The 49165-nt window shown below is 72.0% G+C and carries 43 protein-coding genes; 19 read left to right on the forward strand and 24 right to left on the reverse strand.

The genetic code is table 11. The features are described 5' to 3' along the window. Positions 1–422 (reverse strand): beta-ketoacyl synthase N-terminal-like domain-containing protein (locus tag LX83_RS00015; protein ID WP_253765559.1); only part of this gene is annotated, 422 nt, incomplete at its 3' end. Further along, on the reverse strand, positions 419–3637 hold the full coding sequence (locus LX83_RS00020; protein WP_301327389.1) for a type I polyketide synthase: 3219 nt from the start codon (positions 3635–3637) through the stop codon (positions 419–421). The genes LX83_RS00015 and LX83_RS00020, both read right to left, overlap by 4 nt. A gap of 808 nt (positions 3638–4445) precedes the next feature. Between LX83_RS00020 and LX83_RS00025 the strand changes: the two genes are divergently transcribed. The 9 genes from LX83_RS00025 (at position 4446) to LX83_RS00065 (ending at position 13745) form a co-directional block, all read left to right on the forward strand. Then, on the forward strand, positions 4446–5621 hold the full coding sequence (locus LX83_RS00025) for a radical SAM protein (protein WP_253765563.1): 1176 nt from the start codon (positions 4446–4448) through the stop codon (positions 5619–5621). Between the two features lie 4 nt (positions 5622–5625). After that, on the forward strand, positions 5626–5922 hold the full coding sequence (locus LX83_RS00030; RefSeq protein WP_253765565.1) for an acyl carrier protein: 297 nt from the start codon (positions 5626–5628) through the stop codon (positions 5920–5922). Continuing rightward, positions 5919–7241 (forward strand): hypothetical protein, encoded by a 1323-nt coding sequence (locus LX83_RS00035; protein ID WP_253765567.1) that lies wholly within the window; start codon positions 5919–5921, stop codon positions 7239–7241. The genes LX83_RS00030 and LX83_RS00035 overlap by 4 nt, the downstream gene beginning before the upstream one ends. Beyond that, positions 7231–8214 (forward strand): Gfo/Idh/MocA family protein, encoded by a 984-nt coding sequence (locus LX83_RS00040; protein ID WP_253765569.1) that lies wholly within the window; start codon positions 7231–7233, stop codon positions 8212–8214. The genes LX83_RS00035 and LX83_RS00040 overlap by 11 nt, the downstream gene beginning before the upstream one ends. Positions 8215–8219: 5 nt before the next feature. Further along, complete coding sequence (locus LX83_RS00045) at positions 8220–9206, forward strand: lysylphosphatidylglycerol synthase domain-containing protein (RefSeq protein WP_253765571.1); 987 nt, start codon at positions 8220–8222, stop codon at positions 9204–9206. Beyond that, positions 9199–10224: a phosphotransferase family protein gene (locus tag LX83_RS00050; RefSeq protein WP_253765573.1), complete on the forward strand. Its 1026-nt coding sequence runs from the start codon at positions 9199–9201 to the stop codon at positions 10222–10224. Before LX83_RS00045 ends, LX83_RS00050 begins: the two co-directional genes overlap by 8 nt. Further along, entirely contained in the window at positions 10221–11351 is a 1131-nt protein-coding gene (locus tag LX83_RS00055; protein WP_253765575.1) for a hypothetical protein, read from the forward strand. The genes LX83_RS00050 and LX83_RS00055 overlap by 4 nt, the downstream gene beginning before the upstream one ends. Continuing rightward, entirely contained in the window at positions 11348–12646 is a 1299-nt protein-coding gene (locus LX83_RS00060) for a condensation domain-containing protein (RefSeq protein WP_253765577.1), read from the forward strand. The genes LX83_RS00055 and LX83_RS00060 overlap by 4 nt, the downstream gene beginning before the upstream one ends. An 88-nt stretch (positions 12647–12734) precedes the next feature. After that, positions 12735–13745 carry an LLM class flavin-dependent oxidoreductase gene (locus LX83_RS00065; RefSeq protein WP_253765580.1) on the forward strand — a complete coding sequence of 337 codons (1011 nt, stop codon included), beginning with the start codon at positions 12735–12737 and terminating at the stop codon, positions 13743–13745. Between the two features lie 398 nt (positions 13746–14143). Here LX83_RS00065 and LX83_RS00070 read toward each other — a convergent pair whose 3' ends face one another. Beyond that, positions 14144–15643: a tetratricopeptide repeat protein gene (locus LX83_RS00070; RefSeq protein WP_253765582.1), complete on the reverse strand. Its 1500-nt coding sequence runs from the start codon at positions 15641–15643 to the stop codon at positions 14144–14146. Between the two features lie 227 nt (positions 15644–15870). Beyond that, the gene (locus LX83_RS00075; protein WP_253765584.1) at positions 15871–16704 is read right to left on the reverse strand and encodes a helix-turn-helix transcriptional regulator; all 834 of its coding nucleotides are present in this window, start codon (positions 16702–16704) and stop codon (positions 15871–15873) included. Positions 16705–16821: 117 nt separating this feature from the next. Here LX83_RS00075 and LX83_RS00080 point away from each other — a divergent pair, with 117 nt between their 5' ends. Next, positions 16822–17886 (forward strand): aldo/keto reductase, encoded by a 1065-nt coding sequence (locus LX83_RS00080; protein ID WP_253765586.1) that lies wholly within the window; start codon positions 16822–16824, stop codon positions 17884–17886. Positions 17887–17976: 90 nt separating this feature from the next. Here LX83_RS00080 and LX83_RS00085 read toward each other — a convergent pair whose 3' ends face one another. Beyond that, complete coding sequence (locus LX83_RS00085; protein ID WP_253765587.1) at positions 17977–18864, reverse strand: aminoglycoside phosphotransferase family protein; 888 nt, start codon at positions 18862–18864, stop codon at positions 17977–17979. 297 nt (positions 18865–19161) lie between these two features. Between LX83_RS00085 and LX83_RS00090 the strand changes: the two genes are divergently transcribed. Then, positions 19162–19485, forward strand: coding sequence for an MmcQ/YjbR family DNA-binding protein (locus LX83_RS00090; RefSeq protein WP_253765589.1), 324 nt, complete (start codon positions 19162–19164; stop codon positions 19483–19485). Between the two features lie 64 nt (positions 19486–19549). Here the strand turns inward: LX83_RS00090 and LX83_RS00095 are convergent, their stop codons facing one another. Genes LX83_RS00095 through LX83_RS00115 form a run of 5 tightly spaced genes read right to left on the reverse strand, consistent with a single transcriptional unit; the run spans position 19550 to position 23775 of the window. Next, entirely contained in the window at positions 19550–20686 is a 1137-nt protein-coding gene (locus tag LX83_RS00095; RefSeq protein ID WP_253765591.1) for an epoxide hydrolase family protein, read from the reverse strand. 3 nt (positions 20687–20689) lie between these two features. After that, the gene (locus LX83_RS00100; RefSeq protein ID WP_253765593.1) at positions 20690–21619 is read right to left on the reverse strand and encodes a hypothetical protein; all 930 of its coding nucleotides are present in this window, start codon (positions 21617–21619) and stop codon (positions 20690–20692) included. After that, on the reverse strand, positions 21616–22371 hold the full coding sequence (locus LX83_RS00105; protein ID WP_253765595.1) for a phosphoenolpyruvate hydrolase family protein: 756 nt from the start codon (positions 22369–22371) through the stop codon (positions 21616–21618). Before LX83_RS00105 ends, LX83_RS00100 begins: the two co-directional genes overlap by 4 nt. Next, positions 22368–22898 (reverse strand): 6-phospho-3-hexuloisomerase, encoded by a 531-nt coding sequence (gene hxlB, locus LX83_RS00110; RefSeq protein ID WP_253765597.1) that lies wholly within the window; start codon positions 22896–22898, stop codon positions 22368–22370. Before hxlB ends, LX83_RS00105 begins: the two co-directional genes overlap by 4 nt. Further along, complete coding sequence (locus LX83_RS00115) at positions 22891–23775, reverse strand: NADP-dependent phosphogluconate dehydrogenase (RefSeq protein ID WP_253765599.1); 885 nt, start codon at positions 23773–23775, stop codon at positions 22891–22893. Before LX83_RS00115 ends, hxlB begins: the two co-directional genes overlap by 8 nt. A gap of 111 nt (positions 23776–23886) precedes the next feature. On the opposite strand from LX83_RS00115, the gene LX83_RS00120 reads away from it, so the two are divergent. The 6 genes from LX83_RS00120 to LX83_RS00145 all read left to right on the forward strand — a co-directional run bounded on the left by LX83_RS00120 (position 23887) and on the right by LX83_RS00145 (position 30070). After that, on the forward strand, positions 23887–25302 hold the full coding sequence (locus LX83_RS00120) for an aminotransferase-like domain-containing protein (protein WP_253765601.1): 1416 nt from the start codon (positions 23887–23889) through the stop codon (positions 25300–25302). Then, positions 25299–26156, forward strand: a complete 858-nt coding sequence (locus tag LX83_RS00125) for an ROK family protein (protein ID WP_253765603.1) — start codon at positions 25299–25301, stop codon at positions 26154–26156. The genes LX83_RS00120 and LX83_RS00125 overlap by 4 nt, the downstream gene beginning before the upstream one ends. Before the next feature lie 43 nt (positions 26157–26199). Further along, positions 26200–27780, forward strand: a complete 1581-nt coding sequence (locus tag LX83_RS00130; protein WP_253765605.1) for an alpha-amylase family glycosyl hydrolase — start codon at positions 26200–26202, stop codon at positions 27778–27780. A gap of 232 nt (positions 27781–28012) precedes the next feature. Then, positions 28013–28339, forward strand: a complete 327-nt coding sequence (locus LX83_RS00135; protein ID WP_253765607.1) for a hypothetical protein — start codon at positions 28013–28015, stop codon at positions 28337–28339. A 7-nt stretch (positions 28340–28346) separates the two neighbouring features. Continuing rightward, positions 28347–29717 (forward strand): hypothetical protein, encoded by a 1371-nt coding sequence (locus tag LX83_RS00140; RefSeq protein ID WP_253765609.1) that lies wholly within the window; start codon positions 28347–28349, stop codon positions 29715–29717. Between the two features lie 2 nt (positions 29718–29719). Then, positions 29720–30070 carry a hypothetical protein gene (locus LX83_RS00145; RefSeq protein WP_253765611.1) on the forward strand — a complete coding sequence of 117 codons (351 nt, stop codon included), beginning with the start codon at positions 29720–29722 and terminating at the stop codon, positions 30068–30070. Positions 30071–30387: 317 nt separating this feature from the next. Here LX83_RS00145 and LX83_RS00150 read toward each other — a convergent pair whose 3' ends face one another. Together LX83_RS00150 and LX83_RS00155 are read right to left on the reverse strand one after the other, a co-directional pair. Further along, positions 30388–31485, reverse strand: coding sequence for an amidohydrolase family protein (locus tag LX83_RS00150; protein ID WP_253765613.1), 1098 nt, complete (start codon positions 31483–31485; stop codon positions 30388–30390). Between the two features lie 324 nt (positions 31486–31809). Beyond that, a complete protein-coding gene (locus tag LX83_RS00155; protein WP_253765615.1) occupies positions 31810–34590 on the reverse strand; it encodes a glycoside hydrolase family 3 C-terminal domain-containing protein in 2781 nt (926 codons plus the stop codon). Positions 34591–34783: 193 nt separating this feature from the next. Between LX83_RS00155 and LX83_RS00160 the strand changes: the two genes are divergently transcribed. Next, positions 34784–35977 (forward strand): ROK family transcriptional regulator, encoded by a 1194-nt coding sequence (locus LX83_RS00160; RefSeq protein WP_253765617.1) that lies wholly within the window; start codon positions 34784–34786, stop codon positions 35975–35977. A gap of 93 nt (positions 35978–36070) precedes the next feature. Here the strand turns inward: LX83_RS00160 and LX83_RS00165 are convergent, their stop codons facing one another. From LX83_RS00165 to LX83_RS00210, 10 genes are all read right to left on the reverse strand, one after another. Then, the gene (locus LX83_RS00165) at positions 36071–36772 is read right to left on the reverse strand and encodes a 2-hydroxychromene-2-carboxylate isomerase (protein ID WP_253765619.1); all 702 of its coding nucleotides are present in this window, start codon (positions 36770–36772) and stop codon (positions 36071–36073) included. Between the two features lie 28 nt (positions 36773–36800). Further along, positions 36801–37541 (reverse strand): 3-oxoacyl-[acyl-carrier-protein] reductase, encoded by a 741-nt coding sequence (gene fabG, locus LX83_RS00170; protein WP_253765621.1) that lies wholly within the window; start codon positions 37539–37541, stop codon positions 36801–36803. Beyond that, entirely contained in the window at positions 37538–38020 is a 483-nt protein-coding gene (locus LX83_RS00175; protein ID WP_253765623.1) for a 3-hydroxyacyl-ACP dehydratase FabZ family protein, read from the reverse strand. The genes fabG and LX83_RS00175 overlap by 4 nt, the downstream gene beginning before the upstream one ends. After that, positions 38017–38463 (reverse strand): 3-hydroxyacyl-ACP dehydratase FabZ family protein, encoded by a 447-nt coding sequence (locus tag LX83_RS00180; RefSeq protein ID WP_253765625.1) that lies wholly within the window; start codon positions 38461–38463, stop codon positions 38017–38019. Before LX83_RS00180 ends, LX83_RS00175 begins: the two co-directional genes overlap by 4 nt. Before the next feature lies 1 nt (position 38464). Then, entirely contained in the window at positions 38465–39556 is a 1092-nt protein-coding gene (locus LX83_RS00185) for a beta-ketoacyl synthase N-terminal-like domain-containing protein (protein ID WP_253765627.1), read from the reverse strand. Continuing rightward, on the reverse strand, positions 39553–40851 hold the full coding sequence (locus LX83_RS00190) for a beta-ketoacyl-[acyl-carrier-protein] synthase family protein (RefSeq protein WP_253765629.1): 1299 nt from the start codon (positions 40849–40851) through the stop codon (positions 39553–39555). Before LX83_RS00190 ends, LX83_RS00185 begins: the two co-directional genes overlap by 4 nt. 29 nt (positions 40852–40880) lie before the next feature. Further along, the gene (locus tag LX83_RS00195; RefSeq protein ID WP_253765631.1) at positions 40881–41132 is read right to left on the reverse strand and encodes an acyl carrier protein; all 252 of its coding nucleotides are present in this window, start codon (positions 41130–41132) and stop codon (positions 40881–40883) included. A gap of 119 nt (positions 41133–41251) precedes the next feature. Next, positions 41252–42274: a 2,3-diaminopropionate biosynthesis protein SbnA gene (sbnA, locus tag LX83_RS00200; protein WP_253765633.1), complete on the reverse strand. Its 1023-nt coding sequence runs from the start codon at positions 42272–42274 to the stop codon at positions 41252–41254. A gap of 23 nt (positions 42275–42297) precedes the next feature. Continuing rightward, the gene (gene sbnB, locus LX83_RS00205; RefSeq protein WP_253765635.1) at positions 42298–43338 is read right to left on the reverse strand and encodes a 2,3-diaminopropionate biosynthesis protein SbnB; all 1041 of its coding nucleotides are present in this window, start codon (positions 43336–43338) and stop codon (positions 42298–42300) included. A gap of 96 nt (positions 43339–43434) precedes the next feature. Then, on the reverse strand, positions 43435–44361 hold the full coding sequence (locus tag LX83_RS00210) for a TauD/TfdA family dioxygenase (protein WP_253765637.1): 927 nt from the start codon (positions 44359–44361) through the stop codon (positions 43435–43437). A 204-nt stretch (positions 44362–44565) separates the two neighbouring features. Here LX83_RS00210 and LX83_RS00215 point away from each other — a divergent pair, with 204 nt between their 5' ends. Next, the gene (locus LX83_RS00215; RefSeq protein WP_308203880.1) at positions 44566–45534 is read left to right on the forward strand and encodes an ATP-binding cassette domain-containing protein; all 969 of its coding nucleotides are present in this window, start codon (positions 44566–44568) and stop codon (positions 45532–45534) included. 116 nt (positions 45535–45650) lie between these two features. Here the strand turns inward: LX83_RS00215 and LX83_RS00220 are convergent, their stop codons facing one another. Further along, a complete protein-coding gene (locus LX83_RS00220; RefSeq protein ID WP_253765639.1) occupies positions 45651–45857 on the reverse strand; it encodes an MbtH family protein in 207 nt (68 codons plus the stop codon). Next, on the reverse strand, positions 45854–49165 hold a 3312-nt coding region (locus LX83_RS00225; RefSeq protein ID WP_253765641.1), incomplete at its 5' end, for a non-ribosomal peptide synthetase. The genes LX83_RS00220 and LX83_RS00225, both read right to left, overlap by 4 nt.

A 49165-nucleotide genomic window follows, 5' to 3' on the forward strand; every position in this document is an offset into this window, starting at 1 on the left:
TCGATCCCCGCGTCCTCCAACGCCTCCCACGACGTCTCCAACAACAACCGCTGCTGCGGATCCATCGCCTCCGCCTCCCGAGGCGAAATCCCGAAGAATCCAGCGTCAAACCCACCAGCACCGGTCAGAAACCCACCACCCCGCGTGTAGAACCGCCCAGCCCGATCCGGATCCGGATCGAACAACCCCGCCACATCCCAACCACGATCCACCGGCAACTCACCCACGGCATCACCACCAGCCGCCACCAACCCCCACAGCTCCGCCGCACTCCCCACCCCACCGGGAAACCGACAGCCCACCCCCACCACCGCGATCGGCTCCCTGGCCCGCTCCTCCACCCGCGCCAACCGATCCCGCACACCACGCAGATCCGCCGTCGCCCGCCGCAGGTACTCGCGAAGCCGCTCCTCGTTGCTCATCGCGCCTCGATTCCTCCACCCAGATCGGAAGTGTTCGGACCGCTCGCTCCGGCGAGCCCCAACTCGTTGTCCAGCACGGCGAACAGCTCGTCGTCGCTGGCCGCGCCGAGCAGCGGGTCGGGTGCGGTGTGGTGCAGTTCGTTGAGCGTGCGCAGCAACGCCCGCAGTCGGGCGTCCACGTCTGGGGCGGCGTCACCGGAGAGGCCGGGGAGCACGCGCTCCAGGTGGGTGAGCGCCCGCAGCACGTCAGCGCGGGGCCGCTCGTGCGACGCGGGTTCCTCACCGGTGGCCAGGTCCGCGATCAGCACCGCCACGTGGTCGGCCAGTGCCCGTGGCGTGGGGTGGCTGAAGACCTCGGCCGTGGTCAGCGACACCCCTGTCGCCGCGCTGAGTCTGCCGCAGAACTCGCTGATGCCGACCGAATCCAGGCCCAGTTCCCGGAAACTGCGTTCGGGATCGACCGGGGTGGACGGCTCGTTGCCGAGCACGACGGCGAGGTGACCGGTGACGACGTCCAGCGGATCGCGCGCGCGCCCGTCGTCAGCGGGCTCGGCGGTGCTCGCCGCTGGCGCGCCGGTGTCGGGCAGCCAGTGGCTGCGCCGGTGGAACGGGTAGGTGGGCAGCCGCACGCGTCGGCCCGCCGGGTACACCCGGTCCCAGGACACGTCCACGCCCTGGGCGTGCGCCTGCGCCAGTGACCGGACGAAGCGGTCCCAGCCGCCGTCGTCGCGGTGCAGTGTGCCCACCACCGCCACGGGGGTGTCCAGGTGCGCGGCGACGTCGGCGACCGCCTGGGCCAGCACCGGGTGCGGGGACACCTCGACGAACGCGCGGTGCCCCTCGGCGAGGGCCGCGCGCACGGCCGCGTCGAACCGGACCGGGCGCCGGAGGTTCTCACCCCAGTACTCGGCGGTGGCGAACCCGGCGTCGGCCCGGCCACCGGTGACCGTGGAGTACACCGCGCGCGCCAGCGGCCGCGGCGTGATGTCGCCGAGTTCGGCGCGCAGCCGCGCGCGCAGCGGTTCCACGTGCGGGCTGTGGGAGGCGTAGTTGATTCCCAGGACCTGGTGGGCGATGCCCTCGGCCGCGCAGGCGCGCGCCAGTTCCCGCACCGCGCGCGGGTCGCCCGAGGCCACCGTGGCATTGGGGGCGTTGACCACGGCGACGTGCAGGTCGTGGTGCTGCTCGGCGATCATCCGGGCCAGCTCGTCAGCCGGCAGGGCGGTGGAGAGCATCGCCCCGGTGCCCGCCAGGGTGGCGACGGTCCTGGCTCGGGCCGCGACGATCCGGACCGCGTCGGGCAGCGACAGCGCCCCGGCGAGGTGGGCCGCGGCGATCTCCCCCTGCGAGTGGCCGATGAGCGCGGCGGGACGCACTCCGCACGACGCCCACACCGCGGCCAGCGCCACCACGGTGGCGAACATCGCGGGCTGCACCACGTCGTCCCGGGTCAGCGCCGGGGCACCGGGCGCGCCGAGCAGGACCTCCCGCAGGGACCAGTCGACGTGCTGGGCGAACGCCTCGTCGCACTCCTGGATGCGCTCGGCGAACACCGCGGAGGTGGTGAGCAGGCCTCGGGCCATACCCGTCCACTGTGGACCGTGTCCGGGCAGGACGAACACGGGCGCGCCGGGCCGGTCGCTGGGGGCGTGGCCCAGCAGCGCGTCAGCGGACGGCGCACCGGCCGCGACCGAGGCGAGCGCGGCGTTTCTGGCCGCCTCGTCGGCGGCGACGACAACGGCCCGGTGCGCGAAGTGGGTTCTCGTGGTGGCCAGGCTGTGCGCGATGTCCTCGGGGTCACCGTCGGCGGTGGACAGCCAGCCGCGCAGTCGGGCCGCCTGGGCGCGCAGGTCGGTTTCGGTCCGGCCGGACAGCGGCCAGGCCACCGGGCCGGTACCGCGCCCCGCTGCCGTGCCACCCGCCCTCGCCGGCGCCTCGCCCACGACGACGTGGCAGTTCGTGCCGCCGAGCCCGAAGGAGCTGACGCCGCCGAGCAGTGGCCGATCCGGCCGGGGCCACGGTCCGCGCGCCGTGGGCACGCGCAGTCCCAGCCGGGCGAGCGGTGGTCCCTCGGCCCGGAAGTGCAGGCTGGCCGGCAGCTGCCGGTGGACCAGGGCCAGGATCAGCTTGAGCAGTCCGGCGATCCCCGCCGCGCCCTCCAGGTGGCCGATGTTGGTCTTCACCGAGCCCACCAGCAGCGGCGCCCCCTCCGCACGGGGCTCGGCCGCGCCAGCGCCCAGCGCGGTCGCCTCCACCGCGTCACCCAGGCGCGTTCCCGTGCCGTGCAACTCCACGTACTGCACGTCCTCGGGCCCGACGCCGGCGCGGTGACAGGCGAGCAGCCGCACGTCGCGTTGGGCGTCGGGGTTGGGCGCGGTGAGCGTGTCGCTGCCGCCGTCGTGGTTCACGGCGCTGCCCAGGATCACGGCGTGCACCGGATCTCCGGCGCGGATCGCCTCGGCCAGCGGCTTGAGGACGACCACGCCGCCGCCCTCGCCCCGGACGAATCCGTCCGCGTCCGCGTCGAAGACGGCGCACCGTCCCGAGGGGGAGAGCACACCGAGCGCACCCAGGTGCCGCCCGGCCGCCGGGTCGGTGTTCAGGTGCACGCCGACGACGACCGCCATGCTGGACTCGCCCCGCAGCAGGCTCTCCGCCGCCAGGTGCACCGCGACCAACGAGGACGACTGTCCAGTGTCGACGGTGATGCTGGGCCCGCGGGTGGCCAGCACGTGGGACACCCGGTTGGCGATCATCGACCGGCTCACGCCCGCCGCGGCGTAGGAGGATCTGGCCGGGCTCTCGCGCAACAGGTGCGCGTACCCGTCGGCGGCGACACCGGCGAACACGCCCACCGGCTGGCCCCGCAGCGACGCGGGCACCACGCCGGCGTCCTCCAGCGCCTCCCAGACCAGTTCGAGAGCCAGGCGCTGCTGCGGGTCGGTCGCGGCGGCCTCCACCGGCAGCATGCCGAAGAACTCCGCGTCGAACAGGTCGATCCGGTCCAGGAATCCGCCCCGCGACGTTGGCGCGCCGGCCGGCCAGCCCCGGTGCGGTGGCGCGTCCCGCACCGCGTCGCCGCCCCGGCTGAGCAGGTTCCACAGCTCAGCGGGATCGGCCGCGCCGGGCAGTCGACAGGCCATCCCGACGACGGCTATTCCACCGGCCGCGCCTCGACCGGCGGAATCCGGAGAACACGGGTCGGACAAGGCCATACGGGTACCTCACAGCGTCGAACGGATACGAGCCGGTCAGCACCGGTGCCGACGGCGCGGGTGGGGCAGGCGACTCGGCCCGCGGCTACGCGGGTGCGGTGTGAGCGCACCGGGGAGACGGAATCAGGAATTGCGTGGCAGGACGGACGGCGCCCGGTGCGACAACGGCGGCTCCACCTGTATTTCGCGCCGCCGCCACACCGATCGACACGGTCAGACAATGCGAGCAGAAAAACCGTACATCCGCCGTGAAGAGCCTGTCAACGCACCGCACCAGTCAGCCCGATTGACTCCGAACACCCGGCACAAAGTCCGGAATACCTGGACATCCAGCCATTTCGCCACCTCTGGCCAGCGGCACGGACACCGCGGCTTGGGACACCGCCGGCGCGACCACGGCAGCCCGCCTGTTCCGGCAAACCCGGCAGGGACAAAGGGGCACGACCACACCCACCCCGATCAGCCCCTTCACAGCCCGGGGCGCAGCCTGTATCTATTGAGCGAGGCCGGATAATGGGCCTCCAACAGTTGCCAAGGGCATCCTCAACGCTGTCCCGACAATGACGCCGAGGAGAGCTGTTCGGCTGCCATAACAGATCCCTCCTGGCACACCGCCACACATTGTCGCGGAACACCGAGAACCGCGTTCCGCACAATGGGGTGTTACGCCAGGAATTCCGTGAATACGCGCGGACAGCGTTGTCCGCCGGAGTAGTCAGCAGGCGGGGCAGGACCAGCGCGGCCGGGCCTGGCCACGGGCCGCCACACCGTTCCACGCTCATCCCAGGCCGCTTCTGGAGGAGAAACGGTGCATCCCCGAACAGCGCGCACACTGAACCGCAAGGAATTCGAGGACTTACGCCGGACGGTCGCCATCCGCGCCGAGACCCGGCGCAACATCGGCGTCGACGCCGCGTACGCGACCCCGATGCCCCGCGAGGTGAGCATGCAGCTCACCTACCGCTGCAACCTGCGGTGCAACCACTGCTACCAGTGGAACGACCAGGGTTTCTTCCACGACTTCAGCAAGGAGAAGCAACGGACCGAACTGGACGTCGCCGTGGTGGACGACGTCCTGCGCGCCACCGACGACACCCGGGCGAAGGTCTTCCTCTGGGGCGGCGAGCCCCTGATGCACAAGCGCTTCGGCGACATCGCCGCGCTGCTCGCGCGCAACCCGCGCACGGTCGTCATGTGCACCAACGGGTTGCTGCTGGAACGCCACGTCGACGACCTGTTGACCATCGGCCCCGGGCTGAACATCCTGGTGAGTCTGGACGGCCGCGACGACGACCACGAGGCGCTGCGCGGACGCGGCACCTTCCCGCGCACCGTCCGCAACATCCAGTCCATGTTGGACCTGCAGCGCTCCGGCGAGTACCAGGGCGAGATCTCCATCTCCTGCATGGTCAGCAACGAGACCGTCGGCAAGATGTACGACTTCATGGAGTGGGCCGAGGCCCTCGGGGTCAACACCGTCTACTTCCAGTTCCCCTGGTACATCAGCCCGGATGTCGCGCGCTCCATGGACGAGCTGTACGAGCGGTGCTTCAGCTGGCTCAACCCGCCGGCCCCGGGCACCCGCCCCACCTGGCACTCCTACACCTACCGGCTCAAGCCCGAACTGATCGACGAGCTGAAGCGCTCGATGACCAGGCTGGCCGAACGCACGTGGAACGTGCGCATCCGCTACCAGCCGCAGCTGGAGATCGACGAGGTGGAGGAGTTCATCCTCGGCGTTCCCAAGCCCGCGCAGCAGCGCAACCGGTGCCTGGCGGTGTCCAACCGACTGGAGGTGCACGCCGACGGCAAGGTCAGCTCCTGCAAGTTCTTCCCGGAGTTCGTCATCGGCGACCTCTACGACAACAGCGTCGCGGAGGTGTGGCAGGGCGAGGCCTTCCGGCGGGTGCGCGAGGTCCTGCGCGGCACCAGCCTCATGCCGGTGTGCTCCCGCTGCATCCTCCTCTACCTGAACGGAGTGTGATCTGGTGCGCGAAGCGGATGTGGTGCTGGACCAGAACGACGTGGCGGACACCGCCGCGGTGGCCGGGCGCATCAAGGCGTTGCTGGGCACGATCCTCGGCGACCCCGCGTTGGCGGCCACCATCGACGAGAACACCAGCATCGTCAACGACCTCGGGCTCGACTCCATCCAGATGATCAACTTCCTGCTCCAGCTGGAGGACGAGTTCAACCTCGAACTGGACTTCGAGGACCTGTCGCTGGAACAGCTCGACTCGCTGCGCCAGCTCACCGCGTTCGTCTCGGAAGCCGGCGCGCGGTGACCCTGGGCGCTGCGGTCCGGCTCGGCACCTTCGACGCCGAGCGGCACTGGCGCCCCCAGGACCTGGCCCGGTTGCCGTCGGTGTCCGATCCGGCCGCCGATCTCGTCGTCGCCGCGATGGACGAACTGCTCGCCGTCACCTGCGCACCGGGCGACCTGCTGGTCACGGGTTCACCGGTGCCGCCGCTGTTCCTCGACGTGCTCGGCGCGGCCGGCGCCACCGCCGAGCACCGCACCGCCCCGGGTGATCCGGCAGAACCGGTGGAGCAGCGGCTGACCCGCGCGCCACTGCCGGAACTGGCCGGGCGCACGCTCGTCCCCTACGCGGTGCTGCCCGACACCGCCGCGATGGCCCGCCGGTGCGCGCTGCGCGTCACCTCGGGCGACGTCGACGTGGTGCGCGAGGTGTCCTCGAAGACCTGGTCCAACACGCTGGTCCAGCGAGCGGGTCTGCCCGGTGCCGGCGAGGTCGTGCGCTCCACCCGCGCGCTGGAGGACGCCGTGCGGGCGCAGGACGGCCGCCCGGTGCTGGTCAAGGACCCGCACGGGGTGTCGGGCCGGGGCACCGTGGAGGTGTCCTCGCCCCGGGTGCTCAGCTCGCTGGTCCGGTCGCTGAGCAGACAGGTCGACCGGGGCGCGCGCCTCGAACTGCTGGTGCAGCCCCGCTTCGACCGCGTGCTCGACTTCTCCGCGCACGCCGAGGTGCGCGCCGACGGCCAGGTCGTGCAGCACGGCGTGCTGCTGCTGGAGAACACGGCGTTCAGCTACGCCGGGTCCCGGCCGGCACCACCGGATCTCGTCGCGCGCCTGGCGGATCGCGGCTACCACCACCAGATCGCCCTGGTGGGCACCGCCCTGGCGGAGGCCGGGTACCGCGGTCCGCTGTGCGTGGACTCGATGCTGCTGCGGGACGGGACGCTGGTCCCGGTGTTGGAGATCAACCCGCGCCTGTCCATGGGGTCCATCGCGCTCGCCGCGGCACGCCTGAACCAGGAGTGCGCCGTGCGACTGGCCGTGCGGCGGCTGCGCGTGCCCGCCGCACCGGCCGGCACACCGGCGCCGACGCGGGCCTTCGAGGCCGTGGTCGCTGGACTGCGCGGGCACCGGGCGCTGCTGCGCGCGGGCGGCACCGGTGTGCTGCCCCTCGCGGTCAACACGCTGCGTCCGCCGTGGGGCAGGTTCTACTGCGCGGTCGTGGCAAGCGACGCCGAGGAGGACCGGCGGTGGGACGCGGTGCTGGACAGCGTGCTCGACGGCGTGCTCGACGGCGTTGCCCCGGTGGCCGACCAGAACCGGGACGAGGTGCTGCGTGTTCCGTGAGATCGGCTTGATCGGCGCGACCGGGATCGCCGAACGCGCGATCATCGGCCCGGCGCGGGCCCGCGACGACGTGCGGGTGTACGCGGTCGCCGCGAGCAGTGCCGAGCGGGCCCGGGGCTACCGCGACAAGCACGGCATTCCCGTGGCGCACGACGACTACCGGGCGCTGGTCGACGATCCCCGGGTGGCGGTGGTGTACGTGTCCCTGCACAACTCCGCCCACTGCCGGTGGGCCGTGGCGGCCGCCCGGGCCGGCAAGCACGTGCTCGTCGAGAAACCGCTGTGCCTGAGCCGGCGTGAGCTGCACGCGCTGCGCCGCGCCGCAGCCGACGGCGGCGTGCGGCTGCTGGAGGCGGTGATGACCGCGCACCACCCGTGGCAGGCGGTTGTGCGCGGGATGATCGCATCGCGCGAGCTGGGCGAGCTGCTGTCGGTGACGACCCACATCACCTTCGACATCCCGCCCGGTGCCGGCTACCGGTTCCGCCCCGAACTGGGCGGCGGGGCGCTGTTCGACACCGCCGCGTACTGGTTGCAGGCCGTTCAGGCCACTGTCGGGCTCGGTGGCGCCACGGCCGAGGGCCACTCCGACTTCAGCGGCCCACACGGCGTGGACGTCGCGTTCACCGCCCACCTGAGCTGGCCGTCCGGCGTGCGGGCCACCCTGCACGCGGGCCTGGCCGGCCCGTACCGGGCGGATCACGAGTTCACGTTCTCCGGCGGCGTGGTGCGGCTGCGCAACTTCCTGCGCCCCTCGGCGGGCGCGCTGCCCGTCAACCTGATCGTCCTGCCGCACGACGGACCGCGTCGGGTGGAGTCGTTCCGGCCCCTCGGCTACTTCGCCGCCCAACTCGACCGCGTGCTGTCCACACTGGACCAGCCAGGCACCGACGAGGTCGCTCGGTCCGCCGAGCGCGTCGCCCTCATGGAGGACGCCTACCTCGACGCCCTCGGCCGCGCGGCGGTGGGGTGAGGCCGGTGTCCACGACAACCAGCAGACCACCCCGTCGACGCGCGCGCGAACTGCTCAGCGCGGCGCTGACCGTCGTCGCCGCGGCCGCCCTGTGCTGGTGGTCGCTGCGCGGCGTCGACTGGCCCAGCCTGCTCGACACGCTGCGGCGCTCCTCCCCCGCGCTGGTGGCCCTGTCGGTGATCGGCTACACGCTCGCCTTCTGCGTGCTCGACGTCACCGGCTTCACCCTGGTGTACCGCCGCCACCTGGCGCCGGGCGTGCCGGTGCGCGACGTGATCGTGGTCGTCTGCGGCAAGCTGTTGCCCGGCCTGGTGTTCCCCCTGTTGACCAAGGTCGTGGCACCGGTGTACTTCCGCCGCCGGTGGGGTGTTCCCGCCCTGCGGACCCTGGGCGCCACCGAAGTGCTCACGGTCGCGGACGCGGTGGTGCTGGTCGGCGTCGTCGCGGTCGGCGCGCTGCTCACCGACGGGATGCCCGCGGTGACCGCCCCACTGGGCGCTGTGGTCGCCGCGGTTCTGGCGGCCTTCCTGCTGTGGGCGTGGCTGCCCTCGGCCCGCCCCCTGTTTCCCCGCCTGCGCGCCAACGCGTTCCTGTCAGTGCTGGTGCGCACCAGCCCGGCGGAGATGCTGGTGCAGCTCGCGTTGCGCTTCGGTCTGGTGGTGGCCATGGCGTTGTCCTGGTGGCTGCTGCTGCTGGCGACCGGCACGCCGCTGTCCCCCGGCCACCTGGTGCAGTTCTGCTCGGTCTTCCTGATCGCCACGCAGCTGCCGATCTCGGTCGGCGGCTACGGCGGCCCGCAGGGCGTGTGCGTGCTGCTGCTCAGCGACGCGTGGGGGCTGCTGTCGCAGGTCGAGGCCGTCGCACTGAGCCTGCTGTGGTCCACCGCCTACCTGCTGTCCCGCGCGGTGGTCGGCGCCGCCTTCGCCGTGCCGGTGTTCCGGCTGCTGCGCGCGGGCGGTCCCGTCGAGCCGGAGGGAGCGGCGCGTGCCTAGCCGGACCGCGCGGCGGGTCAGCGCCGAGGAGCTGGCCGGTGCGGTGGCCGAGGCGTTCGGCCCCGCCACCCGGATCACCGCGGCCGAGGAACTCACCGACGGCACCTACAACGCGGTGTGGCGACTGGATCTCGACCCGGTCGGGCCGGTCGTGCTCAAGGTCGCCCCTCGGGCGGAGGCGCCTCGGCTGACCTACGAGCGCCGGATCCTGCGCACCGAGGCGGCGTTCCTGCGGCTCGCCTCGGGCGTGGCCCCCCTGCCCGTCCCGCACCACCTCGGCCGGGACAGCGCGGCGCTCGGCGGTGACTTCCTGGTCACCTCGATGCTGCCGGGGCAGCCGTGGCACCGGCTGCGCGGACGCCTCGACCGGTCGCGGCGCCAGGTCCTGCGCCGGGAGTTGGGGCGGATCGTCGCCCGGCTGCACGGCATCCGGGGCAGCAGGTTCGGTTATCCCGAGCCGGGCACCGGGCTGTCCGGTGACACCTGGGGCCAGGCGTGCACCGCCATGCTGGCGGCCGTGCTCGCGGACGCGGAGCGCTTCGGCGTCGCCCTGCCCGCGCCCGCCGCCGACATCACCGCGCTCGTCCGGGCCCAGCGTCCCGTCCTCGACGAGGTCACCGAGCCGGTGCTGGTCCACTTCGACCTGTGGGAGGGCAACGTCATGCTCGACACCGGCGCGCCCGCCGGTCCCCGCATCGCCGGGCTGATCGACGCGGAGCGGGCGTTCTGGGGAGACCCGCTCGCCGACTTCGTCTCACTGGCCCTGTTCGGCGACATCGAGGACGACCCCGCGCTGCTCGCCGGCTACCGCGAGGCGGGTGGCCGCGCGGTCTTCACCCCGGCCGCCCGCCGCCGGCTGTTGCTCTACCAGGCATACCTGTACCTGATCATGACCGTCGAGGGGGTGCCGCGCGGCACCCGCGGTCCGGCGGCGCTGCTCAGCCGGCGCCTCGCCGCACGCGGGCTCACCCGGGCCCTGCGGGCACTGCACCGCGCCACGGAGGTGATGAGCCGGTGATCGCCGTGCTGACGTCGGGGGTGGCGCTGGGCGTGCACGTGCCCGGCCTGCTGCTGGCCCGCCGGCTGGCCGAGGCCGCCCAGCCGGTGCGCGTCGACGTGTGGGAACGGCTGTTGCCCCCGGACAAGCGGGCACGCATCCCAGCGTCCAAAGTGGCCTTCCACCGCGACTTCGCGCTCGCCCGCGCCGCGCGGGGTCTGGCGCGGAAGAACGCGGCCGCGGTGGACGCCACCGCGGTGCGGGCCCTGCTCGCCGAGTGGGACGCCGACAACGTGAGCCTGCTCGTGGTGTTCTCCGGTTTCTGGCTGCCCGTCGCGCTCGACTACGCCGCGGCCCGCCCCGGTGTGCGGGTGCGGAGCTGCCACGTCGACTCCGTCGCCTCCCCCTCGTTCACCTCGTTGGCGTCGACGCTGCCCACCGCGACCACCCCCACCGCGACCACCCCCACCGCGACCACGCCCACCGCGACCGGGCAGCACAGCGACGTGTGGCTGCTGGAGGAGCGCGACGGTGGCATCGCCCGCACCATCCCGGTGAGCAGGGCGCGGCCGGTGGACTGGTCCGACCGGGTACCGCGGTTCCTGGTGCACGGCGGCGGTTGGGGAATGGGCACCTACGCCACCCACGCCAGGGAACTGAGCGCGCAGGGCCTCGCGCTCGACGTCGTCGTGTACGAGGCCGCCGACCTGCCGACCGCGTCCACTTCGGACGAGCGGCGCAGGCACTTCATGATCGACCCGGACTGGCAGCCGTGGCACGACACCGGGTTTCCGCCGTTCGGGCAGGTCGCCGCCGACGGCACCGCGGTCTTCCGCCGGGGCGATGAGCACCACGACTCCTTCCACCTGGCCCGCCAGGCGATGGCGGTGGTCAGCAAGCCCGGCGGCGGCACCCTGATGGACTCGCTCAGCGCGGCCACTCCCGTGGTGCTGCTGGAACCGTTCGGCGAGCACGAGGCGCGCAACGCCGAACTGTGGCAGCGGCTCGGCTTCGGCGTGTCGCTCGCCGACTGGAAGCGCAGCGGGTGGTCCCTGGCGCTGCTGGCCGACCTGCACCGGTCGCTGCTCGCCGCACGGGACCGCGTTGCGCACTACCCCGACCTCCTGATCGCCGAGAGGACACCATGACCACGGAGATGTCGCTGTTCCAGCGGGTCGCGCTGCAGGCGGAGAAGATCCGCTCCGGCTACCTGACCAACCCGCGCGCCACGATGAACATCGTGGTCGAGGTGGCCGGTCCACTGGACCTCGCCGCGCTCGACGCCGCGCTCGGGGACCTGGTGACGCGCAACGAGACCCTGCGCACCCGTCCGCTGACCGATCAGGACGCGGTGGAACTCGTGGCCACCGGCGACATCGCGTGCACACCGGTTCCCGCCACCGGCCACGCCGAGGACGACCTGGCGAGGATGGCCGCCGTGGTGGGGAACGCCACCATCGACGTGCACTCGCCACCGCTCGTCCGCTGCTTCCGGCTCAGCAGCACACCCCACCGGCACCTGGTCGGCCTGGTGTTCCACCACTTCGCTGTGGACCCCACGTCGCTGCGCCACGCGGTCGCCGAACTCGCGGTGCTGTACACGGCCCGCCTCACCGGAGCGGCCGTCGCACCGCCCGCGCTGCGCTACACCGAGTACGCGCGCTGGCAGGCGGCGCGGCTGGCCGCCAGGTCCGAGACCGACCACGCCGCCTGGCAGCACGCGCTCAACGGGGTCAGCCCCACCCGGTACCGCCGAGCGATCCCCTTCGAGCAGGGCAGGCCGGTCGATGGCCGGGTGCTGCGCGCGGAACTGCTCAGCGCGCCGGAGGTCGACGCGGTCCTGTCCTGGTCGCGCCGCCACCGCAGCACCGTCTTCACCACGATGTTCGCCGCGTACGCGCTGGCCCTGCGGTCCAGTGCGGACAGCGACGAGCTGATCCTGGCCACCACCTTCGAGCAGCGCGACCACCCCGGCGCCCGCCACCTCATCGGCCCGTTCGTGTACCCGACACTGCTGCCCCTGCGCACCCGCGCGGGCGAGCCCTGGCACGACTGGCTGACGCGGGTGCGCTCCGCCGTGATCGACGTGTACCAGCGGGCGCAGTTCCCCCTGCTCGACCTGTTCGCCAAGGCGCCCCAGCTGGTTCCCGGCGCGCTCGGCGCCGAGCCCACCTGGTTCCGCATGTTCGAGTACCTGCCCAGCCACGACATCGCCCGGTACCGCTTCGGCGAGGCCACCGGCCAGGTCGTGCACTCGGCGGGCAGCCAGGAGTCGCAGAACCTGTTCGGGGTGTTCCTGCGCGTGCGGCGCACCCCGCAGGGCTGCCTGGTGGGGCGCATCGCCTACGACGCGAACGACGTGACCGATGCCGAGGTGCGGGAGCTGCTCGCCGAGTTCCGCGGCCACCTGACCCGGCTGGTCGACCCGCCGGTTCCGTCCTGAACGCACCGGGCCGAGGCACCACCCGGGCACCGCCGAGCCACGGGTACCGGGGCGCCGTCCACCGCAGACTCACCCGAGAGGAAGCACCGTGTCCGTCGAACTCACCGTCTACGGGACCGCCCTTCCCGGACGCCCCAGCGAGTCCAACTCCGTCGTCGGCATCGGCGAACTGGCCCAGCGCGCGGAACGCTACGGCTACGAGGGGCTGCTGGTCTTCTACAACCACGAGAACCTCGATCCGTGGATCGTGGCGGCGACGATCCTCCAGCAGACCAAGTCACTCGTGCCGCTCGTCGCGGTGCAGCCCTACGCGCTCCCGCCGTTCACCGCGGCGAAGATGCTGCACGGACTGGCCTGCCTGCACCACCGCCGACTGGACGTGAACCTGATCACCGGCGGCATCCGCGGCGAACTGGACCAGGTGGGCGACCGCCTCGACCACGACGAGCGCTACGCGCGCGCGGTGGAGTACATCTCGGTGGTGCGGGCGCTGCTGTCCTCGTCCGAACCGCTGGACCACAACGGGAAGCACTACCACTTCCACCGCCTGCTCGCCCACTGCGCGCTGGAGGAGGCGTTGCGCCCCAAGGTGTTCGTGGCGGGGTCCTCGGATGCCGGGCGCGCCGCCTCGGTCGCCGTGGCGGACGTGGCGGTCACCCATCCGGAACCGGTGGCGGCCTTCGCCGAGCACTTCGCCGCGACCCGCCGCGCGGACGGCCAGTCGCTCGGCATCCGGGTCGGGCTCATCGCCCGCGAGACCGATGAGCAGGCCTGGCAGGTGGCTGCGGCGCAGTACGTCCCGGACCGGCGGTCACGGCACATGACGATGCTCAAGACCCGGTCCGAATCGGACTGGAACCGCCGCATGGCGCGGCTGGCCGTGGCCGCCGAGACCTACGACGACGTGTACTGGACGGGTGCCTACCGGGCGGACCGCGGTCTGATGCCCCTGCTGGTCGGCAGCTACGACCGGGTGAGCGAGTACCTCGGCCGCTACCTGGCGCTGGGTGTGCGCACGCTGCTGCTGGGCGGGGTGCTCAGCGAGGAGGAGTTCCGGCACTGCGACATCGTGCTCTCCCAGGTGCGCTCCGCCTGCTGAGGCCGCGGCCGCCGCCATCAGCGGCCGGGCCCCGCGACCGGCATCCTCCCGCGACCACCGCCGGGCCGCCGGCACCGACCGCGTCGCCGCCGCGGCGGAAGCTTCCGGACCCGGGCCATCGGCACCGCGGGCCGCTGCCAGCTGCTCCACGGCACGCCGCCGCGCCACGACGAGGCCCCCGTTGCCGGCCGCACCGCGGACGGCGCGCGCCGCTTGGCCGCCCTCTTCATCCGCCAGCTCTTCAGCGGTCTGGCCCCCGACCAGGTCTCCCCCGTCGGCGTTCCACTTCTCCAGAGTCCACAGCGCGGTGGTTCGGCGGGTGGCCCTCGGTCACGCCGTCCCGTTGAGGGCCGTGCTGGAAGCGTCGCGCAGTGGGCCCAACCGGTGACACGACGGCGTCACAAGCCTGCCAGTAGGACCGCCGCCCGCTGGGCGAAGGCGGGAACGGCGGTGTCCACGGCACGTTCCAGGAGCGGTCGAGCCGAGACGGGATCGCCGCGCCCGACGAGGATCTCGGCGGCGCGGTACGCGGCCTCCGCCACCAGTTCCGGGTCATCCGTTCCGGCCAGGGTGCGCTGATACCAGTTCAGGGCCGCTGGTTGGTCGTCCAGCCAGTAGCACAGCTCGCCCAGGTGCGCCGCGGCCAGCGCACCCTCGGCGTGCCCGGAGTCGATGACACGGCCGAACCACTTCAGCGCTGCCGGCAGGTCCCGGCGGTCCTTGGCGATGAGACCGAGGTTGTGCGCGGCCTTGCCGGCCACCTCGGGGTCGTCGACGTCCACGGCCTGCTGCCACCAGTGCCACGCCGTGTCGTTGTCGCCGGCCCGGTACGCGATGACGCCGAGCGAGAGCAGGCTGGTCGCGGTGTGCGGCGTGTCCCGGTCCACCACCTTCAGGTACAGCTCGCGGGCGGTGGCGTCGTGCCGTGCCCGCTCGAAGGTCTGGGCGCGCACGAAGAGCGCGTCGGGATCGTCGCTGTCGGCCAGGTCAGCCAGCACCACCAACGCCTGGTCGATGTCGCCGGCGTCGCGGAGCATGCTGCCCAGCAGGGTTTTCGCACTGGTCAGCACATCCGGGCCAGGTGCGTCGCCGGTGAAGAGGTGGGCGGCGGTGCGCTGCCCCGGCCGGGCTGTCTCGATCGCCCGCTGACACGCGTGCCTGGCGGCGACGCGGTCACCGGACAGCAGCGACGACTCCGCGAGGGACAACCACGCCGGCGCCAGGTAAGGCGCGAGTCCCACCGACACCACCTGCGCCGCGGAGCGGCGCGCGGCATCGCGGAGGCCCAGCGCCCGGTGCAGCACGTGCAGCCCCAGCGCCGCCCGGCAGCCGTGCTCCGGGCTCCAGTTGCGCAGCAGCCGGGGCAGCACCCGCTGCGCGGACAGGGCACTGCCCCACGGCAGGTGTGACCAGATGACCTCGTCGGTGAGCTGGGTGGACAGGTCACGGGTCGCGTCGAGGCGTTCCAGCAGTGCGACAACCCTCGGCACCCCGGTCTGCCACGCGATGTGCCAGGCGCCGATGTGCACCGGGGTCTCGTCCACCAGGACGGACACCAGCCCGTGCAGGACCGCGGCCCACCCGGCCACGTCCGGCTCCGAGCCGCCCAAGGCGAACTGGAGTGGGGTCCACGCGGCGGCTGGGTCGTCCAGGGCCAGGTTCGCCCAGCCGAGCACCAGGCCGGCCCGCCGCTGGTTGACGGGATGGTCCAGGTCCAGCGCCCGGCAACCCACCGTGATGGCGTCTTCCGGGTCGACGCCGACCAGCCGGACGGCCAACCCCAGGGCCGCCGCGGACGCGACGTCCACGTCTGGCGACTCCACGAGGTCGCGCAGCGCCCGCTCGCCACCCACTCGATCGCCGGCGTCCCAGCGCCGCACCGCCGCGTCGACCGCCATGTCCACGTGCTTCCGCTCCCGCCGCACACCACCGCCAGCCGCCTGGTCCCCGTGGACATCCGTCCACCCGGGCACATCGGCTGGTCTCCACTGAGATCGCGCCCCACCCTAGACCGGCACCGGACGCCGGCCGGCGCGCGGTCCTGCCCGCACCGCGGTCCTCGGCGACCGGGGTTGGCGGTCCGGTCTGGACGGTTCGCTTCAGCTCACGACCGGTCTGTTCGCCGTCACCGCGCGGACAACCGGTCCAGTGCCGACTGGCTCTCCTCGTCGGCGGCGCGGTAGATCACCAGCTGCTGGTCCGGGTCCCGCAGTGGCGTGAGCGTTTCGAAGTGCACCGCGACCAGTCCGACGTCGGGGTGGCGCATCGCCTTGCGTCCTCGGCCGTTGACCTTGACGTCCCGCTCGCCCCACAACCGCGCGAACTCCTCGTCGCCGGCGGTCAGTTCGGCGATGAGGTCGGCGAGCACCTGGTCCTCCGGGTGTGCGGCCCACGCGGCGCGCAGGTGCGCGATCCCCTCCCGCACGATGCGTTCGCGGTCGACGTAGAAGTCACGCATCTGCGGATTGCTCAGGCACAGCCACATCGCATTGCGCCGCCGCGGCGGCAGGGTGTCGAAATCCAGCAGCAGCCTGGCCATTTCGTCGTTCCAGGTCAGGATGTCGTAGCGGCGGTTCATCACCAGGGCCGGCAGTGGCGACAGGGCGGCGACCAGCCCGACCAGCTGCGGCGCCGCGGTGGTGGCCGGCTGGTCGGCGTTGCGGAGGCGCTGCCCGGCCAGGTCGAAGAGGTAGGCGCGCTCGTCGGGGGACAGGCGCAGCGCCCTGGACAGCGCCTCCACCACCTCCGCGGAGGGCCGCAGGCCGCGGGCCTGCTCCAGCCGCACGACGTAGTCGATGCTGACGCCGGCCAGTTCGGCGACCTCTTCGCGGCGCAACCCCGGGGTCCGCCGGGACCGCCGGCGCGACGGCAGGCCGAAATCGTGCGGGTCCAGGCGCTCGCGCCGGGTCCGCAGGAACGCGGCCAACTCCTGGCTCCTGTCCGCGGTGCGGGTCGTCATGCTCGCTCCAACAGCCTGGGTAGGACTGGTGTTCCCAGGAACTTCGCTCCCTTATCCCCGGCTCGCGGTGATCACAGACTCGTGCTCGACACCGGATCACAGGCACGGGAGAACACCATGTCGCTCACTCTCGACACCTACCGGCTGCTGGGCCGCTCCGGGCTGCGGGTCTCACCGCTGGCGCTGGGCGCGGCGACCTTCGGCACCGAGTGGGGCTGGGGCGCGGAGAAGGACGAGGCGCGCAAGCTGTTCGACACCTACGTCGAGCGCGGCGGCAACTTCGTCGACACCGCCAACACCTACACCAACGGCAGCTCCGAGCGGCTGCTGGGCGAGTTCACCCGCGACAACCGCGAGAGCCTGGTGCTGGCCACGAAGTACACGACGCTGCGCCGGCCCGACGACCCGAATTCCGGCGGGAGCCACCGCAAGAGCCTGTTCGCGTCGGTGGAAACCAGTCTCCGCCGGCTGAACACGGACTACCTCGATCTGCTGTACCTGCACGTGTGGGACTTCGCCACGCCGGTCGAGGAGATCCTGCGCGGCATGGACGATCTGGTCCGGCAGGGCAAGGTCCTGTACGTGGCGATGTCCAACGCGCCGGCCTGGGAGGTCTCGCGCATGCAGGCGATCGCCGACCTGCGCGGCTGGTCACCGCTGGTCGGGCTGCAGATCGAGTACAACCTCGTCAACCGCGCCGCGGAACGCGATCTCATCCCCATGGCACGGGCGATGGGGCTGGGGGTGACCCCGTACTCGCCGCTGGCGGGCGGCCTGCTCACCGGCAAGTACAGCCGCGCCGACCTGACCGCGGCGTCCGCCGGCCCCGGGGAAAGCACCCGCAAGAGCTTCAACGCCGGGCTGGGCATGGTCACCGAACGCAACCTCGCCATCGCCGACGTGGTGCGGGAGGTCGCCGCGGAACTGGGCCACACGCCCGCGCAGGTCGCGCTTGCCTGGACCCTGCAGAACCCGGGCGTGACGGCACCGATCATCGGCGCCCGCACCCCCGAGCAGTTGGTGGGCAATCTGGGTGCCCTGGAGGTCGACTTCACCGCGTCCCAACTGGCCCGCCTCGACCAGGCCAGCGCGATCGACCTCGGCTACCCGCACGACCTGCTCGCCAGTGACCACATCCGCAACGTGCTCAAGGGCGACCTCAAGATCGAAGACCGACGCTGACACCCGATCGAGCGCCGAGGGCGGCACCACCGCGCCACCGCCGCTCTCGGTGGTTCATCTCCACACTGGAGTCGCTGGAGTCCGCGCGGGTCAGTCCACGGCCAAGGCGCGTTCGAGCGCGGCCCGGCCTGCCGGTTCCCACGTCGGTTTGCCCCCGGGGAGACCGCGCCTGCCGTTGCGTCCGATGCTGATCAGGTGCAGCGCGCGCAGGACGGCCCAGCCGCGCGCCCGCGCGATGGTGACCTCGTCCGCGTCCTCGTAGGCGCCGAAGAACCGGCTCACCGTGCCCGCCGGCAGCAGGATCCAGGCGGCGGACAGGTCGCTCGCGGGATCGCCCGCGCACATGTCGCCGAAGTCGAGCACCCCGACGAGCGCCCCGTCCCGCACGACCACGTTCGCCGGGTGCAGATCGCCGTGCAGCCACGTCGGCGCCCCGTCCCACGCGGGCGCCGCAACGGCCTTCGCCCAGACCTCCCGGGCGGCACCGGCACTCGCGTCATCGGCGATGACCTCCAACGCGGTGGTGAACGCCTCCGACAGCTCGGCCAGCGGGATGCCGCGCGTGGGGTTGACCGGGGCCTGCGCGGGCGCCGGCCGGTGCAGGGCCCTGAGGAAACCCGCGAGGGTGTCGGCGGCGTCGGCGCGGGTGATCGGCGCGCGGTCCGCCGGCTCACCCACAACCCAGCGCGTGATCGTCCAGGTGTGCTCGAACAGGGCCGAGGGTTCGCCGACGCGCACCGGGACGGGCGTCGGCAGCGGCAGGCGCTCAGCCAGCACGAGCAGCCACTTCTGCTCGGTGCGCAGCAGGGCCGGTGCGCGCTCGGTGCGCGGCAGGCGCACGGCCAACTCCGTGCCGAGGCGCCACTGCTGGTTGTCCCAGCCACCGGCGACATCGCGGAGTGCGAGGTCCGCGAGATCCGGATGCTGGTCCCGCAGCAGCGCCCGTACCAGATCCTGACCGAACCTGACCTCGTCCACGAGTCGGCCTCCAACCGCGAGCGTCCGCTGGCACTCTAGTGCCCTCGCCCCTCGGCACGGCAACGGTGAGCGCCCGGCGCCTGTCGGCGTGGACACATCCAGACACGTCGCCGGCGCTGGACCGCGTGCAGCACACCGCGACCGTCTCGTTAGGACAGGCGTGCTCCCGACCACCTCTCACCGCGCACAGCCCGGCAGGGAGCACACCTGAACCCCGAGCACCCGGCCACACCTGGTGGGGCGCCGCCCCCGGCGTCATCTACAGTGGCCGCTGCACCGTGAGCAGGAGGGAACCAAGTGGTCGGAGCTGAGGACGCGCGTCGCATCGCCCTCTCGTTGCCCGGCACCGTGGAGCGGGAGCAGTGGAAGATCCCGACCTTCCACACCGGCGGCAAGATGTACGTCACCATCCCGGACGACCAGACCTCGTGCGCGGTGCGCTGCCCCAAGCACGAACGGGACGAGCTGATCGCCGCGGAACCGCACAAGTTCTGGGTGCCCCAGCACGAGGCCTACTCGCACTGGGTGCGCGTCCGCTTCGAGGCGCTGGACGACCTCGACGAACTGCGGGACATCATCACCGACTCCTACCGGCAGGCGACCGGGGAGATCGAGCAGTAACCGAGGTGCGACCGCTGCCCGTGGGCCACGGCTGTCCTCAACCGCGGCCGTCGGGCGGGCCTCGTCAGCGGACCATGCGGAAGAAGGTGCGCAGTTCCTCGGCGAACAGGGTGGGCTGTTCCCACGCGGCGAAGTGGCCACCGCGGGCGGGCTCGTTCCAGTGGCGGATGTCGGTGTAGCGGTTGGCGGCCCAGCGGCGGGACGGGCGCGGCATCTCCTTGGGGAAGACCGAACAGCCGGTGGGGACGGCGACGGTGTCGTCGGTCGCGGTGCTGAACCACTCGCCGACCTGGCGGAAGCTCTCCCAGTAGAGGCGGGCCGAGGAGGCGGCGGTGCGGGTGAGCCAGTACAGGGTGATGCCGTCCAGCATCTCGTCGCGGGTGAGCACGGTTTCCGGGTTGCCGCCGCTGTCGGTCCAGGAGGCGAACTTCTCCACGATCCAGGCGCACAGACCGACCGGGGAGTCGGTGAGGGCGTAGCCGATCGTCTGGGGTTTCGTGGTCATCTGCTCGGCGTAGCCGGACTCGTGGGCCTGGGAGTGGCGCAGGTCGGCGAGCGCGGCCTGCTCCGCCTCGGTGAGGTCGTCGAAGGTGGCCGGGTCGGGTGCGGCGATCGGGGGCATCACGTGGATGCCGGCGAGCTGGCCGGTGTCCTGCTGGCCCATGCTGGTGGTGATGCTGGTGCCCCAGTCGCTGCCCTGTGCGCCGTAGCGCTGGTAGCCGAGGCGGGCCATCAGCTCCCGCCACGCCGAGGCGATGCGCTGCACACCCCAGCCGGGTTCGGTGGGCCGGTCGCTGAAGCCGTAGCCGGGCAGTGACGGGATCACCACGTGGAAGGCGTCGGCCGGGTCGTCGGGTTCGGTCAGCAGTGGGATGGCCTTCTCGAACTCCAGCACCGAACCGGGCCAGCCGTGGGTCAGCACCAGGGGCAGCGCGGACTCGTGTGGCGAGCGCACGTGCAGGAAGTGGATGCCGACCCCGTCGATCTCCGTGCGGTACTGGGCGAACTCGTTCAGGCGCCGCTCGGTGGCCCGCCAGTCGTACTCGGTGGCCCAGTAGTGGCACAGCTCGCGCAGGTACGCGAGCGGTACGCCCTGCGACCAGTCGGCGACCGGCTCCTCGTCCGGCCACCGGGTGCGCAGCAGTCGCTCCCGCAGGTCGGCCAGTTCGCTGTCCGGGATGTCGATGCGGAACGGGATCACGGGTCAGTCAGTCCTCTTCGGTCGGTGTGGAGCGGCGACGGTCGCCAGTGTGGACAGGACGTCCGGGGTGAACGGCGCGCCGGCGATCGCGGTGAGCGCGCCGGCCCACCCGGCGACGAAGTAGTCCCACCCGTCCACGGTGGACAGTCCGCGGGTCGCCGCCTGGTGGAGGAAGGTCAGATCGCCCCGGTAGTTCAGGTCCCACGCCACCGTCCCGGGAGTCCACGGGGCGTGGTCGGTGAGCGGACTGCCGGGTCGGTCCTTGCCCAGCCCGGTGGCGTTCACCACGAGCGTCGCGCCCGCGACGAGGTCATCGGCCGGGCCGGTCAGGTGAACCAGTTCGGGTCGGGCGCCGATCCGGTCGGCGACCGCGCGCAGCGCGTCGAGCGCCGCCGGGTCGGTGTCGGCGAACACCAGCCGGTCCGGGGGGTCCGGCCGGGGGATGTCGCGCGCCACGTCCTGGTGCAGCGCGAGCAGCAGGGCGGTGGCCGCGCCGCCCGCCCCAACGCACACGACCCGGCTGCCGGACGGGGAACCGAGGATCGCGGTCAGCGAGCGGGCGTCGTTGGCGTAGGCGGCCACGCGGCCGTCCGTGGCCAGGGTGTTGATCTCACCGGTCAGCTCCACCAGGCGGTCGCGTTCGGACAGTTCCTCGGCGCACGCCCGGTACAGCCGGAGTTTGTGCGCGGTCACCACCGCACCCCGGACCAGCGGGTTGTCGCGCATCGCGGCGAGCAGCCGCCGGTAGACCGGCGGAGGGGTGTCCGCCGGCAGGTCGAGCCCACGCAGCGCCCACGGCTGGTCCAGCGCACCGGCCCAACCGCGGAACACCGCGTGCGCCAGTGAGCCTGCGGTGGCGATGCCGACGAACAGGACCAGCGGTGGGCCGGTCCACGCCTCGACCTCCGCGAGTGTGATCACCCGATCCGTCATCGGTCTCCTTTCGGTCGGAGCGCCAGCCGCCACGCGGCGACCGCGCTGTCCGGATCCTCGGCGCGCTCGAACACCGAGGCGCCGAAGAATCCGAAGTGGACTCCATCGTGCCCGGTGCGTGGGAACGCCGTCGGGTGGGTCAGCGGACCACCGTGCGCGAGCAGCCGCACGTCCGGCCGGACGGCGAGCGCCGCCGCCGCGACGCGCGCCAGGGTGGTGGTGTGCCGCGCGGTCAGCGGTCCCTCGCGGGTGATCCCGAGGTGGACCACGACCGCGTCGGCGCCGTGCGCCACCAGGGCCACCGCCTGGGCGGGCGTGCACGCGTACCCCCACGCCAGCAGCCCGTGTTCCCGGGCCAGCGCCATCAGCTCGACCTCACGGCGGTAGCCAAGGCCGGCGTCCTCCAGCGCGGACCGCACCGGACCGGACAGCAGGGCCGTGGTGGGTGCGTTGAGCACCCCGGTCACCCCGTGTCCGGCCAGCTCGGTGACCACCTGCTCCGGTGGGCGCAGGCCGTCGTTCGCGCACACCGTGGCCAGGACGGGCCGCCCGGCGGCGGCCGCGACCACTTCCGCGGCGATGGCGAGCGTCAGCTCGTTCGCGTTGGCCCAGGGCAGCAACCCGGCCACCGAGGGGAAGCCGCGGCGGCGCAGCGCGCTGGAGTGGTACGCGACGAGCACGTCCACCCCCGCCGCCGCCAGGCGTGCCGCGGTGTCGGCGTCCCCCGCGGCCGCGGCCAGCAGCGCGGTCACAACAGGTTCGCGTGCCGCTCGTCGAGCGCCGCGTCGGGGATCTCGTTGGCGTGCTGGAAGGCCCCGCACATGGCGTCACCGAGCAACAGGCACGCCTGCTCGAACAGCGAGCCGCCGTGTTGGTGGCTGTCGGCCGCGACGACCACGACGACGTCGGCCGCCGCGGCCAGCGGGGAGTTCGGTGCGGCGGTGAGCACGCCCACGCGGGCTCCTCGGGCGCGCGCGACGCCGGCGTTGGTCAGCGGACCGGCGGTGCGACCGCTCGCGGACAGGCAGACCAGCAGGTCGCCGGCACCGATCGCCGGCGTCGTGGTCTCGCCGGCCACGTGGACGCGCAGCCCCAGGTGCATCCACCGCATGGCCAGTGCTCGCGCCACCAGGCCGGAGCGGCCCCGCGCGTCGAAGAACACCGCCCGCGCCGCGGTGATGGCCGTGCTCAGGGCGGTGACCGCGGTGGGATCGACAGTCGTGACGGCGCGGTGGACCTCGGTGAGCACCGAGCGCGCCCGGTCCAGGGGGTCAACCACGGGAGTGCCCTCCGATCTGGGCGCGAGCGGCGACCAGCAGCCGGTTGGCCGCGCGGTCGTCGTCCCGGCTGGCGAACCTGGCCTGGAGCGCCGCGGTGAGCACGGGGGTGGCGATGCCCCGCCGGACGGCCTCCGTCGCGGTCCAGCGGCCCATGCCGGAGTCGGCGACCGCCGTGCCGACGCCGGTGAGCCCGGGGTTGGCGGCGAGCGCGTCGACGGTCTGCTCCAGCAGGAACGAGCGCACCGAGCAGCCCGCCTGCCACACCCGCAGCGCGGTGAGCGGGTCGATCCCCTCGCTCGACGACAGCAGCGCGAAGCCCTCGGCGTAGGCCTGCATCAGCCCGTACTCGACGGCGTTGTGCACGGCCTTGACGAAGTGCCCCGAGCCGGTCGGCCCGACCAGGGCGACGGCGTCCGGCGCGGCCAGCGCCACCAACACCGGCCAGACGCGCTCGGCGTCCTCCGCCGCACCGCCGACGGTCAGCCCGTAGCCGTGCCGCCAGCCCCACTGGCCGCCGCTCACGCCGACGTCCAGGAACCGCACGCCGGACTCGGCGAGCCGGGCGGCCCGCCCGGCCGCCTGCCGCCAGTCGCTGTTGCCGCCGTCCACGACCAGATCGCCCTCGTCGAGCAGGCGAGCCAGCTCGTCGAGCACGGTGGCGGTCACCGGCGGCGGCACCATCACCCACACCACGCGTGGCGGTGCGAGAGCCGCCACCAACTCCGCCAGCGAGCCGGTGGCGGTGGTGCCCGCCGTGCGGGCCCGCTCGACCGCGGTCGGGGACGAGTCGGCCCCGATGACGTCGTGGCCGGCGTCGGCGATCCGTCTGGCCATCGGGCCACCCATGGTGCCCAAGCCGACCAATCCGAGTTGCATGCCTGTTCCTTTCGCCAGTGGCATTGACATCCCGCGTGGCACTGGTGCCAATATGACCAGAACTCCTCCGTTCGAATAGGGCCAATCAAGGTCCGATTGGTTGGAATTGCCATGCACATCCAGGACGCGCTCGGGGACTGGTCCGACCGGCCCGGTCCGCTGTACGCGCGGCTGTCCGCCGCGCTCGGGGCGGCCATCGAGCGCGGTGACATCCCACCCGGCACGGTGCTGCCGCCGGAGCGGTCACTGGCCAGGCGGCTGGCCATCGGCCGCAACACGGTCACGCACGCCTACGCCCACCTCCGGGACCGCGGGATTCTGGAGACCAGGCAGGGAAGCGGCTCCTGGGTGGCGGGCGCGCGCCGGACGGGTGAGGCGCGGTCCCCGCGCGAATCCCTGCCCGTCGCCGCCCTGCGGAACCCGGCGGCACTCATCGACCTCGCCACCGCCGCGCTGCCCGCGCACCACCGGCTGCGGGCCGCGGTCGCCGCGCTCGGGGCGGCCGACGCGGACACCGCGGCCGCGCTCGACGCACCCGGCTACCACCCGGCCGGTCTGCCCGCGCTGCGTGCCGCGCTGGCGGCGCGGCTGACCGAGCAGGGCCTGGCCACCGACGCCGACCAGGTTCTCGTCACGACCGGTGACCAGCAGGCGCTGTCCCTGCTGGCCGCGCACGCGCTGCCCGACCGGCAACCGGCGGTCGTGGAGACCCCGACCAGCCCCGGCATCCTCGACGTGCTCCACGGGCTGTCCGTCGCCGTGCGCGGCGCCCGGCCGGTCACCAGCGGGAGTGACGAGCTGCTGGCGCTCATCGACCGGGTCCGCCCGGGCCTGGTGTACCTCGTGCCGACGCTCGGCCCGCACGGCCGGGTCCTCGGTGCCGACGACCGGGCCCGGCTCGCCCGCGCGCTCGCCGACCGGGACACCCTGGTGGTCGACGACGTCAGCCAGGCCGGATTGGTGTTCGACCAGCAGCCGCCGCCGCTGGCCGCGTGCGCGCAGTCGGACAACCTGGTCACCGTCGGCTCACTCAGCAAGCTCCACTGGGGTGGGCTGCGGATCGGCTGGGTGCGCGGATCCGCGCCGCTGGTGGCCGCGCTCGGCCGGGCCAAGGCGCGGGCGGACCTCGGCACCCCCGTGCTGGACCAGGTGCTGGCCACCCGGCTGCTCCCGGTGGAGGACGACGTGCGCGCCGAGCGGGTCGCCGTGCTCCGCGACCAACTCAGCCACGCGAGCGCCGCGCTGACCGCGGCGCTGCCGGAGTTCCGGTGGCTGCCGCCGGACGGCGGGCTGAGCCTGTGGCTGCGGCTGCCCACCGGCACGGCGACCGCGTTCAGCGAGGTGAGCGCCCGGTTCGGGGTGGCAGTGGTGCCTGGCGGCGTGTTGTCGCCGGACGGCCTGGCCGACGACCACGTCCGCGTCGTGTACGCGCGCCCGCCGCAGGTGTTCGACGAGGGCCTCCGCCGCCTGGCGGCCGCGTGGGTGCGGTACCGGCACGCGACCGACGACCAGCCGGTGCTGCTGTGACGACCATCGGCATCGACCTCGGTGCGACCCACGTCAGAGCCGGGCTGGTCGACCAGGCCGGCCGGCTCAGCCGGGTGGTCCGGCGGGTGTTGCCACCCGATCCCGCGGCCCGGGTGCGCACGACCAGGCAGGTGCTGGCCGAGTACGCCGACGTCGCGGTCGCGGCGGTGGGCGTGGCGGTCGCGGGGACCGTGCGCGACGGAGTGCTGACCTGGTCGGCGAACCTCGGTCTGTCCGGTGTGGACTTCGCCGCCGAACTGGGTCGCCCGGTGACGGTGCTCAACGACGCGCGTGCCGCCGGGCTGGCCGAGGCCCGCCTCGGTGCGGGTGCCGGTGCGGCGACGGTCCTGGTGGTCACGGTGGGGACCGGGCTCGGCGGCGCGCTGGTGACCGGTGGACGGCTACACGAGGGGACCGGGCACGCCGGTGAGGTCGGGCACCTGGTGCTCGACGCCGACGGGCCGCCGTGCGGGTGCGGCAACCGCGGGTGTTGGGAACAGCTCGCGGGTGGTGTCGCGCTGAACCGCACCGGCGCGGCGCTGGCACCGACCGGTGCCGCACAACCCGGTGCCGCACGGCTCGCGGCGGCCGTCACGGCGGGGCAACCTCGGGCCACTGCCGCACTGGAGCGGCACGCCGCGCAGTTCGCCCGCGGCCTTGACAGCCTCTGCGCCGTGCTCGCGCCGCACACCGTCGTGCTCGGCGGTGGCCTCATCGCCCGCCCCGGCCCGATCCGGGACGCCTACCTCGCCGCCGCGGGCACGCTGCGCTGGCACAGCGGCCCCGTCCACCCCGCACGCCTCGGCGACGACGCCGGGGTGCTCGGCGCGGCACTGGCGGCCAATCCGTCCTGATTGGCTCTGGAAAACCCTGGCGCCGCGCGGTTTCCTCTGTCTCGTGTCTGATCACCCGTGGTGGCGGGACGCCATCGGCTACCAGGTCTACCTGCCGTCCTTCCAGGACAGTGACGGTGACGGCTGGGGCGACCTGCCCGGTCTGCTCAGCCGTCTCGACTACCTCCACGACCTCGGTGTCACCTTGCTGTGGATCAGCCCGTTCCACCCGTCCCCGATGCGCGACCACGGCTACGACATCACCGACTACCGCGCCGTGGACCCGCGCTACGGCACACTGTCCGATGTGGACGCGCTGCTGTCCGCCGCCCACGAGCGGGGCATGCGGGTCGTCGCCGATCTCGTGGTGAACCACACCAGCAGCGAGCACCCGTGGTTCGTCAGCTCCCGCCGGTCCCGCACGGACCCGTTGCGAGACCGCTACATCTGGCGCGATCCGGCACCGGACGGCGGGCCGCCGAACAACTGGCTCTCCCACTTCGGCGGTCCAGCGTGGACGTTCGACCAGCGCACCGGCCAGTACTACCTCCACCTGTTCACACCGCACCAGCCAGACCTCAACTGGCAGCACCCCGATGTCGCGGACGAGGTCGACGGCATCCTCCGATTCTGGTTCGACCGCGGCCTCGACGGGTTCCGCGTCGACACCGCGCACTACCTCACCAAGCACCCCGACCTCCCGGACAACCCCTGGCTGGCCCCGGACGACGTCCCGGTTCAGGGCGGCGTGGCGGCCGAGTGGCTGACGCAGGACCACCGCTACGACATCGAGCAGCCGTCGGCGATGGCCATCCACCGCCGGTGGCGCGCGATCGCGGATGCCTACGACGCGGTGCTGATCGGCGAGGTGTACATCCTCGACCCCGGCCGGCTCGCCAGCTACGTCGAGGCGGACGGCCTGCACTCCGCGTTCTGGTTCGGCCTGGTCGAGTCCGACTGGGCACCGGACCGAGTCGCCACGATGCTGCGCGCGGCGGCCGCCGCGGCGCCCAACCTCAGCTGGGTGCAGAGCAGCCACGACCGCAGGCGCGCCGCCACCCGCTACGGCAGCGCGCGCCGCGCCACCGCCGTGGCCACCCTGCTCATGGGGCTGCCCGGCATCCCGTTCTTGTACAACGGGGAGGAACTCGGCCTGCGCGACGGAACCATCCCGCCAGGTCAGGCCCAGGACCCACTCGCCGCCGCCGACGGCAGCCAGGCGCGTGACGGCGCCCGCACACCAATGCCCTGGGCACCGGGCCCGGGGCTCGGCTTCACCACCGCACCGGCGGCGTGGCTGCCGTTCGGCGACCGCGCGCCGGCCGACACGGTCGCGGTGCAGCAGCACGACCCGACCTCACCGCTGTCGACACACCGCAGGCTGATCGCCACGCGGGCCCGCACCGCGCACCAGCGGTCGGCCCCCGTGTGGCTCGCGCACACCGGTGACGTGCTCGCCTACCGCACGGGATCGGTCGTGGTCGCCGCCAACCTCTCGGACCGTCCGCACCCGTTCGACCTCGGCCCCGGTCGGTGGCGGTGCGAGTTCGACACCGACAACCCGGCGGCCGAGCGGGTGCCCGGAAAACTGGACCCCGGCCAAGCGGTGATAGCGCGCCACCACGCACCCGAAGACCCGGATTGAACGCGCGCCCCGGCATTGCCCGCCGCGGTTGTGGTTTGTCCTCCGGGCACACGATGAAATGATCATTCCCGGGTCACTCGTTCCACTACCAATGTGACCCAACAACAGATTGACTTATCAACGAGGTAGCTGGTGACGCTTTCCGGTGATTCACGTCAAGTTCTTGCGACATCCGTCTCCGCCAGTCTACGGTTGCCCAACGCAGCGACTGTTTTCGCGTCCGGGGGGACCGATGAACTATCGCGTGGAACCCGCCTCAATCGACGGAAGTTCACATCTGTTGACGGAACTCGCCGGGTTGTTGGCGGCAGGCCGGCTCGACGGAGACAACAGCGTGGCCGCCAAGGCTCCGCATGCTCATCCTGATGTCGGCAGGAAGGTCGAGGAGTTCGCGCGCTTCGCGCACGACCAGTACCAGGATCTCGTGGCTCTGCTGGGCGCCCTGGCGACCAAGCTGAAGGCGACCGGACAGAGCCTGGTCTCGATTGACCAGGACATCGCCCACGCTCTGGACGAGCTACTGGCCGGCGGTGTGTACGTGCCGCCGGAAAGGCGGTGATCCGGTCATGACCTACTTCGCCGACGTGAAGTTCATTGACCGCGGCAATCCTGACCTGGTTCAGCTCAACGCACGAGAATTCCAGCGTATGACGGATCTGCTCGACAGCGCGCGGCCGACTCTGCGCCGGGCGAAAGACAACACGGTGTGGGAAGGTGCCGGGCGGGACAAGTACGACGCCCGACTGGCTGACGCGGGCCATCTGCTCGATGATCTCGCTGCCGCTTTCACGATCGCGCACGACGCGCTGGCCGGTTACGCGCCAGAACTGGAGAAGGCCAAGAACCTCGTGCGGGAGGGCAGAGTCACCGAGGGAAAGCTCGCTGATCTGATCAACTCGGTGGCCGACGCGTGGACATCAGAAGCCAAGGCCGCCGAGCCCATGCGCAAGTGGGAGGACATCCGATCAACGACTGGCTTCTTCGACTGGGTGGCCGAACTCGGTGTGGATGTCGAGTCGATCAGAGCGGACGCGGAACGCTACTACGACGAGACCAACACCAAGTTCTCCACCGCGAAGCAGGTCGAGGAGACCGCTCGCGCCCGCTGCCTGGCGGATCTCGGCAGAGCCTACGAGGCGCTTCCCGACTTCCGGGCTGATTCCACGGAGGCCGCCGCCATCATCGCGGGCATCCCGGACATCGCCGAGGAAGCGACCCAGGCCGCGAGCAACCCGAACGTCCAGCTCGCCGGAACCGGTGCGAAAACCGACTACGGACCGAGTGGTGTCGCGCAGGGCGCGGTCTCCCCCGCCTTGGCCGCGATCAAGGCGGCAGCGGCGGAACTGCCCGGCGGAAACGTGGGAATTCCCTGGTACCAGCTGTGGGAGAGGGATGACTCGTACCGCGAGGAGTGGATTCGGGACAACCAGGCGGTGATCAGGGCGGCCGCGGGCAAGTACGGGTTGCCACCGGATCTCGTGGCTGGAATCGCCTGGCAGGAAGTCGGGGGCGAGGCCTACTGGACCGACCGGGAGGTGTTCGGCGTTCGCAACAGCGAGGAGGTCGACAATCCCAAGCTGGACCCGAACGACGACCAGAGGTCGAACGCCACCTCGATGGGACCGATCGCGGTCCAGGTTCGTCGAGCCGCGGAGACCCTGGGCTACGACCCGGCGACCATGACCCAGGCGCAGCGCATGGAGGTCGTCGAGGCGCTCAACGACCCCAAGCAGAACATCTTCATCGCCGCCTCCCACTTGGCCGACCTCAAGCAGGAAACCGATTTCGCCTCGGATGCGACGCTGACCCAGGACCAGTACCGTGAGCTGGCAGCGCGCTACAACGGAGGCCCGTACTGGGAGAGCAAGGCGGCCCAGGGGTACGGCAACGGGTTCATGACGAACCTGCCCAAAGCTCAGCTGGCACTCGGCAGGTGATCATGCGGAACCGTCGTGGCACCACGCCAACCGGGCAGACGTCGACCAGGGCGGGGACCGCGCTCGCGTACGTGTTCGTTGGCCTTTCCGACCTGGTCGCCGGGCTCTTCGCCGTCGCCGCCTACGGGATCAGTCCGCAGGGCGACTGGGACCGCGGCGCCATCGACGCCGCCGACCTGGCCGCCAGCGCTGGTGTCGCCGTCACCCTGGCAACCCTGGTGGCACAGGCACTGCTGGTGCGCCCGGCCCGCAGGGTCGCCTGGCCGTGGCTCGCCGTTCCGGTGATCGCACTGGCCCTGCTCCTCGCGCGGCGGTACGGCCTGGAGCAATACCTCACCGACGCCCCGAGGTGACCAGCGCGCAGTCGGTCACGCGACCAGGCGCAGCCAGGCCGCCGCGAGTGCACCGACTGGCGGGTTCGGGACCTCCCCCGCCGAGGGCGAGCCGCGCTGGGTGAGCACACCTTCGCCGTGGCATACGGCAGGGGCTGGGCGCTGGACGGGAAGACAACCGTGGCCGAAGCCGACCCGGCCCGGCTGCTCCAGGAACTCAGGGCAGCTCACCCAGGTCCGGGGTGACCAGCCGGGTGTGCCGGTCCGCGCGGGCGGCACGTGCCGCCCGGTTCCCGTTCACCTCGTGGCGCGGGGCGGGGCTGGCGGGGGCGCCCCGGTCAGGTGCAGGCCAGTGCCGGGAACAGGGCCAGCGCGTTGTCCCGGTTGATCGCCGCGCGGTGGGCACCGGTCAGCGCGGGATCACCGTCCAGCGCCGCTGCCGCGCGCAACACCTGGTCCAGCGTCATGGGCGGCCAGTCCGAGCCGTAGAGCAGCCGCGCCGCACCGGCCGTCGCCAGCAGCGTCGGTGTTGACGACGGTGACATCGGCGCGGCGGTGTCGTAGTGGAAGCGGCGCGTGTACTCGCGCACCAGGGCGGCGTCCACGGGTGGGTCGGTCGATTCGCCGGTCAACTCGAAGCGGGCGGAGAGGTAGGGCAGGAACCCACCCCCGTGCGGCAGCACGAAGGACAGCCGGGGAAACCGGTCCAACACGCGGTGCACGGTCATGTTGACCGAGGCGCGCGTGGTCTCCAGTGCGTAGTCGCACAGGAAGTTGGGCACGCCAGGCAGTGCCGGCTGCTCGTCTGAGGTACCGGGCACGTCCGTCGGGTGCAGGACGGCCACGGTGGACCAGTCGTCGAGTTCGGCCAGCAGCGGGTCGAAGACCGGGTTGCCGAGGTAGCGCGCCTGACCGTCGCGGGTGGGCAGCTGCGCGCCGACCGCGCCCGCGCGCAGTCCGTACCGGACCGACCAGATCGCGAACCCCAGGTCGTCCAGCCGTGCCTGGGCGAGGAAGGCGAACCGGCCGGGGTGGGCCGCGATCAGGTCGACCACGGCCTGGTAGGCCACCCGCAGGCTCTCCCTGCGCTGCGCGTCGTCGGTGTAGGGCGTGGTGACCGGCGTGGTCACCGACATCACCGCGGTGGCGATCCCCGCACTGTCCATCATGGACAGGGTGGGGCCCACCTCCCAGTGCGCCCACCACGGCAGCTGGCTCCGGTCGACCAACCCCCGCGACTCGGCCCAGGCGACCCAGGCCGGCGGGACGCAGTGGTGGTGCACGTCGATCCGGCAGCGCCGGTTGTCCCCGGCGGGCACGTCATCTCCTGCCGCGGCCTGTCCGGCCGACGGCACCTCGAACATCCCGGTCGCGGCAGCCGTGACCACCGCAGCGCCCCTGGCCAGCGCTCGTCGGGTCAACACCGTCCGTCCCATGATCACCTCCCGCGCCCGGTCCCAGTCTTGGGTCTCCTGTGGACACCTGCCAGCCGAGCAGCGGAAGTTCCTACCAGTGCGCCACCAACAGGGCGAGCCGGAGCCGACGGGGCAACGCTTGGTGAGCCCACCCGAGGTTCGGCGGGAACGCGTACCAGGCGACCGGGCCGAGACCGCCCCGGACCGACGAGCAGTAGGCGCTCGGCCCGGCAGACACGCCAGGGCCTCCGGCACGGCTGCGGCTGCTCGTGCCGGAGGCCCTGGCGATCGGCGTCGCGCGCCGCCGGGTTCTGGTCGGTTGACCGGAACCCGGCCGACCCCGTGCTAGCGGACGTAGACCACGAAGTCGGTGCTCGCCTGGCGGCCGTGGTAGCTGACCGTCGCGGTCACCGTGGCCACCCCGCTGCCGACGGTGCGGATCACGTCACCCCGCACCGACACCACGTCCGGGCGGTTGCTGTGGTAGCGCACCCGCAGGTCGTCGGGCAGTGCGCGGCTGGCTCCCCTGCCGATGTAGCCGTAGAGCGTGTCATCGCTCATGGCCACGGTGAGCTGGGGATCGACCACGGTGCCCGCGGGGAAGAGCACCCGCTGGGCCACCTGCTGGGCGGCGTCACTGCTGGCCGCCGGCTTGGCGCTGACCACCGAGGGCACCGGGTTCAGCGCACCCGTCACGCGCACCGAGGCGCGCTGCTGGATGTCGGCGTCAGCGCTGGAGGAACCGAGCTGGATCTCGTAGCGGCCGGTGTCGACCTGGTAGCGGTTGGCCGACTCGTCGAAGAACGCCAGCTTGGGAACGTCCACGGTGAACTCGACCCGCTTGGTCTGGTGCGGGTCCAGCGAGATCTTCTGGAACCCCTCCAGCCGCTTGATCGGCCGTTGCAGCTCGGCCGGAGCGTCCGGAGTGGACACGTACAGCTGGACGACCTCGGCACCGGCCACCGAACCGGTGTTGGTGACATCCGCGCTGACGCGCAGCGACCCGTTGGCGTCCACCTGGTGCCGATCCACCCGCAGGTTGGTGTACCGGAAGTCGCTGTATCCCAGGCCGTAGCCGAACGGGTAGCTGACCGGCCCGGTGTAGTACATGTAGGTGCGGCCCGGCGAGGTCGCGCTGGGCCGGATCGCGTAGTCGTCCAGCGCGGGCAGCTGGCTGGCGTCGGCGTACCAGCTGAACGGCAGCCGGCCACTGGGGTTGACCGCGCCCAGCAGCACGTCCGCCAGTGCCTCACCCTTGCGCTGGCCGTTGTAGGAACTCCACAGCAGCGCGGGCACCGCGTCCTGGAACGGCGCGAGGTCCACCTGTCCGATGGTCTCCACGTAGACGATGGTGCGCGGGTTGCGCGCGGCCACCTGGCTGATCAGCGACGCCTGCGCGCCGGGCAGCGCCAGCGAGGACCGGTCGCTCTCCTCGGCCGCGGTCGTGTCGTCGGTACCGGCGTAGACGATCACCGCGTCGTAGTTCGCCGCGGCCTCGACCGAGGCAGCGTCCACCCGATCCAGCGAGTTCGGGTCGGTGCCCGGCAGGAAGTCGACCACCGCCGACGGGTTGATCTTCTGGATCGCCGCCTTCAGGCCCTGGTAGCCGTTGACCTCGTTGGCCTTGCCCGCCTTGCCCTGGATGTTGGAGTACCCGCCCAGGTACATGGACTCGGGGTTGGCGAAGTGGCCGATCACCGCCACCCGGTAGGCGCCGGTCGCCGGCACCCGCAGCGGAAGCAGCGGCTGCGCCGAGCCCGCCGAGTCGTTCTTGTCAGCTCCGCCGACGGTGCCGTTCTTGTCAGCTCCGCCGACGGTGCCGTTCTTCAACAGCACGATGCTCTGGCCGGCGACCCTGCGCGCCATGGCCAGCCGCTCCGGGGTCTGGGTGACCGCGTTGTTGCTGTCATCGTTGACCCACGTGCCGGGCGCGATCCTGGCCCTGGCCTGCGCCACCCACGGAACCGCGGCCTCGTCGTCGAACTCACCGGTGGCGATGCGCGCGGCGAACAGGCGGGTCAGCGAGACGTCCACGTCGTTCTCGGTGTAGACGCCGGTCTGGGTCTGGATGCGCGCCGCCACGGCGTTGGGGATGGTGTTGGCGTAGTTGAACTTGTCGTGGTAGCCCTGGTTGCAGTCCAGGTCCTCACCGGCGGAGTTGGCGTAGGCGGTGCGTCCCAACTCGTCCAGCGGCTTCGCCGCGCCCGGTGGCTGCCAGTGGTGACCGGCCTGGATCTCGTAGATGGCGTCGCAGTCCGAGGTGAAGAATCCGTCGAAGCCGAACGTCTGCCTGGCCAGGGTGTCGATCAGGTGCACGTCGGCCGCGGCCGGCACCCCGTTGACCCGGTTGTAGGAACTCATCATCGAGCCGGGATCGCTGCGCCGCACGATGTCGCGGAACTGGGCGGTGTAGTACTCACGCAGGGTGCGTTCGTCCATGTCGGACGATCCGGTCAGGCGGTTGAACTCGCTGTTGTTGGCCGCGAAGTGCTTGAGCGTGGTGATGGCCTTCAGATAGCCGCCGCCCGAGCGCAGCAGGTTGCCCGACTGGTCCTTGCCCTCCAGCCCGTTGACGAACTGCGCGGCGATCTCGCTGGTCAGCAGCGGGTCCTCGCTGAACGCCTCGTCGTTGCGGCCCCAGCGCGGGTCGCGGGCGAGGTTGACCGTGGGCGAGTAGAAGTTGAGGTCCAGGCGGTTGTCCTTGACCACCTCCCTGGCCTCGTCCGAGATCATGCTCGCCTCGGCGTACATCAGGTCCGGGTTCCAGGTGGAACCCAGGGACAGGTCCACCGGGTAGGACGTGGTGTTGGTCAGCACGTCCGGGTTGGCGTTGTCCTTGGTGCCCTCCCTGGCCACACCGTGCGCTGCCTCGTTCCAGTAGGAGTAGGCGGCGATGCCCAGCCGCGGGATGGCCGCCGCCAGGCTGCTGTTCATCTGGCTGGCCTTCTCCGCCAGGGTCAGCCGGGACACCAGGTCCGCCGCGCGCTCCTCGGGCGAGTAGGCGCGGTTGAGGTAGATCGGCTCCCGGGGCTTGGGTGCGCTGACCGCTGGTACGGCCACCGCGGCCAGCACCCCGCTCACCGCGACGCCGATGGCCAGGGCCACCGTTGATACCCGTTTCCTCATCGTGGCTCTCCAGTCCGCGAGCGGCCGACAGGGCCGGACTACGAGCGGGCCGCGTTGCCGTCGCCGAGGTGGGTCGTGACTGCGCGGAAACGTAAGCCCGGGGTTTTGCTGTGTCAAGGATCAATTCCACGTCGCGTGGCACTCAGTTTGTCCGAAGCTCGGAAAAAGCCCTCGGAAAAGTACGATTCGGGACGTGGTGACAGCTCCGGGATCGTTGGAGGCGCTGCGCCGGCACAACCGGCTGCGGGTGCTGGAGGCGGTGCAGCGGCGGGGCGCCACCAGCCGCGTGGAGATCGTCCGGGCCACCGGCCTGTCCCGAACCACGGTGTCCAGCCTGGTCAGCGAGTTGCTGGCGGAGCAGCTGCTCACCGAGCAGGTGGAGCGGCCGACCGCGTCCGGCTCGCCGGGCGGTGGCCGGCCGCCCACCCTGGTGACGCTCAACCCGCACGGCGGTGGCGTGGTGGGGGTGCACCTCGGACACGACAGCGTGCGGGTGGTGGTGACCGACCTGGCGTGCGCGGTGCTCGCCGAGGCGCAGCACGCGTGGGACGTGGACGCCCACCTGTCCGACGCACTGGACTACGCCGCCCGCACCGCCCTCGACCTGGTGGCACAGGTCGGGCTGGGCATCGACCGGGTGCTCGGCGCGGGCGTGGCCGTGTCCACCCCGGTCCGGGTCTGCGCGCCCGCCTCGGCACCGCGCTCGGTGCTCACCGGCTGGGATGACGTGAACATCGCCGAGGAGCTGCACGCCCGGCTCGGCCTGCCCGTGCACCTGGGCAACGACGCCAACCTCGGCGCGATGGCCGAGTGGACGTTCGGGGCCGGCCGGCAGGTGGACGACTTCATCTACGTGATGCTCTCCGACGGCGTGGGCGCGGGCCTGGTGCTGGGCGGCCACCTCTACGAGGGCGCCGCGGGCATGGCCGGCGAACTGGGGCACGTGGTGGTGACTCCGGACGGGTTCGTCTGCCGGTGCGGCAACCGGGGCTGTCTGGAGACCGTGGCCGGCGCGGGTCCGCTGGTCGCGGCCATGTCGCACAGCCGAGGCGCCGACCTGACCCTGGACGACGTGGTGGCGCTGTGCCGCGACGGTGATCCGGGCGCGCGGCGGGTGGTGGAGGACGCGGGCCGCGCGGTGGGCCGGGCCCTGGCCGGGGTGTGCACGGTGCTCGACCCCAGGTTGGTCGTGGTGGGCGGCAAGACGGCCCCGGCCGGTGAGCCACTGCTGGCCGGGATTCGCGCGGTCCTGGCACGCAGGCTGTCCCCGTCGATCAACCAGGCCGTGCGGGTGGTGTCCGGTGAGCTGGGCTCGCGCGCCGAGGTGCTGGGCGCGGTCGCGCTGGTCACCCGCAGCACCCCGGGCCACGTGCTGCTGCACGGCTGACCGGACACCGGCCCCACCGCGTGGACCCGACCGGGCCGCGGCCCTCAGGCTCCGGACGCGGTCAGGTCCGCGACCTCCCCTCGGCCCCGGCGCTCAGCCACAGCCGCCGGCGTGGCCGGCGTCCGCGCCCACGCCCAGCACCACCGGCCCGTCGACCGGCTCCGGCTCGGGCAGCCCGGAGCCGCGCACCGAGGCGATGAAGTCCGGCAGCCGGTCCACGCCCCAGAACTTGTTCCGCCCGTGCAGGAACATCGGCACACCGAACACGCCCTGCCTGTCCACCAGCTTGAGCTGTTCCACCCCGCGCGCCCGGTACACCGGGTCGCGGTGCGCACCGGCCACCCGCTCCGCGTCCAGCCCGACCTGCGCGGCCACCTCGGCGATCACCGCCGGGTCGGAGATGTCGCGGCCGTGCTCCCACCGCGCGCGGTAGGTCGCCGCCACGAACTCCCGGCCCCGGTTCCCGTCCAGCGCGGCCAGGTAGCCGAGGTGGGCGACCTCCCACACCGGCGCGGTGTCGACCGGCCAGGTCATCGACAGCCCCCGGGCGGCGGCCAGCCGCCGGGTGTCCTGGAGGATGTACAGGGCTTTCGCCTTGGACATGTCGGTGTAGGGCAGGCTGTGCACACCCTCGTCAGCCAGTAGCCGGGTGGTCCACTCGTCGGGCTCCCACACCGGCAGCCACTCGGCGGCGTCGAGCACGTCGGGGTGCTGTGCGAGCAGCTCCCGGTAGGCGAACCACGAGTACGGACTGCGCAGCGAGAAGTACCAGCGCAGCTGCTTGGTCTTGGCCATGGAAGTGACTCTCCCTGCGGTCGGGCAACTAGACGGTCAGTCCGCCGTCGATCTGGAAGACGGCGCCGGTCACGTAGCCGGCCCGGTCGGAGGCGAGGTACGCGGTCAGGTCGGCGACCTCGGCGGCGGTGCCGAACCGGCCGAGGGGCACCGAGCCGAGCATCTTCTTGCGGGCCGGCCCGGCCAGCACCGCGGTCATGTCGGTCTCGATGAATCCCGGTGCCACCACGTTCGCGCGGATGCCGTAGCGGCCGACCTCCTTGGCCAGTGCCTTGGTGAAGCCGATGATGCCGGCCTTGGACGCCGAGTAGTTGCTCTGCGTCGGGTTGCCGTAGACACCCGAGACCGAGGAGATGTTCACCAGGCTGCCCCGGCGGCGCTTGAGCATGGCGAAGGCCACGGCCCGGCAGACGTGGTAGACGCCGTCGAGATTGGTGTCCAGCACACTGTGCCAGTCCTCGTCGGTCATCAGCACCAGCGGGTTGTCCCTGGTGATGCCGGCGGAGGTGACGGCCACCTCGACCGGTCCGAGTTCCCGCTCCACCGCGGCGACCCAGTCCCGCACCTGCGCGCCGTCGCTGACGTCGACCTGCTGCGCGTGCACCCGCACACCCAGCTCACCGACCTCCTTCTCCAGCGCCCGCGCGGCATCGCCGTTCGAGTGGTAGCAGAAGCCGATGTCGTACCCGTCCTCGGCCAGCCGCAGCACGCAGGCCCGGCCGATACCGCGGGAACCGCCGCTGACCAGTGCCACTCCGGATGTCGTCATGTCCGCTGTTCTCCTCCTGCTTCCCGCAGCACGCCGGCGGGGCGGTAGGCCACCACCATGCGCGACACGGTGAACACCAGTTCGCCACCCACCACGCACTCACCCTCGAAGATCACGGTCTCGCCCACCGCCCTGGCCACCCGCACCCGGTGCTCCAGCACGTCGCCGGGCAGCACCGGTCGGTGGAACTCCACATCGGACAGTGAGCCGAGCAGCATCACCCGGCCGGCGAGCACGTCCGGATTGGGCTGTTCGATCCCGAAGACCAGGCCGGCGGCCTGGGCCCAGGACTCGACCAGCAGCGCCGGCGGGTAGGCCGCACCGTCCGAAGAGGACACCGCGGCCGCGTCGGCGTACCACGGCTCGTTGCGGGTGATCGCCTTCACCGCGGTCACCCGCCGGCCCGGCTCGATGTCGAGCACCCGGTCGACCAACAGCATCGGATACCGGTGCGGCAGGATGTCGGCCACGTCGATCACCGGTCACCTCCCGCCCGGTAGTCCAGGCGCACCACGGCCACGTCCCGGTCACCGGCGCGGGCCCGGGCCACGCACGTCCACCGCTCCCGGTCCCGCTTCCAGTCCACCGCGACGGTCAGCCGGTCGCCGGCGAACACCGGCGCGGTGAACCGGGCCGACTTCATCGCGGCCAGCGCCAAGCCGGGCTCGGGCGCGGTGAGCAGCGCACCGCGGTGCGCGATCTCCAGCACGCACATCCCGGGAAAGATCGGGAAGTTCGGGTAGTGGCCGGCGAACACCGGTTCGTCCGCGCTGACGGTGAACGTGACCTCGGCCGGCCCGGTTCGGTGGACCGCCCCGGCGACCGGGCTCACCGCCCGCGCACCGGTGTCGTCCCGCACCGCGTCCACCGCGCCGGGCTGCCCGGGGCCGACCTCGGCCGGCCGGTCCAGGTGCACGGTCATGTCAGTCCGCCAATCGCAGCAGCGCGCAGGCCGCGGTGCCGTAGGGGTCCACCGCCGAGAGCACGACGAGCTTGCCGGCCGCCTCGGCGGACCGCTCGGCCACGCTGAGCACCGTCGCGATGCGCAGCGCCGACGAGGCGGCTCCGGTGTCGCCCAGCAGGTCGGCGCCGGGCATCCGGTTCACCGCGGCGTCGCCGAACAGCGCGCGCAGCTGGGCGTGCTCGTGCTCGCCGGGCTCGCCGACCGCCGAGCCCACCGCGGCCCAGACCTCCTCCTGGCGCACGCCCGCGTCGGTCAACACGTCCCGCACCGAGGCGGCCAGCGCGCGGCGCGGGTCGGCGTCCAGGTAGAACCGGGACTGCACGGCCAGCACCTCGGCCAGCGGCCGGCGACCCTCGCCGACCGCGGCGGCCGGCTCCACCAGCAGGATGGCGCAGCCCTCGCCCAGCACCGTGGTGCCGCCCGAGTGCCGGTGCAGCCAGGCGCGTGCGGTGGAGTACTCCTCGGCCGCGCCCACCAGCGCCTGGCCGGCCCGGCCGTGGTGCAGCAGTCGGCGGGCGTAGTCAAGGCTGAGCAGGCCGGCCGCGCCGCCACCGGCCAGCGTGGTGTTCGGGCCGCGCAGCTGGTGCCAGATCGCGCACTGGCCGGCCGCGCAGTTCATCACCGAGTTGGGCATCCGCGCCGGGTCGACGTGGTGGGGCTGCCCACCGGTGAACGAGTCGCGCACGAAGTCCATCGTGGACTGGGCGCTGCCCATCGTGGTGCCCAGCACCAGCGCGGACTCCTCGCCGGTCCGCACCACCCGGTTGCCGTCGGCGTCGTGCAGCAGCTGCCCGATGGTGCTCACGGCCAGCCCGGTCACCCGGTCCATCGACCGGGTTCCCTTGCGCCCCAGGACTTCCTTGACCGAGAAGTCGGGCACCAGGCACGCCTGCTCGTCCGGTCCCGGCCACTGCTCGCGGTCCAGCGGGGCGGCGGTCGGCTGTCCCGCCAGCACACCGTCCACGAAGAACTTCCGACCAACACCGAACGGGGACACCGCCGACCACGCGGTGATCACCGGCCGCACCGCTGCGTACGCGGGCGAACTCATCGCTTCACCTCACTGCGGTTGTCAGCGGGCCGCGGGTCCGCGGCCGCCGGGTTGACTGCCACGGGGGCCAGTCCGTTCACCGCGGGCTCCCCCGGCGTGTACTTGCCGAGGATGACGCTGGCGTTGTTGCCGGCGAAGGCCATCCCGTTGTTCTGCACCACCCGCAGGTCGGCGGCCACCGACTCGTTGGGCACGCAGTCGATCTCGCACTCCGGGTCGGTGACCCGGTGGTTGATGGTCGGCGGCACGAACCCGTGGGTGATCGCCAGCGCGCACGCGATGGTGCCCAGCGCGCTCGCCGCGCCCATGGTGTGGCCCAGCATGGACTTCACCGAGATGGTGCGCGGCGGTCGGTCTCCGTAGACCTGGCGGATGGCCCTGGTCTCGGTGATGTCGTTGGCCTTGGTGCCAGTGCCGTGCGCCGAGATCAGGTCCACCTCGTGCGGCTTGACCCCGGCGTCGTCCAGGGCCAGCCGCATGCACCGCTCGATGCTGGACTGGTTGGGCGCCACCTGGTGGTAGGCGTCGCAGTTCAGGCCGTAGCCCAGCACCTCGGCGTAGATCCGCGCGCCCCGGCGCACCGCCGAGTCCAGGCTCTCCAGCACCAGCATGCCGGCGCCCTCACCGGTGAGGATGCCCTTCCGGTCCACGTCGAAGGGCTGGCAGAACTCCGGTGCGATGGTGCCCAACCGGTAGAAACCGGCGAAGGTCTTGCGGCACATGGCGTCCGCCCCGCCGCACAGCGCGAAGTCGACCTCGCCGGAGCGCACCGCGTCGAAGCCGTCCCCGATCGCGTAGTTGCCCGCCGAGCACGCCGTGGCGATGGTGTACGCGCTGACGTTGCCCAGCCGCAACTCGCGGGCGATGGACAGGGACAACAGCGGCGCGGGCACCCGGCGGGCGCCGGCGCCGTCCATCGCCTCCGGTCCGTCCTCGACCTCGGTTTCCACCAGCCGGTCCAGGTCGAAGGACTCACCGTCGGTGGTGCCGACGGTGACCAGACCGCGCTTGTCGGTCAGCTGGCCCGCCAGCCCGGCGTCGGCCACCGCCATCCGGGCCGCGGCCACCGAGAACTGGCTGGCCTTGCCCATCGTGCTCGGGTCAAGGTCCCGCAGCCACCGGGAGGGGTCGAATCCCACGACCTCACAGCCGTTGGCGTGCTCGAAACCCGTGGTGTCGAACACGGAAATCGGCCTGGCGCCACTGCGCCCCGCCCGCAGGCCCGCAGCGAATTCCTCGGCCCCGATGCCGATGCTGGAGACAACCCCGATTCCGGTCAGCACAACCCTGTTCATGGGATTCGCCCCACTCCTGTCCGTTTCGGCTACCAGCCGGCGGCTTCGGCTGTCACTTCGTACACGCCGTCGAGGTTGACCATTCGCGGCAGTTCCGACTGCTCGATCGTGACCCCGAAAGCCTTTTCCAGGGACGCCAGGATTTCGATCGAACCCAGCGAGTCCGCCCCGTGGTCATCGACGAACAGGCTGGTGTTGGTCACCTCGCTCTCGTCCAACTCCAGGATCTCGCAGACGATCTCCTTGATCTTGGAAATACGCTCCTCGACCATCGCGGTCATCGCATTGCTCCCTCTGTGTCCCAATCAATTACTGCGTCTCGATCAATTACTGCCAAAAATCACACACATCGCCGGCGGGGTCGGTGGTCCACCACTGGTGGGTCACCGCTGGCGAATCCTCAGTGCGCGCTGGTCCCGGACAACTCCGAGCGGTCGGCTCCGGCCGCGACACCCTGCAGCGGGCCCCCGGCGAGCACGTCCTCGCCGTAGATGTCGCGCACCCAGTTGTCGTGGTAGACCGTGTCCAGGTAGCGCTCGCCCAGGTCGGGCGAGATCGCCACCGCGGTCAGCTCGTTGTTCGGGTCGTGCTCGGCCAGCCACCGGTAGGCGCCGGTGATCACCGTCCCGGTCGAGCCGCCGAACAGGAAACCCCTGCCGGCCAGCTGGTGGCACAGCCGCACCGTGTCCGGCTCGGCCACGTGCACCACGTCGTCGACGTAGGACTCGACCAGCATGTCCGGGCGCACGCTGGTGCCCAGGCCGGGGATCATCCGCGGGCCGGGCGGGGTGCCGAAGGTCACCGATCCGACGCTGTCCACCGCGACCACCCGCACCCCGCCGCCGATGTCCCGGAAGTAGCGCGCGCAGCCCATCAGCGTGCCGGTGGTGCCGGCGCCGACGAACAGCACGTCCAGGTTGGGGAACCGGCGGCTGATCGCCGACGCGGTCCGCTGGTAGTGCGCGATCCAGTTGTTCGGGTTGGTGTACTGGTTGAGCCAGAGGTAGCGGTCGTCGGAGTCGCACAGCGCGCGCACGTGGGCCAGCCGCGCGCCAAGGAAGCCGGTCTCCGGGTCCGGCTCGGTGATGGTGTGCACCTGGCTGCCCAGCGACTCCATCAGGCGCTTGGTGGCCAGGTTGCACCGCGCGTCGGTGACGCAGACGAACCGGTAGCCCTTGCTGGCCGCGATCATGCTCAGGGCGATGCCCAGGTTGCCCGAGGAGGACTCGACCAGGATCGAGTTCGGGGTGAGCACGCCTGTCCGCTCCGCGGCCGCGATCATCTCGGCGGCCGCCTTGAGCTTGATCGAGCCGGCGAAGTTGAACCCCTCGCACTTCAGGTAGAGCGGACATCCCAGCACCTCGCCCAGATCGACGTACAGGTCGTCGACGTGGAACTCGTGTGGAGCCGAGATAATCGGCATTTCCTACTCCTGTTCTGGGACAGTCAGCGCGTGCCGTAGCGCGTCAGCTCGTGGAAGAAGCCCTCCACGGTGGCCAGGTCGCCGCGCCGGGCCACCTCGTCGTAGACGTACTTGCCGACGGCGAGGTCGAGCACGCCCAGCCCGAACGGGGAGAACACCAGCGGCCGGTCCGGGCGTGGCGTGACCGCGCCGGTCATCACCTGGTAGAGCGTGCCGTCGATGAAGTCCCGGTTGCCGGTGGCCTGCTCGGCCAGGTGCGGCGAGGTGTTGGCCTTGAGGCAGTGCTCGACGTCGTCGAGCACGTTCGACGAGGCCAGGATGATCTCCGGGGACAGGTCGCGCAGCGACACGTGCAGCACCACCGGGTTGTGCGCGAACCACGCCGGGTCGGTGACGTGCGGCCGGCCGGCCACGGTCGCGAACACCACCAGGTCGCTGTTGCGGATCAGGTCCTCGGCCTCGGTGTACACGGTGACGCGGGCGCCGGTACCGCTGTCCCGCAGGTAGTCCCGGTACCCGGCGGCGTGCGCCTGGGACAGGTCGTGCACGCCGATCTCGTCGAACGACCACCCGGTGGCGGCCAGGTAGGTGTGGATGTAGCGGGCGATCAGGCCGACCCCGAAGAAGCCGACCCGGGTCGGCCGGCCGCGGTCCCGGGTCAGCCAGTCCGCGGCCAGCGCCGCCGACGCCGCCGTGCGGGTGGCGCTGATGATGGAACTCTCCAGGCAGGCGAACGGGTAGCCGGTGTCGTGGTCGTTGAGGATCAGCACCGCGGACGCCCTGGGCAGCCCGTTGGCCACGTTCTCCGGGAAGCTGGAGATCCACTTGAGCCCGTCGACCCGGTTGTCCCCGCCCAGCGAGGCGGGCAGCGCGATGATGCGCGCGGTGGGCCGGTCGGGGAAGTTCAGGAAGTACGACGGCGGGTTCACGGTGTCGTGCCGACCGTGCACCCGGTACGCCGTGTCGATGATGTCAACGATGTGCTTCTCGTTCCCGCTGAGCACGTCGTGCACCTGGGCGCCGGAGAGCACCGAGAATGCGGGAACTGCCGTCTGGCTCGACATGAACGACTCCCTTGGTCGTGAGCCCTGGTGGTACGCGGAGCGGAATCCCGGTGGCGAGCGCGGCCATCCGCACCGCCGGGTGGTGTCCGAGGAGGTTCAGGACATCGCCACGAGCACGCGGCGCGGGCCGGTGAACGGACGTCGGCCGTGCCCGACGGCGACGTTGTCGATGAGCATCAGGTCGCCGGCGTGCCAGTCCACGTCCACCGCGGTGGCCAGGCCTCGGTCGCGCACCTGGATCACGTCGGCGGCCGGGATGGGCGAGCCGTCGGCGAACGTGACCGTCTGCGGCATCTCCTCGTCGGTCAGGATCTCCCGCATCGCCGCGGCCGTCTCCGGGTCCAGCGCCGCCACGTGCCACTGGTCGGCCTGGTTGAACCACACCAGGTCACCGGTGACCGGGTGCTCGGTCACCGCACGGCGGTGCTGGGTGACGCGCAGGCCGCCCTGCGGGAGCCACTGCCACTCCGCCTCGGTGGTGGCCAGGAACTCCTCCACCTCGTCCCGGTCGTCGGTCTCGAAGGTCGCCTGCCAGCTCTTGCCGAAGCCGATCCCGTCGTGCAGGTTCTGCGTGTAGCGCACGCCCGGCAGGAACCGCTCGCGCACGTCGTCGTCGAGAACGGCCAGCCACGCGGTGCCGTCCACCACCGGGGTGGCGCCGCCGGTCGTCGGGGCCACCGCGCAGTAGAAGAACAGCCGGGACGGCCACTGGTAGGCGTAGGACATCTCGTTGTGCATCGAGATGGTGAACTCCGGAGGATATTCCGTCGATGTGTAGACGTTTTCGCCGACCTTCGTCCGCGGCGTATTGCCGTGCACATAGGCCAGCCGGTTGGGCAGCAGCAGATCCAGCACTCCGGTCAGATCCTGCTCGGGCAGGTTGAATCCGCGAAAAACCAGTGCCTTCGCCTGCACGAGTTGTTCGTCCAGATCCACCGCGGACCGCAAGTATTCCAGCAGGCCCTCGGCGCTGGCTTCCGCGCCGATGTCACCCGGCCGAATCTGCATGGGTTTCCAGGTCATGTAGTACACCCCTTCTGCCGGTCACCTGCAACGAACGTTCCCGATGCGACTAGAAGCACCACGGCGGCGGAGACGCATTTCTCCTCCCGGCAGCAGAACGTTATGTCCCGGCGCGCTGGCGTGGCGCCAGTTCCGCTGGCCTCCCGCCAGCCACCCGTTGCTTTGCTATTCGTGACGAACTGTGCCTACCGAAACAGGTGAGTCGTGGACATCGCCATCGAAGCCGAAGGGCTGCGCAAGAACTACCGGGGACACATGGCGCTGCGCGGCGTTGATCTGCGCGTGCCGACCGGGACGGTGCTGGGTGTGCTCGGCCCCAACGGGGCCGGCAAGACCACCACCGTGCGCATCCTGGCCACGCTGATGCCACCCAGCGGCGGCCGCGCGGTGGTCGCCGGACACGACGTGGTGCGCGAGCCGCGCGAGGTGCGCCGGCGGATCGGGCTGGCCGGCCAGTACGCGGCCGTGGACGAGCAACTGACCGGCCGGGAGAACCTGGTGCTGCTGGGCAACCTGCTGCGCCTGGGCCGGGCCGGCGCCCGGCGGCGGGCCGAGGACCTGCTGGCCGAGTTCGACCTGACCGAAGCCGGTGACCGGCTGGTCAAGACCTACTCCGGTGGCATGCGCCGCCGGCTGGACCTGGCCGCCAGCCTGGTCGTGTCGCCGTCCGTGCTGTTCCTGGACGAGCCGACCACCGGGCTGGACCCGACCAGCCGGGACACCCTGTGGCAGATGATCCGCCAGCAGGTCGCCGACGGTGTGACCGTGCTGCTGACCACGCAGTACCTGGAGGAGGCCGACCAGTTGGCCGACCGGATCGCGGTCGTCGACCACGGCCTGGTGATCGCCGAGGGAACCCCGGACGAGCTGAAGTGCCGGGTGGGTGGCGAGTGGCTGGAGGTGTCGCTCGCCGCCGCCGGCGACGTGCCGGCCGCGGTGTCCGCGCTGGCGTCGGTCGCGGTCGCCCCGCCACAGGTCAGCGAGGACTACCGGACGATCAGCGTTCGGCTGCCCGACGGCATGGCCGCCGTCGCCGCGGCGGCCAGCGCGCTGGACTCCGCGACCGTCGGGGTGGTGGACTTCGCGCTGCGGCGGCCGTCCCTGGACGACGTGTTCCGCGACCTGACCGGGCGGCCGAACGCACCGACGAACGCGGAGTCCACTTCGGTCTGAGACCCGGACCGGTTCCGGTCCGGACAGCCCGGCGGATCTCCCGCCACCGAAACGACCGCGCCGCGCCTCGGTTCGAGGCGCGGCGCGGTTCTGTTCCTCGGGTCGCTGCGCCGCGGTCAGCCGCTCGCGGACAGCAGGCTCGCCGGCCGCAGGTCGGTCCAGTTCTCGGTGACGTAGCGCAGCGCCGCCTCCCGGGTGTCCGGGCCGTGCACGGCGCGCCAGCCGGCGGGCACCGGCGCGAACTCCGGCCACAGGCTGTGCTGGTTCTCCTCGTTGACCAGCACCAGGAACGTGCCTTCGGGGTCGTCGAACGGGTTGGTCATCGGTTGTCCCTCCTGGTTTCCTCCGCGATCACGCGGGCGATCTCCCGCGCCGAGTCGGGCCGCATCATCTCGTGGTGTCCGCAGTCGACCCGGTGGTACTCCACCGTCCCGTCGACGAACGGCTCCCACGCCCGTGGATTGGCGTTGGCGTGCTGGTCCTGGGCCGCCACGAAGTGCAGCAGCTTGCCCCGGTAGCGGCCGGGCCGGAAACCGCCCTGCAGCACGACGTTGTTGCGCCAGGCGCGCACGCAGTTCATCAGCTGCTGTTCGTCCAGGCTGGCCAGCGGGTTGCCGTCCCGGCGGAACACCTCCAGCACCCCGGCCGGGGTGTCCGCCTCGTCGGGCTGGTGGTTGAAGAACACCAGGATGGCGCCGAGCAGTTCCTGGTCGTCCGGCACCTCGCCGGCCTCCTGCACCGGATGGCTGTCCAAAGTGGCCAGCAGGGCAACGGTTTCCCCGGCCTCCTGCAGCTGTCGGGCCACCTCGTGGGCCACCAGGCCACCGAAGGACCAGCCCAGCAGGTGGTACGGCCCCTCAGGCTGCACCGACCGGATCTGGGCGGCGTAGTCGGCGGCCATCTCCTCGACGCTGCCCGGCATCGCGTCGGGCTGCAGGATGCCGCGGGCCTGCAGACCGTAGATCGGCTGGTCCGGTCCGAGGTGGCTGGCCAGTGCGATGTAGGACCAGCTGATGCAGCCCGACGGGTGCACGCAGAACAGCGGCGCCCTGGTTCCCTTGACCCGCAGCGGAATCAGCACCTCACACGCGCCCTGACCGCCCTTGGTGGACAGCCGGCGGGCCAGCGCCGACACCGTGGGCGCCTCGAAGACGTCTCGAATGGACAGCTGAACGCCGAGCACGGTGCGCACCCGTCCGATGAGCCGGGCGGTCAGCAGCGAGTGGCCGCCCAGTTCGAAGAAGCTGTCGTCCACCCCGACCCGGTCCAGGCCGAGCACCTCGGCGAACAGGCCGCTGAGGATCTCCTCCTGCGGATTGCTCGCCTCCCGCGACGGGCCGGCGTCCACCCCGGGGGCCGGCAGCGCGGCCCGGTCCAGCTTGCCGTTGGTGGTCAGCGGCAGCTGGTCGAGTGCGACGAGCGCGCTGGGCACCATGTAGTCGGGCAGGATCGACCGCAGGTGCTCGCGCAGTTCCTCCAGGTCGAGCGGATCGCCGGCGGGCACCACGTAGGCGACCAGCCGCTGGTCGCCCGGCTCGTCCTCGCGGACCAGCGCGACCGCCTGGGCCACGTCGCCGCGCGCGGCCAGCACCGACTCGATCTCGCCCAGCTCGATGCGGAAGCCGCGCAGCTTCACCTGGAAGTCGACCCGGCCGAGGTACTCCAGGTTGCCGTCCGCGCGCCACCTGGCCAGGTCACCGGTGCGGTACATGCGGTCCCCGGCCGGGCCGAACGGGTCGGCCACGAACCGCTCGGCGGTCAGGTCGGGGCGGTTGAGGTAGCCGCGAGCCAGGCCGGCGCCGGCGATGTACAGCTCGCCGGGCACGCCGACCGGCACCGGCCGCAGCAGGGCGTCCAGCACCAGCAGCCGCGCGTTGGCCTGCGGGCGGCCGATCGGCACCGGCCCGTCCGGCACCTCGACGCCCGGGTCGATCCGGTACTCCGAGCAGTTCACCGTGGCCTCGGTCGGGCCGTAGACGTTGAACACCGTGACGTCCGGGTGCAGTGCGCGCCACGGGGCCAGCGCCTCGCCGGTCAGTGCCTCACCGCCGAGCAGCAGCTCGGTGCCCGGCGAGACGGCGGCCGGCAGGTTGGTCAGCAGCGGCAGGTGGCTCGGGGTCGCCTTCATGAAGTCGACCGGCACGCCGATCGGGTCCTCAAGATCGGCCAGCACCACCCGGCCGCCGGAGACCAGCGGGGTGATCAGCGCGGTGACGGTCAGGTCGAAGGCCACCGGTGAGTGCACCAGCGCGGTCCCGGTGACGCCGCGGTAGGCGCGGGTCGTCCAGGCCAGGTAGTCGGTGACCGACCGGTGCTCGACCACCACGCCCTTGGGCCGGTCGGTGGAACCGGACGTGTAGATCACGTAGGCGGCGCTGTGCGGGTCGATCGGCACCCCCGGGTCGCTGTCCGGGTAGGTGGCCAGCTCTCCGCCGTGCGCCAGATCGGCCATCAGCTCGGGAGTCAGCACGAGCGCCGGCTTGGCGTCCTCAAGCAGGTAGCGGACCCGCTCGGCCGGGTAGGCCGGGTCGATCGGCAGGTAGGCGGCGCCCGTCTTGGTCACCGCGAGCAGCGCGGTGACCAGCTCCGTGGACCGCGGCAGCCGCAGGCCGATGATCTGTCCCGGCTTCGCGCCCCGGGTGATCAGCAGGTGGGCGAGCCGGTTCGCCCGCCGGTTGAGTTCGGCGTAGCCGCACTCGGTGTCGCCGAACACCAGCGCGGTGGCGTCCGGGCTGGCCGCGACCTGCCGCTGGAACAGTTCGGGCAGGGCGAGCGGTTCGACCGGCCGGGCGGTGTCGTTCCACCCGGTGACGACCGCGTGCCGCTCGTCGTCCGCGAGAACGTCCAGTTCGGACAGTCGCCGGTCCGGGTCGGCGGCCATCGACCGCAGCACCCGCGCCAGCCGCTCGGCGATCAGCCGAACCGAGTCGGTCTCGTACAGGTCGGTGGCGAAGTCGATGGCGCCGCGCAGCAGCGCGTCTTCCTCGACGAACTCGAACCGCAGGTCGAACTTGACCGCGGTGGCGTCGATCGGCTCCGACTCGGCGGTCAGACCGGGCAGCTCGGAGCGGGCCAGCGCGTTGTTCTGCAGCACCAGCATGACCTGGAACAGCGGGGACACCGCGGTGGACCGAACCGGGTTGAGCACCTCCACCAGGCGTTCGAACGGCACGTCCTGGTTGGCGTAGGCGGCCAGGTTGACCTCCCGCACCCGGCCGAGCAGCTCCCGGAAGGTCGGGTTGCCGGCGACCGAGGTGCGCAGCACCAGCGTGTTGACGAACATGCCGACCAGCCCGTCCAGCGCGTCGTCGGTGCGCCCGGCGACCGGGGTGCCCAACGGGATGTCGGTGCCCGCGCCCAGTGCGTTGAGCACGCTGGCCAGTCCGGCCTGCAGCACCATGAACAGGCTGGTGCCGGTCTGCCGGGCCAGCGTGACCAGCTGGTCGCGCACCTCGCCGGCGACCTCGAACCGGATCGTGTCACCGTGGTGACTGGCGATCGCCGGCCGGGGGCGGTCGGTGGGCAGGGGAAGCTGTTCGGGCAGATCGGCCAGAGTGGACCGCCAGAAGGCCAGCTGCCGGGACACCAGGCTGTCCGGGTCGTCCTCCGACCCCAGCAACTCCCGGTGCCA

The sequence above is a fragment of the Goodfellowiella coeruleoviolacea genome, from assembly GCF_024171785.1.
GTDB lineage: Bacteria > Actinomycetota > Actinomycetes > Mycobacteriales > Pseudonocardiaceae > Goodfellowiella > Goodfellowiella coeruleoviolacea.

Bases quoted from the DNA above. Each gene is read 5' to 3' on its own strand.
- LX83_RS00210 (WP_253765637.1), bottom strand. From the start codon at position 44,361: ATGACCTGGAAACCCATGCAGATTCGGCCGGGTGACATCGGCGCGGAA.
- fabG (WP_253765621.1), bottom strand. From the start codon at position 37,541: ATGACGACATCCGGAGTGGCACTGGTCAGCGGCGGTTCCCGCGGTATC.
- LX83_RS00120 (WP_253765601.1), top strand. From the start codon at position 23,887: ATGCACATCCAGGACGCGCTCGGGGACTGGTCCGACCGGCCCGGTCCG.
- LX83_RS00135 (WP_253765607.1), top strand. From the start codon at position 28,013: ATGAACTATCGCGTGGAACCCGCCTCAATCGACGGAAGTTCACATCTG.
- LX83_RS00060 (WP_253765577.1), top strand. From the start codon at position 11,348: ATGACCACGGAGATGTCGCTGTTCCAGCGGGTCGCGCTGCAGGCGGAG.
- LX83_RS00075 (WP_253765584.1), bottom strand. From the start codon at position 16,704: ATGACGACCCGCACCGCGGACAGGAGCCAGGAGTTGGCCGCGTTCCTG.
- LX83_RS00140 (WP_253765609.1), top strand. From the start codon at position 28,347: ATGACCTACTTCGCCGACGTGAAGTTCATTGACCGCGGCAATCCTGAC.
- LX83_RS00165 (WP_253765619.1), bottom strand. From the start codon at position 36,772: ATGGCCAAGACCAAGCAGCTGCGCTGGTACTTCTCGCTGCGCAGTCCG.
- sbnB (WP_253765635.1), bottom strand. From the start codon at position 43,338: ATGTCGAGCCAGACGGCAGTTCCCGCATTCTCGGTGCTCTCCGGCGCC.
- LX83_RS00020 (WP_301327389.1), bottom strand. From the start codon at position 3,637: ATGGCCTTGTCCGACCCGTGTTCTCCGGATTCCGCCGGTCGAGGCGCG.
- LX83_RS00100 (WP_253765593.1), bottom strand. From the start codon at position 21,619: ATGACGGATCGGGTGATCACACTCGCGGAGGTCGAGGCGTGGACCGGC.
- LX83_RS00155 (WP_253765615.1), bottom strand. From the start codon at position 34,590: ATGAGGAAACGGGTATCAACGGTGGCCCTGGCCATCGGCGTCGCGGTG.
- LX83_RS00195 (WP_253765631.1), bottom strand. From the start codon at position 41,132: ATGACCGCGATGGTCGAGGAGCGTATTTCCAAGATCAAGGAGATCGTC.
- LX83_RS00180 (WP_253765625.1), bottom strand. From the start codon at position 38,463: ATGACCGTGCACCTGGACCGGCCGGCCGAGGTCGGCCCCGGGCAGCCC.
- LX83_RS00150 (WP_253765613.1), bottom strand. From the start codon at position 31,485: ATGGGACGGACGGTGTTGACCCGACGAGCGCTGGCCAGGGGCGCTGCG.
- LX83_RS00220 (WP_253765639.1), bottom strand. From the start codon at position 45,857: ATGACCAACCCGTTCGACGACCCCGAAGGCACGTTCCTGGTGCTGGTC.
- LX83_RS00070 (WP_253765582.1), bottom strand. From the start codon at position 15,643: ATGGCGGTCGACGCGGCGGTGCGGCGCTGGGACGCCGGCGATCGAGTG.
- LX83_RS00185 (WP_253765627.1), bottom strand. From the start codon at position 39,556: ATGAGTTCGCCCGCGTACGCAGCGGTGCGGCCGGTGATCACCGCGTGG.
- LX83_RS00190 (WP_253765629.1), bottom strand. From the start codon at position 40,851: ATGAACAGGGTTGTGCTGACCGGAATCGGGGTTGTCTCCAGCATCGGC.
- LX83_RS00115 (WP_253765599.1), bottom strand. From the start codon at position 23,775: ATGCAACTCGGATTGGTCGGCTTGGGCACCATGGGTGGCCCGATGGCC.
- LX83_RS00080 (WP_253765586.1), top strand. From the start codon at position 16,822: ATGTCGCTCACTCTCGACACCTACCGGCTGCTGGGCCGCTCCGGGCTG.
- LX83_RS00145 (WP_253765611.1), top strand. From the start codon at position 29,720: ATGCGGAACCGTCGTGGCACCACGCCAACCGGGCAGACGTCGACCAGG.
- sbnA (WP_253765633.1), bottom strand. From the start codon at position 42,274: ATGCCGATTATCTCGGCTCCACACGAGTTCCACGTCGACGACCTGTAC.